General features: G+C 37.0%; 47 protein-coding genes (2 of these 47 running past the window's edge). 29 read left to right on the forward strand and 18 right to left on the reverse strand.

The window, feature by feature from the left end; genetic code table 11:
- From Aru01_RS00525 to Aru01_RS00535, 3 genes are all read right to left on the reverse strand, one after another.
- Positions 1–626, reverse strand: partial view of a DUF4349 domain-containing protein gene (locus tag Aru01_RS00525; protein WP_016656134.1) — the 5' portion only. Its footprint begins 289 nt before the window's first position; only the first 626 of its 915 coding nucleotides appear in the window; the start codon lies at positions 624–626; its stop codon lies off the left edge, out of view.
- Positions 627–778: 152 nt separating this feature from the next.
- Positions 779–1,816, reverse strand: coding sequence for an NAD(P)/FAD-dependent oxidoreductase (locus Aru01_RS00530; protein ID WP_016656135.1), 1,038 nt, complete (start codon positions 1,814–1,816; stop codon positions 779–781).
- A gap of 30 nt (positions 1,817–1,846) precedes the next feature.
- Positions 1,847–2,911: an AraC family transcriptional regulator gene (locus tag Aru01_RS00535; protein WP_016656136.1), complete on the reverse strand. Its 1,065-nt coding sequence runs from the start codon at positions 2,909–2,911 to the stop codon at positions 1,847–1,849.
- A 109-nt stretch (positions 2,912–3,020) separates the two neighbouring features.
- On the opposite strand from Aru01_RS00535, the gene Aru01_RS00540 reads away from it, so the two are divergent.
- The 12 genes from Aru01_RS00540 to Aru01_RS00595 all read left to right on the forward strand — a co-directional run bounded on the left by Aru01_RS00540 (position 3,021) and on the right by Aru01_RS00595 (position 18,546).
- Positions 3,021–3,791: an SDR family NAD(P)-dependent oxidoreductase gene (locus Aru01_RS00540; protein ID WP_016656137.1), complete on the forward strand. Its 771-nt coding sequence runs from the start codon at positions 3,021–3,023 to the stop codon at positions 3,789–3,791.
- Positions 3,792–3,919: 128 nt separating this feature from the next.
- Complete coding sequence (locus Aru01_RS00545; RefSeq protein WP_016656138.1) at positions 3,920–5,056, forward strand: acyl-CoA dehydrogenase family protein; 1,137 nt, start codon at positions 3,920–3,922, stop codon at positions 5,054–5,056.
- Positions 5,057–5,273: 217 nt separating this feature from the next.
- On the forward strand, positions 5,274–6,917 hold the full coding sequence (locus Aru01_RS00550) for an AMP-binding protein (protein ID WP_016656139.1): 1,644 nt from the start codon (positions 5,274–5,276) through the stop codon (positions 6,915–6,917).
- 256 nt (positions 6,918–7,173) lie between these two features.
- Positions 7,174–7,983, forward strand: coding sequence for a HesA/MoeB/ThiF family protein (locus tag Aru01_RS00555; RefSeq protein WP_040331270.1), 810 nt, complete (start codon positions 7,174–7,176; stop codon positions 7,981–7,983).
- A 50-nt stretch (positions 7,984–8,033) separates the two neighbouring features.
- The gene (locus tag Aru01_RS00560) at positions 8,034–9,332 is read left to right on the forward strand and encodes an ABC1 kinase family protein (RefSeq protein ID WP_016656141.1); all 1,299 of its coding nucleotides are present in this window, start codon (positions 8,034–8,036) and stop codon (positions 9,330–9,332) included.
- Positions 9,333–9,369: 37 nt separating this feature from the next.
- The gene (gene folB / locus Aru01_RS00565; protein ID WP_016656142.1) at positions 9,370–9,750 is read left to right on the forward strand and encodes a dihydroneopterin aldolase; all 381 of its coding nucleotides are present in this window, start codon (positions 9,370–9,372) and stop codon (positions 9,748–9,750) included.
- Entirely contained in the window at positions 9,707–10,168 is a 462-nt protein-coding gene (locus Aru01_RS00570) for a 2-amino-4-hydroxy-6-hydroxymethyldihydropteridine diphosphokinase (RefSeq protein WP_016656143.1), read from the forward strand. Before folB ends, Aru01_RS00570 begins: the two co-directional genes overlap by 44 nt.
- A 434-nt stretch (positions 10,169–10,602) precedes the next feature.
- The gene (gene kdpA / locus Aru01_RS00575; RefSeq protein ID WP_016656144.1) at positions 10,603–12,336 is read left to right on the forward strand and encodes a potassium-transporting ATPase subunit KdpA; all 1,734 of its coding nucleotides are present in this window, start codon (positions 10,603–10,605) and stop codon (positions 12,334–12,336) included.
- A 12-nt stretch (positions 12,337–12,348) separates the two neighbouring features.
- Positions 12,349–14,367, forward strand: coding sequence for a potassium-transporting ATPase subunit KdpB (gene kdpB, locus Aru01_RS00580; RefSeq protein WP_016656145.1), 2,019 nt, complete (start codon positions 12,349–12,351; stop codon positions 14,365–14,367).
- Positions 14,368–14,385: 18 nt separating this feature from the next.
- Positions 14,386–14,991 (forward strand): potassium-transporting ATPase subunit KdpC, encoded by a 606-nt coding sequence (gene kdpC / locus Aru01_RS00585; RefSeq protein WP_016656146.1) that lies wholly within the window; start codon positions 14,386–14,388, stop codon positions 14,989–14,991.
- A gap of 98 nt (positions 14,992–15,089) precedes the next feature.
- Positions 15,090–17,777, forward strand: a complete 2,688-nt coding sequence (locus Aru01_RS00590) for an ATP-binding protein (RefSeq protein ID WP_016656147.1) — start codon at positions 15,090–15,092, stop codon at positions 17,775–17,777.
- A 55-nt stretch (positions 17,778–17,832) separates the two neighbouring features.
- A complete protein-coding gene (locus tag Aru01_RS00595) occupies positions 17,833–18,546 on the forward strand; it encodes a response regulator (RefSeq protein ID WP_016656148.1) in 714 nt (237 codons plus the stop codon).
- A 150-nt stretch (positions 18,547–18,696) separates the two neighbouring features.
- On the opposite strand, the gene coq7 is transcribed toward Aru01_RS00595, so the two are convergent.
- Positions 18,697–19,332 carry a 2-polyprenyl-3-methyl-6-methoxy-1,4-benzoquinone monooxygenase gene (gene coq7 / locus Aru01_RS00600; RefSeq protein WP_016656149.1) on the reverse strand — a complete coding sequence of 212 codons (636 nt, stop codon included), beginning with the start codon at positions 19,330–19,332 and terminating at the stop codon, positions 18,697–18,699.
- A gap of 2 nt (positions 19,333–19,334) precedes the next feature.
- Positions 19,335–20,657 carry an MFS transporter gene (locus Aru01_RS00605; protein ID WP_016656150.1) on the reverse strand — a complete coding sequence of 441 codons (1,323 nt, stop codon included), beginning with the start codon at positions 20,655–20,657 and terminating at the stop codon, positions 19,335–19,337.
- A 194-nt stretch (positions 20,658–20,851) separates the two neighbouring features.
- Between Aru01_RS00605 and Aru01_RS00610 the strand changes: the two genes are divergently transcribed.
- The 6 genes from Aru01_RS00610 (at position 20,852) to Aru01_RS00635 (ending at position 31,988) form a co-directional block, all read left to right on the forward strand.
- Positions 20,852–23,527 (forward strand): autotransporter assembly complex protein TamA, encoded by a 2,676-nt coding sequence (locus Aru01_RS00610; protein ID WP_016656151.1) that lies wholly within the window; start codon positions 20,852–20,854, stop codon positions 23,525–23,527.
- 118 nt (positions 23,528–23,645) lie between these two features.
- Positions 23,646–28,187, forward strand: a complete 4,542-nt coding sequence (locus Aru01_RS00615) for a translocation/assembly module TamB domain-containing protein (RefSeq protein ID WP_040331271.1) — start codon at positions 23,646–23,648, stop codon at positions 28,185–28,187.
- 401 nt (positions 28,188–28,588) lie between these two features.
- Positions 28,589–29,578: a hypothetical protein gene (locus Aru01_RS00620; protein WP_016656153.1), complete on the forward strand. Its 990-nt coding sequence runs from the start codon at positions 28,589–28,591 to the stop codon at positions 29,576–29,578.
- A gap of 748 nt (positions 29,579–30,326) precedes the next feature.
- A complete protein-coding gene (locus Aru01_RS00625) occupies positions 30,327–30,701 on the forward strand; it encodes an MliC family protein (protein ID WP_016656154.1) in 375 nt (124 codons plus the stop codon).
- Between the two features lie 792 nt (positions 30,702–31,493).
- The gene (locus Aru01_RS00630; protein WP_016656155.1) at positions 31,494–31,694 is read left to right on the forward strand and encodes a hypothetical protein; all 201 of its coding nucleotides are present in this window, start codon (positions 31,494–31,496) and stop codon (positions 31,692–31,694) included.
- A 54-nt stretch (positions 31,695–31,748) separates the two neighbouring features.
- Positions 31,749–31,988 carry a hypothetical protein gene (locus tag Aru01_RS00635; protein WP_016656156.1) on the forward strand — a complete coding sequence of 80 codons (240 nt, stop codon included), beginning with the start codon at positions 31,749–31,751 and terminating at the stop codon, positions 31,986–31,988.
- Between the two features lie 246 nt (positions 31,989–32,234).
- Here the strand turns inward: Aru01_RS00635 and Aru01_RS00640 are convergent, their stop codons facing one another.
- From Aru01_RS00640 to Aru01_RS00670, 7 genes are all read right to left on the reverse strand, one after another.
- A complete protein-coding gene (locus tag Aru01_RS00640) occupies positions 32,235–33,128 on the reverse strand; it encodes a LysO family transporter (protein WP_016656157.1) in 894 nt (297 codons plus the stop codon).
- On the reverse strand, positions 33,125–33,970 hold the full coding sequence (locus Aru01_RS00645; protein ID WP_016656158.1) for a 2OG-Fe dioxygenase family protein: 846 nt from the start codon (positions 33,968–33,970) through the stop codon (positions 33,125–33,127). Before Aru01_RS00645 ends, Aru01_RS00640 begins: the two co-directional genes overlap by 4 nt.
- A gap of 251 nt (positions 33,971–34,221) precedes the next feature.
- Positions 34,222–35,520 carry a Y-family DNA polymerase gene (locus Aru01_RS00650; RefSeq protein WP_016656159.1) on the reverse strand — a complete coding sequence of 433 codons (1,299 nt, stop codon included), beginning with the start codon at positions 35,518–35,520 and terminating at the stop codon, positions 34,222–34,224.
- The gene (locus Aru01_RS00655) at positions 35,517–36,080 is read right to left on the reverse strand and encodes a LexA family protein (RefSeq protein WP_016656160.1); all 564 of its coding nucleotides are present in this window, start codon (positions 36,078–36,080) and stop codon (positions 35,517–35,519) included. The genes Aru01_RS00650 and Aru01_RS00655 overlap by 4 nt, the downstream gene beginning before the upstream one ends.
- A 383-nt stretch (positions 36,081–36,463) precedes the next feature.
- The gene (locus Aru01_RS00660) at positions 36,464–37,186 is read right to left on the reverse strand and encodes an SGNH/GDSL hydrolase family protein (RefSeq protein WP_016656161.1); all 723 of its coding nucleotides are present in this window, start codon (positions 37,184–37,186) and stop codon (positions 36,464–36,466) included.
- Between the two features lie 94 nt (positions 37,187–37,280).
- Positions 37,281–37,709, reverse strand: coding sequence for a YbaN family protein (locus tag Aru01_RS00665; RefSeq protein WP_016656162.1), 429 nt, complete (start codon positions 37,707–37,709; stop codon positions 37,281–37,283).
- A 100-nt stretch (positions 37,710–37,809) separates the two neighbouring features.
- Positions 37,810–38,403 (reverse strand): biliverdin-producing heme oxygenase, encoded by a 594-nt coding sequence (locus Aru01_RS00670; RefSeq protein WP_016656163.1) that lies wholly within the window; start codon positions 38,401–38,403, stop codon positions 37,810–37,812.
- A gap of 167 nt (positions 38,404–38,570) precedes the next feature.
- Here Aru01_RS00670 and Aru01_RS00675 point away from each other — a divergent pair, with 167 nt between their 5' ends.
- From Aru01_RS00675 to Aru01_RS00685, 3 genes are all read left to right on the forward strand, one after another.
- On the forward strand, positions 38,571–39,119 hold the full coding sequence (locus tag Aru01_RS00675) for a sigma-70 family RNA polymerase sigma factor (protein ID WP_016656164.1): 549 nt from the start codon (positions 38,571–38,573) through the stop codon (positions 39,117–39,119).
- Complete coding sequence (locus Aru01_RS00680; protein WP_016656165.1) at positions 39,109–40,092, forward strand: FecR family protein; 984 nt, start codon at positions 39,109–39,111, stop codon at positions 40,090–40,092. Before Aru01_RS00675 ends, Aru01_RS00680 begins: the two co-directional genes overlap by 11 nt.
- A gap of 181 nt (positions 40,093–40,273) precedes the next feature.
- Positions 40,274–42,862 carry a TonB-dependent hemoglobin/transferrin/lactoferrin family receptor gene (locus tag Aru01_RS00685; RefSeq protein ID WP_016656166.1) on the forward strand — a complete coding sequence of 863 codons (2,589 nt, stop codon included), beginning with the start codon at positions 40,274–40,276 and terminating at the stop codon, positions 42,860–42,862.
- Here Aru01_RS00685 and Aru01_RS00690 read toward each other — a convergent pair.
- A complete protein-coding gene (locus Aru01_RS00690; RefSeq protein ID WP_016656167.1) occupies positions 42,834–44,072 on the reverse strand; it encodes an MFS transporter in 1,239 nt (412 codons plus the stop codon). The two genes, Aru01_RS00685 and Aru01_RS00690, sit on opposite strands and share 29 nt — an antisense overlap.
- 310 nt (positions 44,073–44,382) lie before the next feature.
- Here Aru01_RS00690 and Aru01_RS18570 point away from each other — a divergent pair, with 310 nt between their 5' ends.
- From Aru01_RS18570 to Aru01_RS00710, 5 genes are all read left to right on the forward strand, one after another.
- Complete coding sequence (locus Aru01_RS18570) at positions 44,383–44,511, forward strand: NUDIX hydrolase (RefSeq protein WP_255209860.1); 129 nt, start codon at positions 44,383–44,385, stop codon at positions 44,509–44,511.
- Positions 44,512–45,797: 1,286 nt separating this feature from the next.
- Positions 45,798–46,355 (forward strand): fimbrial protein, encoded by a 558-nt coding sequence (locus Aru01_RS00695; protein ID WP_016656168.1) that lies wholly within the window; start codon positions 45,798–45,800, stop codon positions 46,353–46,355.
- A 100-nt stretch (positions 46,356–46,455) separates the two neighbouring features.
- On the forward strand, positions 46,456–47,130 hold the full coding sequence (locus Aru01_RS00700; protein ID WP_016656169.1) for a fimbrial biogenesis chaperone: 675 nt from the start codon (positions 46,456–46,458) through the stop codon (positions 47,128–47,130).
- 72 nt (positions 47,131–47,202) lie between these two features.
- Positions 47,203–49,743 carry a fimbria/pilus outer membrane usher protein gene (locus Aru01_RS00705; protein WP_162183594.1) on the forward strand — a complete coding sequence of 847 codons (2,541 nt, stop codon included), beginning with the start codon at positions 47,203–47,205 and terminating at the stop codon, positions 49,741–49,743.
- A gap of 13 nt (positions 49,744–49,756) precedes the next feature.
- Positions 49,757–50,812 (forward strand): fimbrial protein, encoded by a 1,056-nt coding sequence (locus tag Aru01_RS00710; RefSeq protein ID WP_016656171.1) that lies wholly within the window; start codon positions 49,757–49,759, stop codon positions 50,810–50,812.
- A gap of 81 nt (positions 50,813–50,893) precedes the next feature.
- Here Aru01_RS00710 and Aru01_RS00715 read toward each other — a convergent pair whose 3' ends face one another.
- The 5 genes from Aru01_RS00715 to Aru01_RS00735 all read right to left on the reverse strand — a co-directional run bounded on the left by Aru01_RS00715 (position 50,894) and on the right by Aru01_RS00735 (position 54,396).
- A complete protein-coding gene (locus tag Aru01_RS00715) occupies positions 50,894–52,201 on the reverse strand; it encodes an aminotransferase class I/II-fold pyridoxal phosphate-dependent enzyme (protein WP_016656172.1) in 1,308 nt (435 codons plus the stop codon).
- 107 nt (positions 52,202–52,308) lie between these two features.
- Entirely contained in the window at positions 52,309–52,569 is a 261-nt protein-coding gene (locus Aru01_RS00720; RefSeq protein ID WP_016656173.1) for a hypothetical protein, read from the reverse strand.
- A 1-nt stretch (position 52,570) separates the two neighbouring features.
- Positions 52,571–53,314 carry a YggS family pyridoxal phosphate-dependent enzyme gene (locus Aru01_RS00725; RefSeq protein ID WP_016656174.1) on the reverse strand — a complete coding sequence of 248 codons (744 nt, stop codon included), beginning with the start codon at positions 53,312–53,314 and terminating at the stop codon, positions 52,571–52,573.
- A 93-nt stretch (positions 53,315–53,407) separates the two neighbouring features.
- Positions 53,408–53,836, reverse strand: a complete 429-nt coding sequence (locus Aru01_RS00730; protein ID WP_016656175.1) for a hypothetical protein — start codon at positions 53,834–53,836, stop codon at positions 53,408–53,410.
- A 26-nt stretch (positions 53,837–53,862) separates the two neighbouring features.
- Positions 53,863–54,396, reverse strand: a complete 534-nt coding sequence (locus Aru01_RS00735; protein ID WP_016656176.1) for an Ivy family c-type lysozyme inhibitor — start codon at positions 54,394–54,396, stop codon at positions 53,863–53,865.
- 548 nt (positions 54,397–54,944) lie between these two features.
- On the opposite strand from Aru01_RS00735, the gene Aru01_RS00740 reads away from it, so the two are divergent.
- The 3 genes in view from Aru01_RS00740 to Aru01_RS00750 are tightly spaced (at most 8 nt apart) and all read left to right on the forward strand, a layout consistent with a single transcriptional unit that may run on beyond the window.
- Positions 54,945–55,460 (forward strand): hypothetical protein, encoded by a 516-nt coding sequence (locus Aru01_RS00740; RefSeq protein WP_016656177.1) that lies wholly within the window; start codon positions 54,945–54,947, stop codon positions 55,458–55,460.
- Between the two features lie 8 nt (positions 55,461–55,468).
- Positions 55,469–56,644 carry an iron-containing alcohol dehydrogenase gene (locus Aru01_RS00745; protein ID WP_016656178.1) on the forward strand — a complete coding sequence of 392 codons (1,176 nt, stop codon included), beginning with the start codon at positions 55,469–55,471 and terminating at the stop codon, positions 56,642–56,644.
- A 5-nt stretch (positions 56,645–56,649) separates the two neighbouring features.
- A protein-coding gene (locus Aru01_RS00750) for an acyl-CoA dehydrogenase family protein (protein WP_016656179.1) crosses the window boundary here: on the forward strand, positions 56,650–57,671 show its 5' portion. It continues 10 nt past the right edge of the window; only the first 1,022 of its 1,032 coding nucleotides appear in the window; it begins with the start codon at positions 56,650–56,652; its stop codon lies beyond the right edge, outside the window.

The raw sequence follows: 57,671 nt of genomic DNA on the forward strand, positions 1-57,671 counted from the left end.
AATCGCGAAATTTCATTGAGCTGCGTATTGCGGGTATTCGAAGGTACAGTTTGCGTTTGATCTATTTTTTCCTCAAGCAACTTTAACTCATAGCGTTTAGCTGAATATTGTTGCTGATTCATAAAATACATGAGTGGTAAAAGCTGATTAACAAAATTTGCTGCTTTATCACTTGGAATACGGACAATCATCTCTGCCTGAGGTTCAACTTTTTCAAAAACTTTGATTTTTCCATCAGCAATATTTTGTGTCTGTATATCTGTTACTTGGAAGTTAATATTCTTTTGTTCAACAAATCCACCCGTCTCAACAGTAAGTTTATCAACAGCTAAAGTGGTTTTTACCACATCTTGAGCACTAAATCCGACTTGTGCTTCGCGGACCATACGACGATTTTGTTCAACAGGATTAACCGTTGGATTTAATATCGTTTCAGGTTTTTGCTCAGTGACAGGGGTCGCATTCGCTTCAGCTGATCCTACTGCATCGGTATCAGCGACCGCAGCATCAGCTGCAGTTGCTGCATTTTCTGTTGATGGACTCGCTTCCTCAGCTGCTTGCTCTTTTTTCGAACATCCAGCGAGTACGATGCAACTCAGTAATACAATGAGAAATTTATTATTCATATTGATCTCGAATCTATTGATTATCGTTTATGGTGAAGACGACTTTGACTGGATATTAACAGTTATTTTTATTTGATTAAATAAATGATGAATCAACAGCGCTAATTCATCAACTGCTATGTATCTGCTACTCAGAACTAATCACAGTTTGTTTAAGCATTAAATCGAGAGGGTCGGAAAGTCGTGAAAATGTCGTGTTCAATGCCCATAGTTAATTCTTCACATACCAACCGACCGATACTCGCAGCACAGGTCACTGCTGGGTGCATTACAGCAACATATACAGACTGTGCTTGATCGATGAAGCCAATAATAGGGTAGCCATCTTCGGGTACTGGACGATAGCCAATTGATGAATGTTGTAGTGAAATTGATTGCGTATGATCAAGCCCTTTTTTGATTAATTCTTCTGCTTCATAGGCGATTTCAGCAAGGCTTTTATTCGCAACATAATCTTCAGCGGCAAGTAGATCACCGTTTCTGGCATGGCGAACTTCAAAGTTATCACCAGATAAGAGGGTATTTACCACAGGTTCTGTGCTGTTAAAACGTAGCAGTATAGCAGGAGAGCTGAGCACAGGCAGAAACGGGTTGATTGAGTCAGCGATTGTTGGAATCTCAGTACCGCATGCAAGAACAACATAATCCGCTTTTATTGGACCATTTGAGCTCTCTACACCTGTAACTTTGCCATTTTCTTGCGTAAGTGCACTAACGTGGGTTTCTGTGATGAGCACAGCACCATATTGACAGGCATGCTGAGTCAGTAAATAGGTTGCTTCCTTGGCATCAATAGATCCATCAATAGCCATGAAGCGAGCAGATGTGGGTGGACAGAGTAAGTTTGGTTCTAGTTGTCTGACTGCAGATTGATCAAGAGTGACTTCACCAACTAAGTGATCTGATTCAGTTGTGTATTTGATTGAACCATCCCAGTGAATGGCAAGCGCAGGAAGCTCTTGTTCGAGTCTATGCCAGTCTTGAATTGCAATTTGGCGCAGTAATGCATCAGGAGCATCAGGATGAACTGCTGCTGTAATCCATCCAAAAGCGCTACCTGTGGCAGCACTCGCAGGCTGATTTTTATCGATGATCGTGACTTGAAATCCTTTTTGACTCAGATGGTAGGCAATTGAACTTCCAACAATACCTGCTCCAACGACAATCACGTGTTTTTTAGAATTTGACATGTTTTTACTCGTAAATGAATGATGATGCAGCTAAATATCACCTAAACTGCGGTAAGCACCAGGACTAACCCCTGTCCATTTTTTAAATGCTCGATGGAAGGCACTTGGATCATGAAAATTTAATTCATCACTGATTGCTTGAATCGATTTTTCGGTTTTAGTGAGAAACTCAATGGCCGTATCGCGTCGAATATCATTTTTTAACTGCTGATAGCTTAGACCTTCATGTTTTAGACGACGTTGAACAGTGGCTTCAGACATATTGAGACGTTGTGAAAGGGCATTAAGTTCTAACCACTGTGAAGGATGCACACGCATCAAATGCTTGCGTATTCGGTTGCTCAATGCATCTGGATTTTTAAATCGAGTGAGAAGATTTTGTGGCGTATGAAGCATAAATTGATACCAGCTTTGTTTATCTTGCTTAATTTTTATATCTAAATAAGCTGCATCAAACTTGATTTGATTATGTTCTGCCATATAACTGATTTTTTCACAAAAACGAACGCGATAATCTTGATCATCTATAGGTGCCTTACAACGCAGTTGAATGTTTTCAATTAAAATACGTTGGTCAGCTAACCAGCACATCAAGGTATGCACTAACATTAAATAAGTCGCGTAACTAAACATGGGTTTAATCTGGTGATGATCATGTAACAACAATAATGCATGGCCTTGTTCGACTTTGAGTTCACTATAAATATCATCAAAAATAGCATTAAAAAATTGCAGAATCTGTTGCACAGCTTTTCCGACAGTTTCACTGTGCATGACTAAACGAGAAATCAGTTGGTAACTGCCTCGACGCATTGGATGGCGGTCCATACCAAAAAACTCATCATTCATATGATTGGCAAGTGCAATCCAAAGCTGTGCATATACGCTTACTGAGACACGAGTTTTGCTTGACTGCATCAACTCAAGCGGGATTCCAACTTCAAATAAGAGCTGATCTGTATCTAAACCTTGTAGCCGTGCTGCAGCTAAGGCTTCATGAACCAAAGCAATTGAAATGGTTCCTTTGCTATATTCAGGTTGTTGTAAAGGGTTGAAAGGGAGATCATGTTGCTGATCACCTTGAGTATTTTGCATATTACTGTCCAAATCCATCAAGCAGAATGCATGTTTTGGAAATTGTACTGAATCTTGAGGATGATTACTCTGCCTATTCGGCCAAGTTTAAAAATAATTGAGGAACATCATGAAGATTGAAGGGAAAGTATTTGTGATTACAGGCGGTGCATCAGGATTAGGTGCAGCCACCGCTCGTCACTTGCATGCACATGCAGCACGCGTAGTGATGGTGGATATGAACGCCGAACTTGGTCAAGCGTTGGCAAATGAATTGGGAGAGAACAGCCAATTTGTACAGCTTGATGTTACGGATGAGGGTGCGGTTGCAGCTTTTTACACACAACTTGAACAAGATTATGGTCAGCTAAATGGTCTGATTAACTGCGCAGGAATTGCTCCTTCAGCAAAAATCTTAGGCAAACATGGCATTCATGAATTGGCTTTATTTCAACGGGCAATGAATATTAATGTGGTTGGTAGTTTTAACATGCTACGTTTTGCTGCAGAGCTGATGGCAAAATATACCTTACAAGCAGATGAAGAAGAACGTGGTGTCATTATTAACACTGCTTCGGTTGCAGCGTTTGAGGGTCAAATTGGCCAAACGGCTTATGCTGCTTCCAAAGGAGCTGTAGTTGCAATGACTTTGCCTCTTGCACGTGAGTTGGCGGCTCAAGCCATACGTGTAATGGCCATTGCTCCAGGAATTATGGAAACACCGATGGTGCAAAGCTTTCCAGAAAAAGTACAGGCAGCACTCGGCGCGATGGTGCCATTTCCTGCACGTTTAGCCAAAGCAGATGAATATGCACAGTTGGTGCGACATATTTGTGAAAATGCCTATCTAAATGGTGATGTGATTCGGTTGGATGGTGCAATTCGTATGGCAGCTAAATAGCCTAAGCATTTTTTAAAACATCTTTTTCCATCTAAGTATCTTAAGTGTTAAGGGCTTAAAGATACTTGGAGGGAGAAGTCATATCTAAAATAAGTTGTTATGCAATATAAGTCAGAGCAGAGGGAACAATGATATTAACCGCAGAACAGAGCATGGTTCAGGAAATGATGCGGGACTTTTCACAGTCTCAACTTAAGCCAACTGCAGCAGAACGTGATAAAACCCATCAATTTCCCCATCAAGAATTAAAAGCATTGGGTGAATTGGGTGCACTTGGAATGACTGTACCTGAGCAATGGGGTGGTGCTGGTTTAGATTATAGTGCCTTGGTTATTGCGTTAGAAGAAATTGCAGCAGGTGATGGTGCAATTTCAACGATAGTCAGTGTGCAAAATTCACTCCCTTGCGGCATCTTGGTTAAGTATGGCAATGATGCGCAGAAACAAAAGTATCTAACAAAGTTAGCAAGCGGTGAATGGCTAGGATGCTTTTGTTTAACTGAGCCTGAAGTTGGTTCTGACGCAGGAGCAATCAGTTGTCGTGCAGTCAAAGATGGCGACCATTGGGTTTTAAGTGGTACCAAACAGTTTATTACTACAGGCAAATATGCACAGCTTGCTTTGGTTTTCGCCGTGACTGATAAGGCCGCTGGCAAGCGTGGTATTTCATGCTTTTTAGTACCTACTGACAGCGAAGGCTATGTGGTATCAAGACTTGAAGAAAAAATGGGTCAACATTGCTCAGATACTGCAACGATTGTTTTAGATAACTGCCGAGTTTCTGCTGAAAATCTTTTAGGAAATGAAGGTGAAGGCTACAAGATTGCACTATCGAATCTGGAGTCTGGTCGTATCGGGATTGCAGCACAATCGGTGGGTATGGCACGTGCTGCGCTAGATGCCGCTGTTGAATATGCAAATCAACGTAAGGCTTTTGGTGTAGAAATCGTACAGCATCAAGCAGTAGCGTTCCGATTAGCTGACATGGCGACACAAATAGAGGCTGCACGACAGTTAATTTATCATGCAGCGAGCTTAAAAGATGCAGGTTTTCCTTGTTTAAAAGAAGCATCTATGGCCAAACTTTTTGCGTCAACAATGGCTGAACAAGTCTGTTCTGATGCCATTCAAATTCATGGTGGCTATGGCTATGTGTCTGATTTCCCTGTAGAGAGGATCTATCGTGATGTACGTGTGAGTCAAATTTATGAAGGTGCTTCTGATATACAACGTTTGGTGATTGCACGTGAGGTAACAAAGGTTTAATTGATTGATTAAAATCAACTAATAAAAAAATAATCAGAAATAAACTGTCCATAAACTGCACATAAGTTGCAGTTTATGGAAATTGCAAGCCATCGAGGGACATGGTTAGCTTGGACTCGATGAATAGGATATTCAACATAACATCGCTTAAACCAATATAAAGCGTAGAAATATGACAATGCAGTAAGCATTGCCAAGTGAGGAATAGGGTAACGTCATGAAGACACTACAACAGGCATATCAAGAATTTAATTATCAAAATGCAATTAGCGAGCTCTTGGTGGGTTCTGAACATGCAGTCAATGCTTATATTGAATGTTGCCAACGTTATGTCGGTTCAGAGCAAATCGCACTGATTTGGGAAGGTAAACAGGGTCTTTCTGAGCAATGGAGCTTTGAGCAACTTGATCAGGCATCTGCACAAATGGCCAATTATTTTCAATCCATCGGATTGGTAAAAGGCGATTGTGTTGCAGGATTACTTCCACGTACTCCAGAGTTATTAATTACTATTTTAGCAACTTGGCGTATAGGTGCCGTTTATCAGCCTTTATTTACTGCATTTGAATCTAAATCAATTGAGCACCGTTTACAGACAGCACAAACCAAATTGGTTGTTACCAATACCGAGCAAGCAGCTAAACTGAGTAATATCGATATTGCTCATCGCTTATGCGTACACGCAGAAGGTGATCAGTCTTCAGTTGCTGATTTTTATACGGTTATGCGTCGCCAATCGACTTCACAACAAGCGGTCATGTGTAAGTTTTCTGATCCCTTTTTGATGATGTTTACTTCAGGGACCACTGGTCTTGCTAAATCGGTTCCTGTTCCACTTAAAGCATTATTGGCATTCAAAGGCTATATGACCCACGCCGTGGATCTTCGTGCAGAGGATTCTTTTTGGAATTTAGCAGACCCTGGTTGGGCTTATGGTTTGTATTATGGTATCGCAGGTCCTTTAAGTTTGGGACATAGCATTATTATGGATGAGCGCCCATTTAGTGTAGATCATGCTGTTGAAGTGATTCAGAAATATCGAGTGTCAAACTTAACTGGTTCACCTACAGCATTTCGTATGTTCTTTGGCTTTAAAGAAAAATTTGATGCAAATATAAAAGATCATTTGCGTGTGGTCAGTAGTGCAGGTGAACCATTAACTCCAGAAGTAATTAATTGGTTTAATCGTGATATGGGGGTCAATATTTATGACCAATATGGACAAACTGAATTAGGAATGGTGATTGCAAACCACCATGCACTCGATCATGTGAAAAAAGTTGGATCAGCGGGCTATGCAATTCCTGGGCATCGTTTTTGTGTGCTGAATGAGCGCCATCAAGAGGTTGCAACAGGTGAGATTGGTACTTTAGCGATAGACTGTGCTGCTTCTGATTTATTTTGGTTTGAAGGCTATGCGGGACATGATCGAAAATCCTTTGTTGGACAGTACTATTTGACTGGAGATACCGTACAGTTAAATGAGTTTGGTGGGGTGGATTTTATTGGTCGTGCTGACGATGTAATTACAACGTCAGGCTATCGTGTAGGCCCATTTGATGTTGAAAGCACGTTATTAGAATGTGAGGAAGTTTTAGAGTCTGCTGTGATTGGTAAACCAGATCCTGAACGTACTGAATTAGTTAAAGCTTTTGTCGTGTTAAAAACAGTCGCACAAGGTAATGAAACTCTCAAACAAAAACTTCAGGACTATGTTCGTTCTCGACTATCTAAACATTCGTATCCACGAGAGATCGAGTTTGTTGAAAACTTGCCTAAGACCTCAAGTGGAAAAATCCAGCGTAATTTATTGAAGCAGCAAGAAGTTGCCAAAATGGAGATGCTCAAACAAGCAGGATAGAATTTGACTTTTTTGGCTGTATCAACCCAATAGCCGAGCATTTGATGATTAGATCCCATCAAATGCTTTTTTTATTATAGGGGTTAATTTTTGTCTTTTAAAAATAGCCTAAGCAAAAGTAGATATAATTCTAAACGGTCACTGAATTATTTTCAGTAAAACTTCAATCATTGTGCTGCAAATATTGCAGTGATAGCAATGCTATGTTTGAATGCCAAACGCATTTAGCTTAATGAGCAGTGCCAAAATTCAGTCGATGATATGGGATAGATACGTGATAGATCAATTTGATTCGGACCTAGAGTTAAGTGAAGACGAAATGCACCTATACAGTCGTCAGATCTTGTTAAATGGTTGGGACATTGAGGCACAAGAAAAGCTAAAATTAGCGAATGTTTTAATCGTGGGGTGTGGTGGTATTGGTTGTAGTAGTGCCGAGCTGTTAGCGCGTGCTGGTGTGGGAAAAATCACCTTAATTGATGCTGATCAGGTTGAAGTCAGTAATTTACAACGTCAAGTTGCTTTTACACAACAAGATATTGGTTGTTTTAAGGCAGAGGTGTTAGCCAAACGCCTCATGCAGATTAATCCACATATTCAAGTACAAAGTATTGTAGCGAAATTAGACCAAGACAATGCTGAGCAGCTTATTGCGGCTCAAGATCTTGTGCTAGATGGTTGTGATAATTTTGCCACCCGATATTTGGTGAGTGAAATAAGTAAAGCGAATGATGCAGTGCTAATCAGCGCATCTGCAATTGGTTTTCAAGGTCAGTTATTTATGCAAGATGGTCAAAGTGCTTGCTATGAGTGTTTATTTCCAAAGCAAAACTTAGACAATGGCCAAGATGATCTTGGTTTGCGCTGCGCTGATTCAGGTGTACTCGCAACCACACCGAATGTAATGGCGAGTTTACAAGCACATCACGCTTTGTTGTATTTGGGTTTAGGACAAACTCCTTTGCTTGAAAAGCTTTTACTCTGGGATGGTTTAAGCATGAAACAACGTATCCTTGCTTTTGAAAAAGATGAAACCTGCCCGAGCTGTCTACAAAATCGGCTTTAAGGTGTGGTTTTTTTTGTTACACTGTACTCAATTTTATATGCTTAAATCCTATGAAAAAAAATATATTGTTTGATGGGTTACGTTCAGTAGCTCGAGTAGGTGAGACAGCCGTGATTGCGGCTCGTGCTGGTATTAAGTATGCAACGCAAAAACCGAGCAATGCGAAGTTGATGCGAGAAACCTTTGAATCCTTAGGTTCGACGTATATTAAACTTGGCCAATTTATCGCAAGTACACCGTCTTTATTTCCTCGTGAATATGTTGAGGAGTTTCAGGGCTGTCTAGATCAAACACCATCACTTCCATTTAGCTATGTACAGCAAGTTTTGGCTTCGGAGTTTGCTGGTCGTGATTTAAATCAAATTTTCGCCTCTATTGAAACCACACCTTTAGCCTCTGCATCTATTGCACAAGTACATGCCGCAAAATTAGTGAGCGGCGAAGATGTCGTACTTAAAATACAAAAGCCTGGGGTCGAAACAATTTTATATACCGACCTCAATGTATTGCACTGGGCGACAAAGCTACTTGAAAAAGCTGTACCCAAAGTAAAATTTGCATCTTTGGCTGATATTGTTGAAGAAATTAAAATGCGTATGGTGCGTGAGGTCGATTTTATCGAAGAAGCACGTAACCTAGATGATTTTATTCAATATCTTAATGTGACGAATAATCAGGCTGCGACAGCACCCAAGGTTTATCATCAGTATTCAACTCGACGTGTACTAACAATGCAACGTTTATATGGTGTACCACTGACCGATTTTGACCTTGTACGTAAAGTCGCTAAAGATCCATCACAAGTGTTGATTACAGCAATGAATACTTGGTTTGGTAGTTTGATGATGTGTAATAGTTTTCATGCTGATTTACATGCAGGAAATCTGATGTTGCTTGAAGATGGTCGTGTCGGTTTTATTGACTTTGGTATTGTAGGGCAGTTGAAGCCAGAAGTTTGGACTGCATGTATCGGTTTTATGGATGCACTCCAACGTACCAACTATACACGTATGGCCGAAAGCATGTTACAAATGGGGATGACCAGTCAGCATATTGATGTTGCTGTATTGGCTGGAGATTTAGAGCGACTATTTAGTGGTGTTCTATTGGCTGATCCACAGCAAATATTAACGACCAATCCTTCAGATCTAAACGATATTATGATGGATATGGTGGCTGTGGGTGAGCGTCATGGGATTCGCTTCCCGAGAGATTTTGCGTTACTGTTTAAGCAAATGTTGTATTTTGATCGCTTTATGCGCGTCTTAGCTCCATATACCGATATTTATGCTGACCAACGTTTGCAAATGGTGCAAACTGTTGAGCAACATCAGAGCCTAAAACACTAATTAGGCTTTGTCAGAGTGAATCAACTGAGTCAGTATAATGGATGAAATTTTTATAGAAGATCTGCGTGTTGATACTGTAGTTGGCTGTTTCACTTGGGAACGTCAAATTATTCAACCGCTATCTCTAGATATCACTGTACGCACCTGTTTAAAGAAAGTCGCTCATTCAGATGAGTTAGATGACACATTAAATTACGCATTAATGTGTGAGATTGCTACGGACACGATTCAACAAGCAAAACCCAAAATGTTGGAACATGCTGCACAATTAGTTGTTGAGCAGTTGTTTTCTCGTTTTAATGCCATTGAATCTATCCGTATTGCGATTCGCAAGCCCGCTATTATTGCCCAAGCACAAGCTGTAGGAATACGTTTTGAACGCCACCGACATGACCTATGCACTCGCCCTAGCGAGTAATCTTCATCCTGAACAGCATTTTCGAGAAGTATTTGCTGCGCTTGAACAACTCGGGGCAGTGCAATATTCTCCAATTTATCAAATCCCATGCCGTGATGGTGTGGGCGCTGATTACTGGAATGCTGCGTGTATTTTGACCTGTGCTTTGACGCCAGATCAAATTCAAAACTTGTTTAAACAATGGGAAGCTGATTCTGGACGGGTGCGACCATCACACCATATTAGTTTAGATATTGATTTGATCGCTTGGGGCAGTCATCTGGACCAAATGCAGTTTAATCCTAAAAAAATGCCCTTAGCATTGGATGTTAAGATTCCACTTGCTCAGCTATGGCATCATTCTCTATTTGAGCATCAGACACATCACTTTCCTTTGATAAAACTGACGCAAACATCAGTAGATTTGGTTTCAGCTTAAATTTTTTGTTAAAAGCTCTGAGCTGATCAAGGCTGATTTTCTTGTATTTATTGTACAAAGTGGCAATTTTACGACTTTGTACATCTCGCTATATCAACAGACAATTCAATTAAGAAAGCACTGTTCTGGGCTAAGTAAATGTACTTACCTTAATATTTTGTTGTTTTGACTCTGTAAAATAAAAAATTTACGCAAAATTTACGCCAACAAGGCCTCTGCAACATAGCGATTTTACGGCAAGTTTTCCGATACTGCGAACTGGAGTTGTTCCGTTATATCAAGGTATCTACAAACATGTGCTTAGTTCATATTCGCGATCAGGTCATTCGATTTGATTCGCGCAGACCGCATGATCGCTTCAATATTATTACTGACAATAATCAACATCACTTCGTAGCGATAACAGCTATTGGCCAACAACAAGGAGAACCATCATGTGGGTCTATGCCTTGTTATTGATCATAACAATCTTAATTGCAATTCCTTTAGCAAAATATCTTGCAGCAATCATGCAAAATCGGCCAATGAAAGTAGATCCATTATTCAATTGGATTGAAAAACCAATTTACGCTGTATTAGGCACTGATCCTAAACAGGGCATGAGCGCTAAAACCTATAGTTTAAGTTTTGCTTTAAGCTGTGGGGTGATTGGCTTGTTAGTGTGGATTATGCTGATGTGTCAGGCTTGGTTACCTTTAAACCCTGACCATGTACCCAATATGTCATGGGATTTAGCCTTACACACGATGATTTCATTTCTGACCAATACTAACCAACAACATTATGCTGGTCAGGCACAGTTATCTTATTTGTCGCAAATGGTTGCAATAGTTGGATTACAGGTGATTACCCCTATGATGGGGCTTGCTATGGTGATCGCCACCATCCGTGCATTATTTATGGCTAAAGTTAAAAACACTGATCTTACTGATTCTGAGCAAACTCAAAATAGCCTAAGCAAAAAAACAAATTTAATTAACGTTGGCAACTATTGGGCAGACGTCATTCGTCCTAGTTTAAGATTTTTGCTTCCACTTTGTATGATCTGGTCATTATTTTTAAATAGTCAGGGGGTACCTGCAACATTACAAGCGGGTCCAGTCGTTTCTGTCTTAGATCAGCAGGCGGAACTACAACAACAAGAAATTCCATTGGGTCCTGTTGCTCCGATGGTTGCTATCAAACAACTCGGTAGTAATGGGGGTGGGTGGTATGGTCCAAACAGTAGCGTGCCATTAGAAAACCCAACACCGCTATCGCACTTTATGGAAATGATGGCGATTTTATTGATTCCAATCTCAGTTGTACTCATGCTTGGTTTCTTTACCCGTCGTTTTAAATTTGCAGCATTGGTCTTTGGTTGTATGTTGCTTATGTCTGTCATTTCAGCAGGAACTGCAATTTGGTCTGAGAGTTTATCGGCAACTGCCATGCAAAGTAGTTTGATGGAAGGCAAAGAACTACGTTTGGGTGCAAGTGATTCTGCTCTTTGGGCTGCTGTGACCACTCAAGTGAACAATGGTTCAGTCGCAATGATGCATGATTCCGCAGCGCCGCTCACAGGTTTAGTTGCCTTAATGAATATGCTGATCAATGCTATTTGGGGTGGGATTGGCTGTGGTTTACAACAATTTATGGTCTATTTGTTCTTGGCTGTATTTATTGCTGGACTAATGACTGGACGTACACCTGAAATTTTGGGGCGTAAAATTGAGGCAGGTGAAATTAAGCTCTTAGCCGTCCTTATTTTGTTACAACCCCTGGTGATTTTGGGTTTAACAACAATTGCAGTATTTGTTCCTGGTCTTGCAGGTACGACTAATCCGGGCTTTCACGCTGTGAGTCAGATTTTTTATGAATATGTCTCAGCATTTGCTAACAATGGTTCAGGCTTTGAAGGTTTAGCAGATAACACTTTATGGTGGAATTTAAGTGCGAGTCTGGCACTACTTCTTGGACGCTTTCCAGCATTAATTATTCCTTTGCTGATTGCATCTCGTTTAGCTGCTAAACGGCAAGCACCAGAAAGTAACGGTACTTTGCAAATCGAAACACCAACTTTTGCCGTGACACTGATTGCAATCGTATTGATGTTAACTTTATTACAATTTATGCCTGTCTTGGTCTTAGGCCCAATTGCTGACCATCTCGTGCTCATGATGGCCTAAGGAGTAAATAGCATGTCTAATTCAAAATCTGCTCAAAAAAACTCAACTTTCGGGCAATCAGAGGCTTGGAAAAGTGCTCTTATTAAATTAATGCCTCAACATGCAATGAAAAATCCCGTCATGGCTATTGTTTGGCTGGGTACAATCATTAGTTTGGTGAGCACAATATTAGGCTACAGTAGTCTGTTGTTTGGCCTTTTAGTTAGTCTCATTTTATTTGTCACCGTACTATTTGCCAATTATGCAGAGGCTGTTGCCGAAGCAAAAGGGCGTGGTCAAGCATCATCATTAAAACAAGCACGTCAAAATCTAACTGCATTGCGTTTAAGCTCACGACAGGATCGTGAAGGCGAGCGTGTTGCTGCTACAGCCTTACTAATTAACGATTTGATAGAAGTTCGTGCTGGTGAAATGATTCCTGCCGACGGTGAAATTATTGAAGGTTTTGCCACCATTAACGAAGCAGCAGTAACAGGTGAATCTGCACCTGTCTTGCGTGAGGCGGGTACAGACCGATCGGGTGTTATTGGCGGAACCAAAGTATTAACAGATCGCATTATTGTGCAGGTCAGTGCAGATTCGGGAAATAGTTTCCTAGATCGAATGATTGCTTTGGTTGAAGGTGCTAGTCGTCAAAAAACACCCAATGAGATTGCGCTAGGCATTTTATTGATGGTTATGACTTGTACCTTCATTTTAGTGGTTTTGAGTTTGCCATTTATTGCTGGCTTCCTACATATAGAAATTAACCCTATTGTGTTGGTTGCACTACTAGTGTGTTTGATCCCAACGACGATTGGAGGGTTATTACCTGCAATTGGGATTGCAGGGATGAACCGTGCACTAAAAGCAAATTTAATTGCTAAATCAGGTAAGGCCGTTGAAGTTGCTGGTGATGTTGACGTACTGCTCTTGGATAAAACAGGAACCATTACATATGGTGATCGTCAAGCAACAGCATTTTATCCCTTGATTGGGGTGACAGAAAGTGAACTTCGTCAAGCTGCCTTACTCAGTTCTTTGGCTGATCCAACCCCTGAAGGCAAATCGATCGTCGCTTTGGCAAAAGATCGAGGTGAAAAAGTGCTAGAGCCAGAACAAGCGGAATTCGTATCTTTTAATGCAGCAACTCGAATATCTGGGGTCAATCTAGAAAATGGTCAACAGATTCGTAAAGGTGCCTTGGATGCTATTATAAAATTCACAGAAAAGGATTTAAATCAGCAAGCTGAATTACGTACTCGGATCGAACAAGTGGCTTCTAAAGGTGCGACACCACTTGTGGTTGCATGTGATCATAATTTATTGGGGGTAATTGAGCTTTCTGATGTGGTGAAGCCAGGAATTAAGGAAAAATTTGCTCGTTTACGCGAAATGGGTATTAAAACAGTCATGGTCACAGGAGATAATCCACTCACTGCAGCTGCAATAGCAGCAGAAGCTGGGGTTGACGATTATATTGCTGAAGCAAGACCTGAAGACAAACTAAATTGTATTCGTCGTGAACAAGAAGCAGGCCATCTCGTGGCGATGGTTGGTGATGGGACCAATGATGCACCAGCATTGGCTCAGGCAGATATTGGGCTAGCTATGAACTCAGGAACACAAGCCGCTAAAGAAGCAGGGAATATGGTTGATTTGGACTCTGATCCAACAAAATTACTTGCAGTGGTTGAGATTGGTAAACAGCAATTGATTACCCGAGGTGCATTAACTACTTTTTCATTGGCCAATGATATTTCCAAATATTTTGCGATCTTGCCTACTTTATTTGTGTCAGCAATTCCACAAATGCAAGTATTAAATATTATGCAATTGCACAGTAGTGAAAGCGCCATCTTATCTGCACTCATTTTCAATGCATTGATTATTCCAGCATTGATTCCGATCGCGCTACGTGGTGTAAAATTTAAAGCCTCAACATCAACACAATTGCTACGGCGTAATATGCTTATTTTTGGTGTGGGTGGTGTGATTTTACCTTTTATATCAATCAAAGCCATTGATCTGTTGATCAGTATGTTTATCTAAATAAATGGAGTATTGAGCATGTCTAATTTTACAGATTTAAATCGAGAACCTCATGTTTTACAGTTGCTTCGCCCTGCTTTAGGACTGTCTGCTGTAGCTTTAGTTCTCTGTGGTTTTGCTTATAGCGCTGTCGCAACAGGATTAGGCCAAGTACTGTTTCCATTTCAGGCCAATGGTAGCTTGCTACATCAGCAACAACAGCCAGTAGGTTCGAGCCTTGTTGCACAGGCATTTATTTCTGATCAATATTTTTACGCTAGACCATCACAATCAAATTACAGTGTAATTGCAATGTCAGGCTCTAACCTTGCCCGTAGTAACCCTGAGTTACAACAGTTGATCGATGAGCGTAGAACTCAGATTGCTACACGTGAGCATATTACAGCAGATAAAATTCCTAGTGATCTCCTGACCGCATCAGGCAGTGGGATTGATCCTGAAATCAGTCCAGAGGCTGCACGCTTACAAGTTGCGCGTATAGCTAAAGCTCGCCATATGAGTGTTGCTCAAGTTGAGCAAGTGCTTAATGCACATATTATGCAGCCGACATTGGGTTTATTAGGACAACCGCGTGTCAATGTACTTAAACTTAATCTTGCCTTAGATGACCTTAAACTCTCTTAAGGCTTTATGAAGTGATATCTAGTGCTGTATAGATAAAGCATGTTAATTTTACTGTAAAAGTTTTTAAGTCTTACCCCAGTTTAAGTGAGTGTAAAACCATGGCACATAGTCACGACAGCAAAGCTGATAGTGTATTGCAACAGCTGAATCGCTATCAGTCGGGACGTTTGACCTTGTTTTTAGGCGCTGCACCTGGGGTCGGAAAAACTTATGCAATGCTCGTGCGTGCTAGAGAATTGATTGAGCAACAGCAACACGTACTGATTGCATATGTTGAAACTCATGGACGAATTGAAACTGAGCAGTTATTACAAGATTTGCCAATCATCCCGCGTAAGCAAATTCCTTATCAAGGACATTTATTGGAAGAAATGGACCTTGATACAGTATTACAAAAACAGCCAGCGATTGTATTGATCGATGAGTTTGCTCATCAAAATGTACCAGGTAGCCGGCACGAAAAGCGTTGGCAGGATATAAATGAATTGCTAGATGCGGGTATTGATGTGTTTACCACGATGAATATCCAGCATTTAGAAAGCCTAAATGATGTGGTTTTTCAAATTACAGGTGTACGAGTAAAAGAAACTGTACCTGATTTAATGCTCCAGCGTATTCGGGATATACGATTAATTGATTTACCTGTGAGTGAGTTACTAGAACGCTTACATCAGGGAAAAGTCTATGTTCCAGAACAAATTCAACCTGCTTTACATGGCTTTTTTAATCACAGCAATCTAACAGCCCTACGTGAGTTGGCTATACAGACGGTTGCTGATCACGTCGAGATTGATGCGCGAGAAAATTTTGCATCACAGGGACAAGTACCGATTCCTTTGAATCATCATGTTTTGGTTTTTATTGATAATATTGAACAAGCTGAGGCGATTGTTCGTGCCGGTTGTAGGATTGCGGAAAAACGTATGGCCAAATGGACAGTCGTTGCATTTTCACATAGTCCTTCTACGGCTTTGACACACAAAAATGAACATGCTCAAAATAATCAGCATCAACGCGCGCTGGAACGAGCATTTACCTTAGCACGGCAAATGGGTGGCATGACTGAAATGCTTTATGGAAAAGCCCATGCCAACATTTTGAAAAGCTTTGCTGTTGAACGTGGTATTTCTACTTTGGTCATGGCTCAGGGCAATACCACATACACAATCAAGCACATGTGGTCACAGATTTTTTCAATGTCCGTATTACAGCAGCTATTGCAATCTAAAGTTCCATTTGAAATAAGTGTGTTCACTTTAGCTCCAGTAACATCAGGACAATTACTTAAAAGTCGCCCCAAAATTCGTGTACTGAGTTTTAAAGAAAGTATTTTGGTGGTATTGACCAGTTTAGTAAGTATCTTTTTAGCTCGTTTAGGTGAGTTTTATCTGGGCATTGAAGAGCTTTCAGTCATTTTTATCACGGCGGTAGTTTTTGTAGCAGCAAGAACCCGCATGATCGTTGCTGTATGTTCTGCAATCATTTTATTTCTTGCCTATAACTTCGTTTTTATCGAACCACGTTTTACTTTACAAATTTCAGCACGCCAAGGCGTTATTACCGTATTAGCATTTTTAGCCGCAGCCTTAATTGCCAGTCGCTTAGCTTCACGTTTACATGAGCAGGTGATCGCGTTAAAAGCAGCAAATCGTTACAACAGTATTATGCAGGACTTAGGACTTAAACTTTCAGTTGCAGTGAGTTCAAGTGACGTCTTAAGGATTGGAAAACACAGTCTTGAAAAAAATTTAAATGCAGAAGTCTGGTTACAACTTCAAGATCACGAAACTCTAATTACAAATACAATTGAAATATCAGAAAAGGAGCAGATTTCTGCTGCTTGGACCTTCAAAAATCAACAATCATCAGGTCGTTTTACTCAAACTCTGACAGAGTCAAATTGGTGGTTTTCGCCTTTATTGGCATCGAAGCAGTGCTTAGGCGTATTAGGATTACAGTTTGATGTAGAACAAAACTTATCCATTGAGCAAAAACAATTGGCTGAGTCCATGATTGATTATATTGCGCAGGCCCTGTTAAGAACACAGATGAGTAAAGCATTAGAACAAGCCAATGTCACAACTGAGACAGAAAAACTGCGCTCAGCATTATTAACTTCTGTATCTCATGATCTACGCTCCCCACTTGCTGCAATGATTGGGGCTGCTGAAAGCATGATTCACTACCGACAAGACTTAACTGATCAGGATCAGAACAGCTTATTAGAGACGATTCAGCTAGAGGGAGAACGTTTGGATCGTTATATCCAAAATTTGTTAGATATGACTCGCTTAGGTCACGAAGGGCTGAGTCTTAAACGTGACTGGATTGGTGTGGATGAGTTGGTTGGATCAGCAGTGCGGCGTTTAAATCGCTATATGCCGCAGGTCAATGTACAAGTATCGATGCCGATAAAAGATTTAAGTCTATATGTACATGCGGCACTCATAGAACAAGCAATATTTAACGTTCTTGAAAATGCAGCAAAATTTTCACCAGAACATACCGCCGTTGAGATAGAGGTGTATTCTCCAGATCCTCAACATATCGCCATTGCGATTAGTGATCAAGGTGTTGGTATTCCAGAAGCCGAACGTCAACGCATTTTCGATATGTTCTATACGATGCAACGTGGTGATCGTGGTCAATTTGGCACAGGTTTAGGGCTAACCATTGTCAAAGCGATTATTGGTGCGCATCAAGGTGAAATTATAGCGACCGCAGGAAAAAATAATCAGGGCACTCAGATTTGTATGTGCTTGCCGATTCAACAAATCAGCGCATAATAACCATGAAATTCGATTTATCCATATGTAAACTGCCCAATTGTGAAAGAAATTTATGTTAAACAGTGCTAAAGCTGGTCAGAGTACTAGTCCGATTAAAATTTTAATCATCGATGATGAGGCTCAAGTCCGTAAATTCCTCGATATCGCTTTACGTTCACAAGGCTATGCCACCATGCTTGCTGAAAATGGTCAGCAGGGTTTAGAACTACTGGCTTTGCACGGCGCAGATCTTTTAATTTTAGATTTAGGTTTACCTGATTTAGATGGTCGGGAAGTACTGACTGAATTAAGGTGTTGGTCACAAGTTCCTGTGATTGTTTTATCTGTACGAGCAGATGAGCAAGAGAAAGTCGCCTTATTAGATGCAGGTGCACATGATTACGTGACTAAGCCATTTAGTGTACAGGAGTTAATGGCACGCATACGAGTTATGCTCAGGCATGTTGCTGTACCTGTTGAAACAGCGATTTATGATGATGGACAACTGAAAATTGATTACGCACAGCGACAAGTATTTTTACATCAGCAGCTCATTTCTTTAACACGCAAGGAATACCAATTGTTGCTAATGTTGGTGCAGCATAGTGGCAGGTTAATTACTCAACCTCAGATTCTTAAGGAGTTATGGGGACCAAGTCATCAAGAAGACACGCATTATTTACGTATTTTAGTTGCAAAACTACGCAATAAACTGGGTGACGATGCAATTCATCCCACTTATATCGCAACAGAGCCAGGTGTAGGGCTGCGGTTTTTAGGAAAATAATTGGATTTAGTGTATTTCGTTAACCCTTGAGTGACTACAAAATATAAGGCTACTCAACAATAATCAATACTCGATATTGGTGTAGTCGTGGCATCCTTGCCACTTTTAACTCGGTCTAAACAGAGAACGATTTAAAGGTCGAGTATCAGCTTAAATATAATAACTGGTCTTGGTCATTAACTTTGAAATTGCAGTCATCGTTATTCGTATAGGTAAGGCCAAATCAACACCACCTGCAGTCAATGCAGTATCACGGTGGTGTAATTCATCTAAGTTCATTTGTTCTAAAATATATTTTGAGCGCAGATCTTGTGGTGGAAGTTGGCTAATATGATCAACCAAATGTAAGCTGACTTGACGTTCAGTTTCAGCCACAAAGCCTAAGCTATATTTATCACCAGCGATCCCAGCGAGAGCACCCATACCAAAAGATAAGCCGTACCATACTGGATTGAGTAAGCTGGTATGACTATCAAGCTCAACTAAGCGATCTTCGCACCAAGCTAAGTGATCTTGCTCTTCAATCGCAGCTTGTTGCATTTCACGTTTGACATTAGGAAGTTTCGCGGTCAGTGCTTGGCCATGATAAAGTGCTTGTGCGCAGACTTCACCACTATGGTTGACACGCATTAGACCTGCAACATGACGTGCTTCGCTTACACCAAGCGGGCTGTCGAGGTTTTGTGCTGGATTTTCTCGATGTGCGGAAGTTGCACCAGGAACCAAGCTTCTAAGCGCTTGGTCAAAGGAGTGGATCATTTTATCCAGACCAGTGTAATGACGCATACTTAATCCTCCAAAGAATAGGGCGTAATGGCAATAAGTGGCCGTAAGTATTTTAACAGCAGTAGTGAAAATATTGCACTGAGTACTGCTGTGATATTAAACAGTACTTTCAGATCAAACTGTAAAAAGCTCAAAATAATAATTGAGAATATAGATGCAGTAACCATAAAGATGGCATTTAGAATATTATTTGCAGATACGACACGGGCACGATGTGAGGCGGGTGCAAAGGCTTGCATCATGGTGTAGAGCGGTACGATATAAAATCCACCAAAAACACCCAATAATGAGATGGCTAACATGACATGATAGTAGGCCATTCCTGAATGAAATACTTCATATAAGCCCAATACCTGTGCTGGTGCAGATGTAGGTAAAAAGCTTAAGCTAGTCGTAAGATAAAATGCAAAAACAGTCAGGCCAATACACCCTATGGTTACGACTTTTAGATTGACTTGAGTTCCACCAATTTTTTTACACAGTAATGAGCCTAGACCAATACCCACAGAAAACAGCATCAGCAATAAACTGGCAACATTTTCAGAACCATGTAGATACTGCTTAGCTAATAAAGGAATCTGGGTTAAAAAAGTTGCACCATAAAACCAATACCATGAGTTACCGAGTAGAACTAAAAACACCACAGGCAATGATTTGGCATATCGAACGGTATTGACACTTGTGGCTAAAAAATTCCAATTGACTGTAAGTTTCTGATCTGGAATCGGTTGCGGAAGTATATAGCGACTGCAAAAATAACCAATAATTGCAATCGTTAGCACGGTTAAACTAATCCATATCATTTGACCTTGTGACCAAAAAATAACTGCACCACCGAGCACCATGCCAATTAATATGGCGATAGAGGTTCCTGATTGGAAAATCGCATTGCCTTGAACTAATTCATCTTTATGTAAAATATCTGGCAAAATTGCATATTTGATAGGCCCGAAGAAGGTGCTATGGGTGCCCATTAAAAATAAAGCAAAAATTAATAGCCATAGACTACTTTGCATAAAGCCAATCGTTGCAATGAGCATGATCAGAATTTCAAGAAGCTTAATGCCTCGAACCAGTTTTGAGCGCTCATATTTATCAGCAATTTGTCCAGCAGTCGCAGAAAATATAAAAAAGGGCAAAATAAACAGTAATGCAGCTAAGTTGTTTAAGGTGCTTATTTCTAGGCCTTGGTGTTGAATCCAACCAAAGGTAAAAATAACAACTAGGGATTGTTTAAAGACATTATCGTTTAGTGCACCAAAAAATTGAGTCAGGAACATGGGCAAAAAGCGTCGGGTTCCTAAAATATGATCATTTTTTTTCATTCGGGAACTTCATTTAAATATATTAAGAAATGTGATTAATAAGTAATTATATCTAGAAATTCCTGTATGATATTTTTAAATTGTACAATTCACCAATTATTAATAAATTTAACTCTGTTTTTTGAATGGTTTTTTTCAATCAATAAACCATTTTTTGTAGCAGAATCGGATATTGAAAGTATATAGAGCTTGGTATGCCAACCCAAATTCAGTTTAGAAAATCGGTGATCACTTATCATCTTCACAAAATTATTGATGCCAATAATGTCAATAAATATCTATGCTTAAGTGTGTTTTTAAGTGTATTTGTTACACCAAACCTATATGCACAGCCTTTAGCAGAAACAGCAGTAAGCACGGATCAGCATGATTCGATTGAGTTAGAAGCGACTGCTTATAATGATCATAAAGCTGTTGCATTGCCTGAACCTGATGTAGATAGTGTTGCGTTATTACAACAACAAATTCAAGCGAGTAAATCTCAACCTATCCAGCCTTTACAATTTGAAGATCTTGAAGACCTGCCTGCCAATAGCATTGATCCAAATATGGCAAATGAAATTTATCAAGCGGCGGAGGATGCTAAAAAGCAGGCACAAGATTTTAAACAAGGCGTGCAAATTAATAATTTACCTGAAGTTGCTCAGTCTACAGAACAAGAGTTTCAAGAAATCAAACGTGCGCCAGTCGATATCGATCAGTTAATGCGTAATATTGAGGCTGACAAAGAAATTATTGTTCAATCACGAGAAAATGGTAATTCATTCCAAGATTTCACAAAAAAAGATGAAACAGTACAAGAGAAGCCAGGTTTCATTAAGCGTATTGTGCAGCGCATTCGTCCACCTAAAGAGGCTGGAATTGAAGTCATGCCAAAAATTACGACTGTAGTTGATGGTGCACCGACTTTATTAGCGCAAAATATTCGTGCAAAACTATCCAGTTTTACAGTTGAGTCATTTTCTGATTATGCTTCAGCTGTCCCTCAGCTTAGAAGTATGACCAACCAAGCAGCACAAGCAGTTGGTTACTACAATGCAACTTTCAAATTTGAAAAGCAAAATGACCATCGCTTACATATTCAAGTAACTCCTGGTGAGCCTGCAATTGTTGAAACCCAGCACATTGAGTTTTTGGGTGAAGGTGGTAGGTTACCACAGTTCCAAGTATTGGCATTATTACCAGAGCTAAATATTGGCGATACTTTTAATCATGGATTATATGAAAGTACCAAAGCAAATATTCAAGAGGCAGCAAGTAATAACGGTTTCTTTGATAGTCTTTGGCGTTTACATGATGTAAAAGTCAATCAGCCTGAAAATACGGTCGATATAAATTTACGTTACGATACAGGGCAACGTTATAAGCTGGGTCATGTTGAATTTCGTATGAGTGATCCAGATAAACCGTTACCGATTAAGCTGGACATTTTAAAAACCTTAGCGCCTTGGCAACCCGGAGCTGATTACACTGCATGGCGTGTCAATGGTTTGGCCAATAATTTAACAAACAGTAGATATTTTAACTTTACCTTGGTGGATGCTGTACGTCCTGATGCCTTGCCGGATGATTTAGATCTACCTCCAGACTTACAGGCACTGGTTGATGCAAATAAAATCTCTGAGCAAGCGATTCTCAATACTTTGCAACCCCAGGCAGCTCCAGTTGCCAAAGTGTCAAATAAAGAAGTGACACAAACGGTAGTTGATGAGCAACAATTTGCTGGTGCTGAAAAACGAGCAGCATCTCCTGGACAAAGATCTATTGATCAACAAAATGACCGTGCAAATGAATTAGATGCAATGAAAGACCAAGTCCGTATAGATAAGGTTGTGCCCGTTATTGTGACTTTAAATGCGGATAAACTGAACAGCTTAGAAACAGGTATTGGTTATGGTACTGATACAGGGGTTCGAGTACGTAGTCAGTACCGCCGTGCTATTGTCAACCAATATGGGCATGCTTTTGATGCCAACATGGAAGTTTCAAAAATTCGTCAGTCACTCGATGGTCGTTATAGTATTCCATACAAACATCCACTGAATGACTATATTAGTTTAGTCGGTGGTTATGAGCGTGAAACGCGTGATGGTGTTGGTCCAAATACAGATTTAACCATTGAAACAGCTGTATTAGGTGCTGACCGTATTATTAAAAATTCACGTCGTGAATGGCAACAAATTTTTGGTGTTCGGTATCGTCTAGATCGTATGACGCGTAATGGTGATATTCCAGATACAGATATTCCTAATGGCTTTTTAATTCCAGGTGCAGAACCTGAGCAGGAAGCATTTTTAGTGGGTTATGAAGTATCAAAAACCATCAGTAATAATCGTATTAACCCGACTCAAGGCTTTAAGCAATCTTATAAGATTGAGTTAGGGAGTGATAAAGTTTTAAGTAATACCAATATGGCGATCGTTAATGCAAATTGGAAAGCGCTGTATTCTCTAGGTGAAAATGCCAATCATCAGTTCCTTGCAGGTGCAAATGTAGGCTATATCTACGCGGACGATTTTAATAAAGTACCATATAATTTGCGTTACTTCGCTGGTGGTGACCAGAGTATGCGTGGTTTTGACTATAAGAGTTTATCACCGATGATTGATGGCTATAAAGTGGGTGGCCAAGGTTTAGCCATAGGTACGATGGAGTATAACTATCAATTTAAAGAAGGTTGGCGCGCAGCATTATTTAGTGACTTTGGTAATGCGTATGATGAAAAATTTAGTAATCCAATTGAATATAGTGTAGGTGTGGGGGTACGTTGGCGTTCTCCGATCGGGCCGATTCGTTTAGATGTGGCTTCTGGGGTTTCGGAACCAGGTAAACCTGTGCGTTTACATTTTTTTATTGGCTCACAGCTTTAGTTTGAGCAATTTAAATTGTTATTTTCTTAAGGGCTCATAATAATAGAGCCCTTAAAGTAATTTATTACTCAAGTGTATTTGTATATTAAGTTAAGATTCGGGGATTTTCACAATGACGATGGCTGACGACGAACAGCAAAAAGACCCTCAAATTCAACAGCCGATACAGAAAAAGAAACGTCTGTTGTTAAAAGGCCTATTATGGGGAACGCTCTTACTTATCGTTTGTTTGTTTGCAGCTATTGCTGTGATGGTATCGACGGATAAAGGAAGTCGTTTTTTATTGGATCGCGTACTGTCACAACAAAGTATGATCCAATATAAATATCAGAGCGGTAATATCGTTCAAGGGATTATTTTAAATGATCTCGTCATTCGTTTAAAAGATTTAGACATTAAAACTGATCGCGCTGATGTTGCGTTGGGATGGCGAGCTATATTTGCTAAAGAAATTCATTTACGTCGTGCCAATGTATCTAACTTACAAGTGATCAATCATGCTCCACCAAGTCATGAACCTTTTAAGTTCAATGATATTCGTCTGCCTTTTGTTTTACGTATTGATCAAGCCGATTTAGATCACTTATCAATTCAAAACTCTGGTACAGAGGTCGAGTTTAACGATATCCTTGCAAAGGATGTATTGTGGTCAGGCACAAAGTTAACCTTTGCTGATGCCCAGATGGATATGGGTTTCCTTGCTGTTAAAAATGCCTCAGGCATGATGGATTTTACGCAAGCAGGCAAATATCCAATTGCTGCTAGAGCACTTGTGACGATTCCTGCCTTAGAGAGCCTCAATATAAAGCAAATCTCAGTTAATGTGCAGGGATCTCTGGATCGTATTCGTGCTGGTTTTGCAACACAAACACCAGACCTTTTAAGTGGTTGGGCAATTGCTCATCCAATGGATACTGACGTGCCATTACAAGGTCAACTGAGATTGCGTGATTATCATTGGCCAGTTGTACCTGAACAAAAACTGTTATCAAAAAATGGCCTTATTAAAATTTATGGTAATATCAAAGGTCTAAATATTGATGTTGATACCGATTTAAGCGGTGCGCAGATTCCTGAAGGTCAATATACTGGGACTTTATCTACTGATTTGGTTGAGAAGCTTAATATTCAACAGCTGAATGGCCAGTTAATGGGTGGTTCAGTTAATCTAAACGGAGTATTGGGCTGGAAAGATTTTGTGCACTGGGATGTTCGTGGTCGTTTAGATCGTATTAGCCCTAAAGATGAAATTATCCCACAAGTTGTGCGTGATTTCTTGCCACCAGCTTTGGATGCTGACCTAAGTAGTAAAGGTGAATTGAAAGACGGTCTACATCTTAATGCAAATGTCAATTTTGATCGTTATGAGTCTTGGGCATTACAGCTAAATCAAGCAGAAGAGAAGCCAGTTGCTCAAGGTAAAACACCTGTTGCACAGCCTTTATTGCTTAATGTGGGTTGGAGTAAAATTAACCGTGCCATGCCATATATTGGTTGGTTAAGCAGTGATAGTGGTCAAGCTGACTTACGTATCGATACTCAGCAACAAAATATTCAAGTCAATACCCGAGTGGCAACACATGAGAAAAGTAGCTTGCCAGCAGGGCAATACACTGCTCAACTTGCCATTAAAGATAATAATTTAACAGTACCAAGTTTTAGCTTAGATACAGGCAAAGGCAGTTTAAAAGGTAAAGCTTATGTAGAGTTGCCTACTGAAAAGCGTCAATTGAAATGGGATGCTTTACTCAACGCACAAAATTTCAATCCGCAAACAGTCGCAGCTGCTGCACCGATTCATTTATTGAATGGACATATACAAGCCAATGGGTATGCTCAGCCAAATGCGCAGATTATTCAGCTTGAAGCTATCGATTTAGTTGGTCAAATGGCCAATCAGGCTAAAATGGAAAGTGTGCGTTTAACTGGTAAAAGTAATATTGGTTTATTATTTAATGATGCCAAATCAGGTGGTGCATTTAAAAGTTTTGCAGTCAAATATGCAGGTTCACTCAATTCAACTCAAGTTCCAGTCGGTTCTGGTGCATTAAAAATTAACCTTTCAGGTACGCCTGAATTTATACGTATTGATCAATTTGAGCATAGTGGTATTGCAGGACAAGCTTCTGCAAAAGGTCAAGTACTGTTAAAAGAAGGCATTAGTTGGGATATTAATGCTTCGATGATGCGCTTCAAGCCGCATTATTTTGTGTCATCACTTCGCGGTGAAGTCTCTGGTCAAGTGAAATCACAAGGTCAGTGGTCTGATCGAATAAAACGCGTGAGTGTTGAGCAGTTAAATTTAGCCGGAATGATTAACAACAAACCGCTACGTGGTCAAGGTAATCTTGCGATGATACTCAATAGTAATCAAGCAGGTTTATTACCACAGCAGTTTGAAGCCAATAACTTGTTTTTATCTTATGCGGGCAATCAATTGCAAGCATCTGGTAATGCACAAAACTTACGTTTAAAAATTGATGCACCAGCATTAATGGAGCTATATAACGGCTTACGTGGTCGCGCTTATGGTTATATTAATTTGCAAGCAAAACCGCGTTTAAGTGCAACTGCAAATATGGTCGTGGACAACTTCGGTTTTGAAGGTTTGAGTATTAAGAAACTCAGTTTAAAGGGTGAGTTACCTACTTCTGAGACGGTTGCAAGTTCAATTCGTGCTGAAATGGATACGTTAAGGTCTGGTGGCCGTGAAATTCAACATGGTGCAATTACTTTAACGGGTACACGCAAAGCCCATATGTTGCAAATTCAGGGTTGGAACTATTACTCCAAACTTTATGTACAGTTTGTTGGTGGTTTTAACGCGCAAAATGATTGGTTAGGACAAGTGCAAAAAGGTGAGTTTGACTCAGTACGTGCTCACTTAAAACAAACAGCCAATGCACCGATTATTTTCAGTGCATCGAAGTCAGAGCTTTTTGTAGGCCAACATTGTTGGACCAGCAAAGATAGTCAACTGTGTTTCGACCAGCCTATACGAGCAAGTAAAGCTAAGGGTAATATTTCATTTGCAGTAAATAATCTAGATTTAAAAGATTTTGCTGCATTTATGCCTGAAGGCTTAGCGATGACAGGTAATCTTAATGGTTACGCTAAAGCGGGTTGGACTCAAGGTAAAGCTCCCGTCATTGATGCACGTTTGATTACTCGCAAAGGTGAGCTTGGTTTAGCTGCAGATGATCCTGATGATCCTGCATCGACGATGACTTATGATGAAGCCAGTATTGTTGCGAAAAGCATCCAAGATAAATTATTACTTCGTCTTGATTTAAAAGCACCAGATATTGGTACAGGTTTTGCGAGTGTATTGGTTAATCCTTATAGTGCAAACAAGACCATGCAAGGCGAGATCGCCTTCAATGAAGTTCAGCTAAGAGTTTTAAAACCTTTTATTGCTGATGTGCGTAAAATGGATGGTACATTATCATTTGCAGGTAAAATCGGTGGAACACTTACTCAGCCATTATTTGATGGTGGACTGCGCCTTAAAAATGGCGCTATTAGTATGATTTCCATACCGGTTAATTTAGATAATATCCAACTCTATTCATCGATTCACCAAAGTTCAGCAAATATCAATGGTGCATTTAATAGTGGTAGTGGTGTAGGTAAACTTACAGGCAACATTGACTGGAAAGATGATCCACGCATTACACTTAATTTGAGTGGTGATAAGCTTTTAATTAGTCAGGCTCCACTAGTACGAGCAGTAATAGATACTGAGATGAAGCTTGATGTATTGCCTGCGAGCAAACGAATTAGTGTCAATGGTACAGTTGCTGTGCCACGTGCTTTGATCTCAATGCCAGAATCAAGTGCTACAGTGGTTAACGTATCTCCAGATGTTCGTATTGTTAAACAGGGTCAAGACCCATTAGCGATATTTAAGTCAACTAAGCCATGGGATATTCGTGCTGATGTTGCTGTAAGTCTTGGTGATAAAGTTATTTTCCAAGGATTTGATAGCCGTATTCCTTTAATTGGACGTTTAAACTTGAGTCAACGCGGTCAACAAGTGGCTATGCGTGCCAATGGTGCGATCGGTGTTAGTCAACGAGTAACCATTGAAGCGTATGGACAAAAACTGGATCTAAACCGCGCAATTGCACGTTTTAATGGGCCATTATCTAATCCAACCCTTGATATTGAAACCAACAAAGTTGTCTCAGGAAGTAACGTTGGTGTCCGTGTAACGGGTACTGCAACCAGTCCAAACATTCAAATTTTTAATGATGCTGGTTTATCTGAACAAGAAGCATTAAATGCCTTAATTACAGGTCGTGTAAATGAAGGTTCAAGTGGATTAAATAATACTGAAGGATTTAAATCTGATGTAAACAATACCATTGCTGCAGCTGGGATTAGCTTAGGCTTAGGTGGTACACGTGCCTTTACCAATCAGATTGGCCGCACATTAGGTTTAAGTGGTTTGGCATTAGATGCACAAGGTACAGGTGATGATACTCAAGTGAGTGTAACAGGCTACATTACACCTGACTTATATATTCGTTATGGTGTAGGGGTATTTACACCGATTAATAAATTGACCTTGCGTTATCAAATGAATAAACGTTTATATTTAGAAGCCAGTGAGTCTGTAGAAAAAGCGATAGATATTTTCTACAACTGGAAATTCTAAAATAATGCTTATTTTATCTTAACTTGTTGATAATTTAAGGAAAAAATCTATAGGGGATTTTACTTTTGGTTTGTTTTTAGATTGGTGGGGCAGTTTATCTTAAGATAAACTGCCCTTGTCGTGTTTTGGCCAAGAGTGAAACTGCATAAATCTAATATTGATGCTGAGCCAAGAATGAAGGCTTAAACCATCTAAGTGATGTGTATAGAAAAGAATGAAATGAGTAATTCATATTCACAACTGCTGACTATTTTAGGATTAAGAGACGGATCCTAATCAAATATATAAAGTGACAGTATTTTTTAGCGCTAAATTTTTGGATGAATTTACAAATGAAGCTATAAAGCTTTGTAAAATTATGTAATTATAACCGTTCAATAAAATATAAGAGATTAATTAATATGAATAAAATATTATTTTTAGGACTTGTTTTTGTTGCGGGCTCGGTAAATGCAGCAGCTCCATGTCTTAGCTCTACCAGTACTTTGCCTAGTGTGGACTCAGTCTATAAATCTGGAAAATTCAGGATTTACTACAACTCTAATCCAGAAAATGAAAATTATTTATCAGATCGAACTGACCTAAATAACAATGGCATTCCTGATTATGTTGAAAACATGGCAATTCAAGCAAATGCAACTACAGAGGCTTTAACTTATTTAGGATTTACTCACCCCTTGGATAGCAATAGATATAGAGGAGTAGCTCAATATATTGATATTCATTTAATCAAGTTAAACGGAAATGGTGTTGCATTTGAAATGGCTCAAAATTTTATTAATAAGCCAATTAAAGAAGGAAAATGTTCATTAACACTACATATTCGTAATAATTTAGAAGGATTCCCTGGTAATTATTGGACTACAGGAACCCATGAGATTTTTCATCTTTATCAGTATGGGTATAACCAGTTTAAAGGAGGGTGGTATCTTGAGGGTATGACAAACCTTATGGAGCGTCTATTGAGACAAGGAACGCAAGGTGGTAATGGTTTAACACAACTACCATCAACTCAAGCTCAATTAGAGTCAGACGTCTATGCCGTTCCTTATAATCAATTGTGGCATCGATTAGCTGTGTTATCTGATAATACGAATGGACAATTAAATCTGCCATCTGAATTACTGAATAGAAAATATATTGATGGTTCAAAAGTATTTAAAGATGAGAGGTTAAAAGGTCATCTATTTATTAAGAAAATTCTTGAAAATATAGAGAAGAAGACAGATCAATTATCCGTAGTCAATGGATGGGATAAATATAATTGGGCCGAAGTTAATCAGACCATTTCTGAAAATAGATCATACATAATTAAGGTTGTTCAAGAGACAATGTACGATCTTGATATGGATAAAACTCAAGAAGAGAGAAATTTTTTAAATTTGAAATGATCATTTAAACCTTAAATAACATATTTATATGAGTAATTTTGTTTACATCCTAAAGTTAAGTATAAATAAGCTACTTTTTGACCTACTTCGAGTAGCATGTTTTGAAGCAAAACCATTTAAAATAGTGATTGTTACTTCAACGAAATAGCTGTTTGTAATACTCTGTTTTGTATTTGCTAGAAGTGGTTTTACGACTAAAAGTCGGAACTTTAAAAATTATATTACAGGCTATTCACTCAATATGCTTAAGCACAAATGAATAGTAGTAATATGTAGATAGCCTAATGGTATTGAAGTGACTCATTAATTGAGTAAGTGGCTAGAAAATATACAGCATATATCGTTGAGAACTTCAAGAGTAAGGATATGCTATAGAGAGCGGTGAGGGTGTAAAGCGACCATACTTAAATGGAATAAATTTTAAAATCGAAAGCTATATAATTCTTAAAAAAAATTAATGAATGAAATAGGGTTTACAGGCTTATACCAAATAACTTTTAATGGCTGTATTGTCCAGCTACCGCGCATTTTAGCTTGTTAAAATATTTTAAGATGAACTTTAATCACTCACTCGCATTTGAATTATATACACGATGAAGCTACTTAGTTGAAATTAATTTAGACCTATTGTCTAGATCATGTCGATTAGATTATGTGTGCAAATTTATAAGATGTGTAATTTCAAGTTTATATATATTTTGATTATAGGTAAGATAAATACTCAAACTTTATAATCATAGAGATTTAAATGAAAAAACTACTATTAATTTCTTCATTTGTTGCAGTTGCTGCTTTGGTTGGATGTGGTTCAAAAGATAAGGCAGCCACTCCAGATACTGCTTCTGTAAGTGCAGCATCACATGTTGGAGCTCATGAAATAACAGAGTCAACTGTAAAGTATACAACAGAGGATAAAAAAGAATTTACTTTGACCACTAAAGATAACTTTGTTACTGCGACATTGGTTGATAATGATGGCAAAAGCTATGATCTTAAAGAAGCACCAGCTGGAAGTGGTATGCGTCTAGAAGGTGAAAATGGTGTATCTGTTCACACCAAAGGTGATGAGGGTGTTATTGAACTTGCAGCGGATAAATCATTTACAGTGAAAGAAGTAAAATAGATAATTGATCAATAAAAAACCTCCACAAGGAGGTTTTTTATTGGACTAGGCTAATTGATAGAAATAAACAGAACAATTTGCTTAACTTCATCAAATTTTTATAAATATTTAGTCTATAGCAATAAAATATAGTACTAAAGAAAATAGCTGGTATGAAATTAAATAAATCATTAATTTAATATGAAAGCTATTTATAGTATGAAAAACTAGTGATTAATATTATACAAAAAATATATTTTTAATATAGAGCTAATGCTGTTTCAAACCATGTTTAATGTAGGTTAAATTTTATTTTTATAAAGCTATTTTAGATAAAAATTATGAATTATTTCATGGAAAATTTAATCTAGAGTTTGGATGGACGTAGGTGAAAAAATTTTAAAAATTTATTGAAACTATACAGAAGGTTATAGTAAATTATGATGATATAATACTACGATAAAAAGCATGAATTATGTTCGTTCAAGTTTCATGTCTTTTATTTACATGTACATTTTATATTAGAATATATAACACCATAAAATGGAGACTCTATTTTTAAATATATACTGATTATGGAGCATAAGAAGAGTCTTAAATACACCTTATAGGCAATTTTTAGAGTAAAAATTAAGAATTTTAAAGGAGTAGCTTATAAAAAAATTGTGATTAGGTTCTTTTAAAATAGTTTGTATAAAGTAGAGTATTTAGTGTTCTCTATCTACTAAAGAGTATATATTAAGTAAGATTATTAGGTCTTAAGCTTTAATATAATAGACTCTTTGTTTTTTAACATCTAATTAGAGGCTAATTATGGGATTAGAAATCGGTAGTGTTGTAGTTTTTGTACTAGGCAGCCCAGAGATGGTTGTTTATTCTCTTTCCAAGAAAAAACTTAAATGTAAATGGTTCTGCACTAAGGGACGATTGCACACCTCTAATTTTTTAAGAAGTGAGTTAATTCCAACAGGGCAAAAATTCAAAATAGACAGATTGGGGATAAAAGCACATTAATTCATGCAATATTTATTTTAGCTAACTTATAAACTTTAATTAGGTATTAGACTTATGGATATTTGTATAGGTGGACCTTGGGATGCAGCCAAGGTGTTAAAAAATGAGATTTATGAAAGAAATTTTTTTAAAGTTAAAATTAAAGGTTCAAATACTGTTACTACATATAAAAAAAGATCTGCATCAATTGAGAGTGTTAGGTATACATTTTGGGTTTCTACAGATATTAGCGATGTTGAAGCAATAAAGCGTATTCAGCATTATCTAAGTCGGAGAAAGAAACTTTCTCTTTAATATGCTATTTATTTTCAATTATGATCATCCTCATGTGGTTTGCTTCAAATTGAATGTATTGTAATTTAATGAAATTAAATTATGACGTACATTCGCATGAGGATATACAATTTAACGTTAGTGTACTTTTACTAGGTCGGTGAATAGCGATGCATTGAATTGACGTATAGGATGACAGGCAGAGTTGTAAAATTAGATAGTAGGAAGTTAATTGATAACTTCCCAAATCATTTACATTGGAGTTGCTTAGACAAATATACTGAAGAATATAATAAAAAATGGAGCAAGTATTGTTAAGATGAAGCCACTAAAAATAGCGATTTGAACATCTAATTGTGAGCAATTATTCTTAATAAATGGGAGTGTTGAATCCATTGCTGTAGCTCCACAAATACCGATGACAGGATTAGGATAATTTTTTCCAATTAAATATAACAAGCCTATTGCATAGAACTCTCTAATCAGGTCAGTAAGAAGGGCAAAGGTTCCTTGTTCTGCACCTAATGTTTTTCCTATCAATGGGCCAGATAAAGAAAACCAGCCAAAACCACTGCCTAAAACGATAAGTTCTGAGAACGACCGATCTAAGATAAATGTTGTTAAATATGCTGCTATAAATAGTGAAACAATGGTAATTAGTGGAACTTTAAAATGGTTAATAGTCAAAGATTGAATTTTAATTGTGGAGAGATCAACACCAACTAAAAAAATAAGTATATAAAGAAGTATGCTACTTAGAATTTCACTATTCCAGCCACTTGGTAGTATCAGATATAAAATCATACCTATAACCACCATAGATATAGCGATAACACACTCTTTGATAGGTTTTAAAATTTCGGATATTGATTTTTTATGTGTACTTGTGTTTTTTACTTTCTTAAATAATAAAATAAAAGTTATTAGGGTTAAAATTGTAGAGTAAATAAATGATTCAATAATTATTGTAGTTCCTAGTTGTTTGTCAAAAAGGATACTACCAAATTGAAATCCTATAGAAATTAAAAGTAACCAAACTAAAATAGTGATATAGCTTACTAAGTTATCTCTGATATTTTGGTGAATTACGCGTCCTATTCCCCATCCTGCTATCAGAGATAGCAGAATAGGTAGTAAAGAAAATATAAGGTTATTTATCATATCTTTTGCTTCGTTAAAGAATAATCAATTAAAATCATCCAGCGCTCACCAGGAATATTGAATTGATCATTTTTAATTTTTTTAATCGGGGATACATAGTGGCACACGGATGAATCATGTACAGCAAAGCTATCAGAAATATTCTTCAATGTGAATTGGCTATATATATTGGCTGAATTTACATCTTCCAACCGTTTGTTTCTTTCACTTGGATGAGCTATATAATTTTCCCCACCTATAATATTGTTGCTTCGATAGAAGAGATGTGCAAATGTAAAAGGTTCACCATCTTGGTGAAAACAATCTGGTGAACTAATTCCTAAGCTTTGTTCACAGGTAGAGGTTAATTTAACAAAATGTATTCCCACATATATAGGTAGATAGTATTCATCTAATCCAAATGTCAAATTATAGTCTTCAATGATAATTTTATTTAAATAGTTTGATCTTTTAACTTGCTCACTCAGCGCATTAAAATATCGAATCGATCCATGCTCTGGATTATTATTGCCTTGATCATATCCTGATAATTCTGTACCTTCATTATTTTTTGTAGTAGGTAACCAAATTGGTTTTTTCTCTTTTTCCCATGGAAGTATCAAAGCATTTCCATAACGTCTGAAACGTTGAGTATTAGGTGGGGAAAATGGATCTTTTTCTAGTTTTCTAAACTCATTCGATATAATAAGTTTCGATTCAATATCTACTACCGAAGCTTTATAATTTATATAACCATGGGATTGAAAAAGTTTTTTTAACTTTGAACTATAAAAATCATGATTATTATCGAATATATTGATTCGGCTTAATTCTACTTCTTTACTTAAATTCTCAGTTAACATATCAAACCTTTTTGATGATGACTAAAGATTAGTTCAAATCATGCTAGTAAGTTGTGTAGTTTTTATTACATCTCACATTAAAAAAAGTTTAGAATCATATTCTTAAATTTAATAAATGGTAAAATTTGATAGATTACCTTGATTTAAGATACTACATATTCAGAGAAATTATTAGATTTGATCTACAAATAATTTTTAATGGATAGATATGCATAATATATTAAATATAAATTATCAGAAGAATATTGTTTTTATTTATTGATAAGAAGCATGCCTTCCTTACTAAAATAATTTCGACTTAAATTGGCTCGATTCATACTCCAACTTCTATTGGGTAAATAACAAGGCCCTATAGCTAATTTAGTAGCACCAAATCGCTTTTGTATCTCATCATATACAAGCATTAGATCTTGATTTTCATCAAGATGGCTATGATCAATCAGTAGATCGGGTATGTATGATTTTTTGCTAATTAAGTCATTAAATATTACTCCACACTTTTTAAATGAAATACCTTCTTTATAAACCATCTCTAATAGTTTAAAAGCAAAGTTCATTAGATCAATCAAACTATCTGTTGGTTCAGGCAGAGTCATACTCCTTGATTCGTTATAAAAAGCAACATCAACTTCAAATGGGCTGGATTGTATAAACACAATGATATTAGAACAAAGAGAGTCATCATCTCTTAAACGTTTGACACCATCTTGTACATATTTTCCAAGAGCTTCTTTGAGGTCACTCAATGCTGTGATTCTTTCACCAAAAGAACGGCTAGCAATAATTTGTTTTTTAGGTGTTGGTGCATTTTCAATCCCAATACATGATGTCCCTTGTAATTCCATAACAGTTCTAGCCATAACAATGGAAAAATATTTTTTAATCTGGTGTTGATCGGCACAAATTAAATCGAGTACAGAATATATTCCCATTGTATTTAGCTTTTTTGAGTGTTTGCGACCGATACCCCAAACTTCAGCAACATCAATATCTTGATAACAACTTTCGACGGCGCAGGGGTCCATAGAAAGCAAATTACAAACACCTTTCATATGACTGTTTTTCTTTGCTATATTGTTAGCAATTTTAGCCTCTGTCTTGGTTCGACCTATGCCGACACATACAGGTAAACCAATCCATTTCCAAATACGCGCACGTATCGACTGAGCATAATCGCTTAAATCATAAATTTCAGAATAGGAAGTAAGCTCTAGAAATGATTCATCTATGCTGTATATCTCATGATCTTCAGGAGCAACATATTCTGCAAGTATGCTGTGGAAGCGCATGGACATTTCCGCATATAAGGCATAGTTACTCGATAAAACTTGGACATCATGTTTTTGTACAATATCTTTAATTTTAAAAAAAGGAACAGCCATTTTAATACCTAGATCTTTGGCCTCCTGAGATCTGGCTACAGCGCAGCCATCGTTATTTGAAAGTACAATAACGGGTTGACCATTTAATTTAGGATTGAATACACGCTCGCAACTCACATAGCAGTTATTCACGTCTATAAGTGCAAATATTTTATTCTGCTGTTTCATCGGAAGTTCTTAATAACGCGTGTGACAACACCCCAGATAATAAGCTCTTGGCCATCATCAAAATGTAGGTCATCAAAATCTGGGTTTTCTGCTTTAAGCCAATGCTCAGTTTTTTCAATCATTAACCGTTTAACAGTAAAATCATTATCAACTAATGCTATAACCACATCACGGTGTTTGGCCTCAAGGCTTCGATCAACAATTAACTCATCATTGATGTCTAAGCCAGCATCAATCATTGAGAGTGAGTTTACACGGACAATGAAGGTAGCATTTATATTGCGAATGAGATGTTGATTTAAATCTAACTTTTTCTCTACATAATCTTGGGCTGGGGAAGGGAACCCTGCTTGAACTCGCTCAGAAGCTAAGGGGATTTCAATTTGAGTAACAGGATCTACTTGACGAATATTTGAAATCTCAGCATGTTTCTTTCTTTTATTTAGAAATGCTTTGATCTCTAAAATACTTGATTCAGGGACACGAATAGTTTTTGTTATTTCGTTATACTTAGATTTTCTACCAGCACCTTCACGCTTCCCACCATGTTTATTATTCATCTCTTTATATCTCGAATACGTCACGTATTCAAATTGTAGATTTATTAAGCATGATAATCAACAAAAAAATTATTCGCATGTGTTACAACTTTGGTGAGTGTCATTATTACCCAATTTCTAGGCCGGTTTACTGCTTTGGCTGTACAGGATATTGGGTGGGTATTCGCTTAAGGCGTATTTGGAACCTTGGGCCAAGTTGCATTAACTTATGCTTATGACAGAGCGAATCCTAGAGTCGTTAGAACTTTAGCTTATAGCCAAATTGTCTTCTCATTACTTTTGGGCTATTGGTTCTTCAGTGAAAGTATTTCGAGCAGTATGATTTTGCTATTGGGTTGATTATTGCCATCTGGGATGCATGTGTTATTCAAATGAATGAAGCGCTAAAACTCAATGTTGATCTGAGCTTGGTATTGTACAATCAACTTTGCCACTTGCTCTGCCCATAAGGTATAACCGATAGGACTTGGATGAAAACCATCATCAGCCATAAAATGTTTTTTAATCGGTAGCTGCATAGTGAGTACAGTGCTATTTTTTTGATTGGCATATTGTGCTTGTAATTGTCGATTCATTTGCTTAGCTGTTTTGCCTAGAAAATAACGCAGTGGAAAAGGTAGGGCTGGAAACTGATGCATGGCTGGTACAGCTGTATAAATAACATATTTTACTGCAAACTTTTCAATTAATAAGCGATGTATTCTTTCAATATTTTGCATCCAAGTTGTGACTGATATAGGTTTGGTTACATCATTTACTCCTATTGAAAGTACAGCAATATCGAATTCTTGTGGTTTTAACTGCTCAAGATGTTGGAGAAAAGCTGCTGATGTATAGCCCGATTTTGCCTCTAAACACCAATGGCATTGATAGTGAGGCTGAAGTAGACTCAAGATTTGTCCAGTAAGTGCTTGCTCCTGTTGTTCTGCTCCGACTCCAGCAGCAGCTGAATCACCACAGATTAATAAGCTTAAGCGTTGTCCCTGACCAGCCTGACCTTGCCGATCACCCTCAGCTTCATTTAAACGTGGTGTTTTATATTTAGTATACATGCCTTGCGCAATTAATAATGGGCTGCATAATATTTCAATCGGACTATTAAACATGTTTATCCCCTCAAACGAACTGGGTCAAGAGTAACCTAAAATGAGATCTATAATTGGGGTTTAGTAAAATAACTGGTTATTTTAGATAGGTAAATTATTTACGCCAAACAATGAATAAGGCGAAAACAAGGCAAGCCAATAGGGGATAGAGTACCCAAGGGTGAGGGATGTGGTAAATCATTAATACAGCAGCAACCGACATACTCACGGTAGATATATATTTGACCTTTTTGGGTAAACGACGATGTTGTTGCCACTCAATAAGTATTGGCCCTATATAACGGTTATTGACTAAAGCCAAATATAAGCGTTTAGAGCCACGTGCAGCAAAGAAAATAGCTAACATGACAAAATCGACTGTAGGTAAGCCAGGAATAAATAAGCCCAATACAGCAGTAAATAAACATAGCCAAGCCAAAGCTATACATAGCCATCGAATCCACCATGAACGAGCGAGTTTTACACCTGCTTCTAAGTGTAGTTGATTTAAATCAGTAGAAGGCTTATTGGAATCAGATTGCATATTTAGGTTCGTCTGCTTGAGATCTCAATCAAATTTGAGTTAAGTCGAACAAATAAATGTCAGTGGTTTTAAATCAACTGACATTTATTTAAACTTTAAATTATTTCAGTTGATTTAAGCCGATTAAGGCATTGCCAAAATAAGCAAAGGCATCAAGCGCACCTTGAACAACCTGATCTTGTTGTTCTTGGTTTAAATTAGCTTGATCTAAGGCTTGAACAAAGCGCTTCCACACAATAGCACGGCCTTCTGGGTAAGCGGCTAAGTTACGTGCTGCAAAATCAGCTGAATAACCTAAACGTTTTTGTGCTTGTTTAAATAAAAATGCTGCGCCTAAAGTTGAGCCTTCTGAAACATAAATCCAGCCTAAAGCTTGAGTAAGCGATGCATTTTTGCTTTGAAGATGGGTACCAGCAGGTTGAATATTAAGATCGGTTAAATCAAGTAATGCCTGTGTTGAACGACCACGAATTTCAAGGTCGGGGATTAGTGCTGCAACACCATCTAATTCAAATAAGTATTCGATTTCTTTTTGGAAGTAGTATTGTGATAGTGTGAATTGGCCATATACTTCTGAATTGGCAAACACATCAGCAGCATTCATCAATTGATGCATTCTTTCATGTTCACTTGCAGTTTCTGTTTTTAAGCGTAAGGCGAGACTAGTGATTTGTTCAGCATTAATAGCGTGCATAAGAGATCTTCCATAGAAATTGATTGAATCTATTAGGTATGCCGAATCAGACTCTTAAAACCCGCAACTTTTTTTTATTATTTTTAATTTTAATAAAATATTTACAACAAGTATCAAAATGAATGATAATCATTACTATTTAAACCACTTTTTAAATGGTTTCTCCCATGGATACTCCCGCCAACCTAGTTTCTCAACATCAGTTAATTGAAAGTATGTACCTAGATCATCATGTTTGGTTAAGGCAGTGGTTAAACCAGCGTGTTAGTCATCCGATAAATGCAGCAGATTTAGTACAAGATACCTTTATTAAACTTATGCAAAATAAACAGCAGCTGTTAGATATCAAAGAACCTCGTGCTTTTTTGCTGCATATTGCTAAACACATCATGATTGATAAACAACGGCGCTATCATTTGGAAAAAAGCTATTTATCTAGTTTAGAGCAACAGCTCGAACAATATGAATCACAGCTCAGTCAACAGGATATTTCAGATGCAATTGATTTACTGGATTTTTTGAGTGTAACTTTGGCTGATACCTCAATCTATGTGCGTCAAGCATTTGTGATGTATTACTTTGAAGGATATAGCCAAAGTGATATTGCTTTAAAAATTAATAAATCATTGCGCTCAGTACAAGGCTATTTAGCGCAGAGTTTATCGCTGTGTTATGCAAGTAAACAACGTCTTGACGATATCAACCATGTCTATTGAACTTGATAAAACTCAACTTGCTCTATGGGTGATGCGTTTAAGTACGGATGATGAAAAGGAACGTGCACAAGCTGAAGCAGAGTTTATTCAATGGAAACTACTTCATCTTGAGGAAGCCAAACAAGTAGAAGAAATGATGCATTTTTCTGAGCAAATGCAAAAATTATCTACTCGACATGTTATTCGTAAAGAAACATTAGAACATTCATTTTCCGCACATAAACAAGCAACATCTAAAGTAAAAAAAAATTGGGGCAAACTCTTTGGCTTAAGCGTACTTGGTATCAGTACATATATCGCAGCACAAGTTATTCCTTATCAGTATTATTGGGCAGATGTTAAAAGTGATATTGGTGAACAACAGCATTTACGTCTTGAAGATGGATCTTTACTTACCTTAGCTGCCGATACAGCAGTTAACTTTCATTTTGATCACAAGCAACGTGAAATCGAGTTGGTTCAGGGCAAGATAATGATTGAGGTTGCTAAAGATCCTCATCGACCTTTAGTGGTCAACACGCGGCAAGCTCATTTTACAGCCTTGGGTACACGCTTTATTGTAGAGCAGTTAGAAGAGCGATCTCGTCTAAGCTTGTTACACTCCAAAGTTTTAGCGAAGTCGGTAGAACAGCCTCAATTAGAAAAGATCGTGACTGCTGGCCAACAACTTGAAGTGAGTCAGGCAGGATTTTCAAATCTTGTACAGATTGATTCAGTCAGTGTGGAAAATGCGCTCCAACAAAACCAACTCATTGCACAAGATATGCCTTTAACCGAGCTACTTGAGCAATTAAAACGCTTTCATCGAGTACATTTTATATATAACACTAAACAATTGGCACATATAAAAGTCAATGCCGTAATTTCAGTAAAGCAAAGCCCGCGACAAAGTTTAGAGTTGATTGCAATGCAATATCCTAAATTGAGTATTCATTCACTAGGAGATCAACTCATTTTGATCGGTCTAGACTAAAATTCGATATTATGATCAATCACTACTCATATTGAGCGCTAGGGTTTTAAAAAATATTTTACTTTTTTGATTGCGGGTTTTTACTCAGCTCTACGGCATATAGTTAAACATCTTGAATTTGATTACCTTTGAAACGACAAAATAATTTCCAAGGTGATGCAGAGCTTTAATTGGACCAGTTATGACTTTAGGTAGAGGTATGCGGCATTTTTCTTTTCATATGAAACCAGCATTAACGCAACTGTCGTTAGCTGTTTCTATTGCCATTTCAGCAAGTATTTTAAGCAATCAAGCTTTCGCACAACCTGTACAGCAGTATCATTTAGCAGCAGGAAGCTTAACGCACTCTTTACAGCAGGTTGCTCAACAAAGTCAGGTTTCATTACTGATCCAGACCAACAAATTATCAGGCTACCAAGCTGGTGCTTTGCAAGGGAAATATCAGCTTGATCAGGCTTTTAATGCGTTAGTGCTCAATACTCCATTTGAAATAAAAAAAACTTCGGCTGGTTATATTGTTCAAGATCGTAGCGAACACGAGGCTCCAGTTAAAACAGGGGGTTCTACTGAGAAAAACTATCTTGAAAATAGTAAAAATACAGATCAGCTTTATCAAATGCCGACTATTGTTTTAAAAGCAAATGCTGATGATACGGCTAAGTTTGGCCAGAGTACGCTCAACCAAAAATCAATAGATCGTTACCAAGCCAATAATGTTGCTCAGTTACTTGATAATATGCCCAGCGTTGCATCAGCCGGTTCACCTCGTCCAGGAGGTCAAAATATTAATATCCTAGGGATGGGGGGAGTTGAAGATGTACCAATTACGCTAGATGGATCGCTAAAATCTTTTGATAAATATCGTCAGGGATCTGTTTTTATTGAACCTGAGTTATTAAAGAAACTTACTGTAGATAAAGGCCCTCATAATGTAGAAGTGGGTAATGGTGGTTTTGGCGGTAAAGTCACTATGGAAACTAAAGATGCAGCAGACCTGTTACGTGAAGGTCGTAATACTGGTGCATTATTAAAATACTCGCGCTCTAGTAACAATACACAAAATACTTATACTGCTGCTGTTTATGGAAAAACAGTAGATTCTCTAGCTGATGCGGTATTGCTTTATACCAAACGTGATAGCGGTAATGTTGAGCGCCCAGATGGCAGTAAATTTTTATATTCAGCCCAAGAACAAGACAGTTATATGGCTAAGCTAAACTTTTACCCTACAGCAAGTCAGAAAATTACCCTAAATGCATTACAAAGTGGCCATAAAGGATGGGAACCCTTTGCTGCTATGCGAGATCAAGATGCTGTTCCTAGCGAGAAAGATATTGAAAAATATGGTTATGACTTAGCTTGGAAAAGGCGTTTAGTGTTACGTGATCAACAAGACAACAGTTACTCTTTGCATTATGAATTTAACCCTGTAGATAATCCTTATATTAATTTAAAAAGTAGTATTTCCTATTCAAAGACCCAGCAATACGATGAACGGATACCTGAAGCTGCTGGTGTATCATCGAGCACATTGGGTAATGCAAGTTGGGTCGATTATGTAAATACAGCATTTAAACTCTCAAATATAAGTAATTTTGATGGACGTTATGGTTCCCATACGGTCAAAGTGGGTTTGCAGTATCAAAAAATGCAACAAGAATCCGTGATGTATGACAAAAGCAAAAACACAGATCCTCAATATAATTATGGATTTTATGAACCGTTTTATATGCCAGCCGGTGATCAGCAAATGTATAGTGCTTTTGTAGAGGATCAATTCAGTTGGCAAACGTTAACGATTACACCGTCATTACGTTATGACTATATTCAAAATCAGGGCTATGGTAATCGGGCACCGCGTTATAATGATCCAACGGCAGGTCATGATTATAGTGCTAAATCTTATACAGGGTGGTCTCCACGTTTAGTATTGGCTTGGCAACCCGCAGAGTATATGACTTGGTTTGCCAATGTGAGTCAGACATGGCGTGCGCCGCGTGTTGATGAACAGTATTATGTACAGTCTAAAGGTACAACCGTGTCTGAAACGAGCCGCTACTTAAAACCTGAAAAAATGCTTGCACTACGTTTAGGCACCGAAATGAATTTTAGTCAGTTATTGCAAGATGATGACCATTTACAACTGCGTTTAACCCATTATCGCCAAGAAGGTTCAGACGAGATTTTTAGAAACCGTTCAGTATTCTGTAAGGCACAAGCAGATCAACTTGCTCAAGGACTAGAGGCAAGCTATCGAGATTGTAATGGTGATTATAATCAGGGTTTTTATCGAAATATTGGCGATTACACAACTAAAGCCTATGAGGCTGAGGTCTTTTATAATCAACCATTATTTTTTGCCGGACTAACGTATTCTTATATTCGTGGTCAACGTGACCATTCCCCAATTAATCCATGGTTTGATCAAAAAACTTGGATTACAGAAATTCCACCGCGTAAAGCCACAGCAACCCTAGGTGTAAATGTACCAGAATATGATTTGAGCATGGGATGGCGCGGTATTTTTGTGGATGCCCAAACACGGAGTATTCTAGATACGGATAAAACTGCAGGAAGTTATAGTTTACCAAAGACGAAGGGCTATTCTTTGCATGGTATTTTTATTGACTGGCAGCCTATTGGTAGTCGTGGACCACAAGTTAATTTCTCGATTGATAACTTACTTAATCGAGACTACAAAATGTACTTAGGGGAATATATGACTGGTACAGGACGTGATTTTAAACTGAGTATTTCTCAGCGTTTCTAATTTTATATTGTCTATGAAAACCAATGACCCCCAATACTGGACCAATAATGAGTAGCCAACTTGCATCAGGTCCTACACGTTCTAGCATTGAGGTGACTAAAGTAATAGATACTATGGTTATACTAAAACCAATAGCATTTTGTATGGCTAAGGCTGCACCAATTTGTTCAGGTGGGCACGCTTGAGCCGATAGTGCTGAAAACTGCGGTGAGTCAGCAATCACCGCAGCTCCCCAAAACGCCAAAATGACTAGCAATCCACCAGCTGGAATTACTCTCCAACCTAAGGAAAAACTTATACAACACAAAGTAGATAAGCTTAAAGCTGTTATGGCTAAAGTAGAACTTGAAAAATAACGATTTAACCACGCCACAGTTATACAACCTACAGCACCACAAGAGATAACGAAGAAACTTAGCATGGCCTGATGAATACCGAGTGCCTGAGCTAAATTTGTATGCACTATGAGTATAGGAACGACCGTCCAAAATGCATAAAGTTCCCACATATGTCCAAAATAACCAAATGCAGCAGCTTTAAATTTATGATTTCTAAATGCAAGAAAAAGAGGAGGTTTTGTTTTTGCAGCAGGCTGATGAATTGCAATTTGCTCTGAAGGTGGCTTTGCATCACCTAAAAGGTAAATCATTAAAGCCGCCAGTAATGCACATAAGGAAGCTATACTCATAACATGTTGCCAATTCAAATTGATGGCTAAACCATTTAAAGCATAAGGTAGCGCCGTGCCTAAAGTGAGCATGGCTACGAGTAATGATAATACTTGAGCTTTATGTGAAGGTGCCCATTGTACCGCAAGTTTCATTCCAACAGGATAGATCCCCGCTAAACTAATACCGACTAAAAAGCGATAGAACATACCATCCCATATTCCCTGTGCGAAAAAGGCAAAAGTAAAATTAAATAGTGCACCGCTGACAGCGGCAAAACAAAAGATTCGACTCGCAGCAAAACGATCAGCAAATCCTGTAATTGCAATGATAAAAGTGCCTAAAATAAAACCGGCTTGTACAGCATTGCTTAGCCAGCCAATTTCAGATATACCGATATGCCAATAGTGCATCAAATCAAAGGCAGCACTGTTGGCACTAAACCATAGTGATGTAGCAAATAACTGTGCAAAAGTAATGATAGTTATAGCTAAGCGTTGTAATCGCCGAGTGCTATTTACCTGAGAATTTTCCGCACGCATAAAATCAGGTCCCTTGATCATATGTTGTAGAAATGGCTTTGAGTAAAAATGACTTTGGGTTGTTAAATTGATCTAAGATTTATCAACATATCATAACTAAGTATCAGATAATAAATCTATTTTTTCTAGGGGAATGTTCAGATTTTTCTAAAACAGTTGAATTACTCTGATACCGATATGCGATGAAGAGTATGAATTTCAAGTGGAGGGTAATGATGAAGCACAACATAAGTAATTCTATAGATTGGTTAAATATTTTGAGCCAAATGACTTCATTGGCACAATCAGCCCTATATTTTAGACGAGATATTTGCCAGTTACAGAAACACAAGATGGTTTATGGTCATTGTCTTGTGGTTGGGCTGATATTGACTTATCAGCAGCTGAGAACCTTGAAAAAGAGGTATTTGAAGATACTGGATTAAGGGTTAAAATGTAGCGCTTAGTTGTATTGTTTGATCGATGTAAACACCCACAATCTGAGATATTTTTACATACTTATAAAGCAATTTTTTCCTGTGAGATTCAGTCTGGCCAATTGAAGATCAGTCATGAAACATCGGCTCTTGGTTTCTTTGTCCCGATCAACTTACTGAGATTTCGATGGTAGGAGTCACAGTACAACAAATACAATATTTTTTTAAAAATTCTAAAAGTGACCATACAATTTACTTTGATTAAAGTGCTTAAAACTCCTTCTAAATAAATATGGGTCATGAGGAATGAATATTCACTAAAATAGGACTTATATGGTTGTCTTTATTATAAGCAGTGACTAAATAAATATATGAAATTGTGTTATTTATTCCTAGTATTTAAGGAAAATAAAATGTAGTCTATATTTTTGGGCGTTGTAATAGTTGTCGACTAATAATGTGCACTAATATAGCTAATAATATCTCATATATAAGAATTTTTATGGCATAAATCACATAATGGAATATTTATTAAACAGTTAACGTAACGATAATTTTGACTGCTATTTTATAAACATAGTAAAATGGTTGGTTTAAAAGTGAAGGGAATTATTTATAAAAACCCATGTTTAAGCTTTTTTTAGTCCTCAGAAACAAAAATAATTGAAAAAAATAATTTTATTTTCTTTTTTAGAAAAAGTTAACTTGCTTTATTAAAGTGTATTTTAAATATACGTTTAATTGGATTATTATTTAATATGATTAAACAATATGAATTTTATTGGTTCGGATTTTATCGACAGAATATAATGAAAATATGTTAAAAAATATACAATTATTCGCTTAAAGTTCATCTCTCTAGTACTTTAAATGTCTTATTATATCTTCATATTTATTAGGTTTTGTAAATTAGAAGCTATGGTACTTATAATTTTTGAATGAGTTTTACATAGTTAGATTTACTATTTTATATGTTAAATAATTATACCAATTTATTCTGAGAATAAAGTATTATTTTATTAAATTTAATATGTAATAGAGATAATTAAGATTGATCGAAAGATTTTCCTTATTAAGCACTTCTAACCAAATGTTAAATGATCATTTAAATGGCTTTTTAATATTATTTAGGTCAACTTCATAAAAAAATAAATATTTCAACATAAATCTCAAACAATATTTCAGTTATATAAATCGTCTATTTACATAAAAAATAATATTAAATAACCTAATTAAGATCGCGATTGGATTTGTTCAAATCTGTTTGATCAAAATGAATGAAAATTAGATTTTGAATCTGGGAATTATTATGAAAAAAATCATTTTAGCTGTTTGTGCTTTATCAACGACCCAAGTTTTTGCTGCAGAGCAAACAGGTGTTATTAATTTCAATGGAATAATTTACAACGCGACATGTGCTATTGACATTAATGGCAATGAAGGGGGAGAGAACGCAACAGTAAATATGGGTCGTCATCCTACAAGTGCTTTTCCTTCAAGAGGAAGTGAAAGCTCAGGTGTTGGTGATGAGGGTAAAATTAAGATTGAACTTAAGGATTGCCCTGATCAAGGAACTTTGAGTGTTTCATTTACTGGTAAAACTGTAGATAGCACTGGTGATCTTTTAGAACTTGATAAATCTGGCCAAGAAGGTATAGCTAAGGGGATTGGTATCGCCTTATATGATGAAGATGGTGAAGATATTCTGATTGATGGTACGCCAGTGATTCAGAAAAAATTCAAAGATGGCCAAAGCGAATATAAATATCAAATGTTAGCTAAGTATTATCGTTATGCTGAAAAGGATAGTGATTTTAATGCTGGACGTGCAGACGCAACACTTAATTTCAAAATTGAATATAAATAAGCTCTCCTGAGTAAAAATATTCCTGTGACCTAATACACCCTCTAGTTCAATGATGGGCTAGAAGGTGTATACGAATTTTGAGTTTTAGAAGAGGCATTTAATGTTGCAATTATCTAAGAAACTGCTGAGTCTAGTTTTTTGTTTTTCTGCTGTACAAGCGTCACATGCTGGTTTTGGTTTAGAAACTACCCGGGTTATTTATTCGGAAAAAGATCGCAATCAATCTGTAGTGGCATTTAATACCGATAAGAATACAAGTTATCTTGCTCAATCCTGGATCGAAAACGAGAAGGGTGATATATCACCTGATTTTATTGCTACTCCACCACTACTAAAACTTCGTCCGCAACAAAAAAATACCATACAGCTGACTAAAAATATTACGCTCTCACCTGAAAAAGAGACACTTTATTGGTTAAACGTGAAGTTTATTGCACCGACCCCTGTTGATGCAGAAAACGTCTTAAAGTATTCAATGACTAATCGAATTAAAATGATTTACCGTCCCACGATGGTAGGTAAGTTATCTTTAGAAGAAGAGGTAAAGAAAGTTTCATGGAGTATTCAAAACAATCAACTAATATTAAATAACCCAAGCCCTTTTTATATCAATATTGCGGAAATCAGCGTAAATGGTCATGAGTTAAAATCTAAGAGTTATATTGCTCCAAATTCGATAGAAAAACTGGCTATAGGTTTTTCGGCTACGCCACAAAGTAAGATAGCGATCAAGTACATAAATGATTATGGAACATCGGTTTTACTTGAGCCTTAGGAGCAGTAGGCAATGTTCTACATTAAAAGAAATACTTTAAAATACATTATAAGCTCTTTGTCTATTCTCATTATGAGTTCTCATACTGTTCAAGCCAAAGAATATTTTGATCCAAATATGCTTAATATTGGCACAAACGATAAGCAACTTTATAGCAATGAAGACTTGACCTTATTTAATGAGTTAGACAGTTTGCCCGGGGATTATAAACTCGATATCTTTATTAATAATAATAAAATTGAACATCGTAATATTTATTTATACGCTTATGGTAATGCTGATCATGAACAAAAATTAGCACCTTGTTTGTTGCCTAGTGAGTTAGAACATTATGGAGTTAAAACACCTTCTCTTGTTTCAGTCATTGAACTAGAAAATGGAAAACAGTGTGTGGACTGGTCAGGTTTAGATTATGCAAAGTCTGATCTGGATCTTAATCGTAACCGACTGTTATTACAATTACCTCAAGCATATGTAGTTCAAGATAGGATTGATTTTTTCGAACGAAAACAATGGGATAATGGCATACCTGCACTGCGTTTAGACTATAGTGTCTCTGAGTTTTCCAGTCGGAATAATTCAAAAACTGAAAATAGTACATTTGCGAGTTTGCAAGGAAGTGCCAATTGGGGCGCATGGCGTCTCAAGCAATATTCCACATGGTCACATGATGCGCAAGGAGAGGATACTTGGACAAACTTAAGTACGACATTGAGTCGAAATATTCCTCAAATTGATTCAGAAATTATTTTAGGAAATAACTATAGTTCATCGGCTATTTTTGAAGGCGTTAAAATCCGCGGAGCAATCGTACAAAGTGATCGTATGATGCGTACTCGTCAGTATAATTCTTATGCACCAGGTATTACCGGTATTGCAGATAGTGAGTCTATTGTAACCATTCACCAAAATGGACGGATGATTTATAAAAAAGCTGTGCCTGCAGGACCATTTTATTTGACAGATTATTTTCCGGCAAATAATGGAGGAAATATTACTGTTGAAATTACTGGTTCAGATGGACAAATAAAGCGTCAGATTGTTCCATTTACGACCTTAGCCTTTTTAGAGCGTAAAGGAAATCTGAATTATCATGTTGCATTGGGTCAATATGACAATAGTGACTATGACAATAACAATGAATTTCTCACTCAAGCTGAAGTGACTTATGGTTTAACAGATTTTATAACGATAGCTTTAGGTAGCCAACTTTCACAACATTATCAAGCGTTTTCATTTGGTCAAGGGATAAACCTTGGTAAGTTTGGTGCAGTTTCTGCAAATGTAATTCACGCCATCAGTGACTTTGAGAAGAGAACAAATTATTCAGATGTAATTCTGGGTAATAATGAATCTAGTACTAAAGAAGGTAATGCTTTTAAAATCAATTATAGTAAATCCTTCACACCGACCAATACTTCTTTAAACTTTGCTGGTTATAAATATTTTTCATCGGGTTTCTATGATTTTAATGATGTCATGAGACATAACTACGGGAACAACTCAAATACTGAATTAATTGATCCAATGCTTCCCTTAAATGATAAAGTCAAACATCAATATAATGTAACTTTAGTACAAGATTTGCCAAATCAATGGGGAATGATTAACTTTAATGCAGCAAGTTATAAATACCGTAATCAAGGGGACTTAACTTCTTATAACCTCGGATACTCATTATCAAAAAACAAAATCAGTTATGGTCTATTTTATACTTATTACGATGACTCAGCGGAAGATACAAATCGTAATGGAAAATATAGTATTAACTTTAACGTCAGTATGCCTTTGTCATTTGGTAAGAAGCCTTTGTATGCTAGCTATAACCTCGGGCGTAGTACCAGCGGTCAAAATAATCACATGGTACAGTTAAATGGTTTATCAGGTGATCGTTTACAAGCAAATTGGAATGTATATCAAGGTTATGATGATAAAAACTATGGTGGTTTCAGTGGGAGTTATGATGCCCCAGTTGCTCATCTAAGTGCAGGGTATTCTTATCGGGGAAGCGATCAACAGAACCTGAGTGCAAATATTGCGGGAACCTTATTGGCGACCCAATATGGTGCTTTAATGTCTAAGCCCCTACAAACAACAAATGCACTGATTGTTACTAAAGAAGTGAAAGGGGTTAAAGCACTTAATAGTGCAACAGCGACCACATCAACTGCAGGATTAGCGGTTTATCCTGGGTTATCTCCTTATCGAAAAAACCAGATTGCCTTAGATACACAAAGTATTCCTGAAAATGCTGAAATTGAAGAGACTATTATTAGTCAAATTATCCCAACTAAGGGTGCATTAATTCTTGCCGATTTTAAAGCACGCAAGGGGTATAAGGTACTAATAACGTTGCAGAGTCCTGAACATGAAAATATACCGATGGGATCTAAAGTAACATTTGGTGGAAATAATACCGCAATGGTCGCAAGTTTTAATCAGGTTTACTTGTTATCAAACGAAGAAAAGGGTTCGGTCAGCGTGGACTGGGTTGCAGACAAGCAAGCAAATCATTGCATTGCAGAATTTGATTTAACGAAAATTGAAGCTTTAAATGGACTCTATATGGTTAAAGCAGTATGCGCAGAACAACTAGCTGCAGCGCAACCTTAAGGAAATGAATGCAATGAATCTAAAACATATTTTCCTCATCCCAAGTTTGCTGCTCTGTGGTGTCACACAACAAGCGTTTGCCAATGGTTGTACTCCAAACGCTCCATCAACACGACATACACTCATGAAAGCCTATGCCGGTACCATTAAAGTCAGTGGAAATGTTGAAAAATATCAAAAAATTGCTGAATTTAATTTTCAGCATAATGCTACTGGCGTTCCCTATGTTGCAGAGTGTAGCGATGATGCCACTATTTATGCCTATGCTGGTCAAGGTAGTCCGACTGAAAGAGGGGCATCTTCAATTGGTGATATTGATGGTCAACCAGCATTTGTACTACCAAACTCATATGCTGGAGGAGAAAACCATTACGCTTATGTATTAATAGATAATTTAACTGGAAGACCTTATGGCGATCGCGGTAATCCCTCTGAACTTAGAGTCAATGAAGGGGATAATCAAGACAGTAAAATGCGTCCTCGACAAGCAACAGTTATTATCTATGCAAATATCGATAACCCAACCAAAGCAGTCCAATTAGGTAATGTTACTTTAGGTGGTTTGCTTCCTGGCCCGCCAGGTAATCCTTTTGGTTCTGGCGTAACTTACATGTTTGATTCTGGAAACATTGCGGCTGCAGAAGCAAGTTGTGAAATCGAGAATGCCAATAATTTAACGATCGATTTACCTCGGGCACCACTGTCCGCCCTGAATAGAATTGGTACTACATCATCTCGAACTAAAGGTGAATTAAAAATACAGTGTACTGGCGATATGCGGGCACACTTATCTTTAAACTTAAGCAACAATCAAGTCCAGACTGATGATGATGGTGATGAAAGTGTGATTAAAAACAGTCAGGAAGGACGAGAATTTGCCAAAGGTATTGGTTTTGTTTCTTCAACTGAAGATGGTAAGCGCTTGATTAATAGAAAAAGTGTCTTCCTAAAGAATTTAGACAAAGGTGAAACAAAAGTACCTATTTATGCTGAATATTATCGCTATGGCGACGAAGTTTCAGCGGGCAAGGTTGAAGCAAGTGCAAACTTCATTATGGAGTTTAAATAAGGTCAGAAAATTTATGTCGAGTGATTTTGGCCCTGTCATTTAAGATTGGCTGGGCCTATTTTTTGCATATGTAAACACAACTTAAATATGCAGGATCACTTGATAAATCTGCCGTAATTGCTTTGCTAAATCTTGCATTTGTGCTTCAGTCATTTCTGCAGTACTTATTCGAATTCCTGAAATATTCTGATTAACTTGAAAATCTTGCCCAGAACGAACTAAAAAACCGTGTTGCGCTAAAAGTTTACTGATCTTATCTGCATGAGGTAAAGCTAGCCAAATATTTAAACCATCATACTGTTGAGCACAGGGAATATTAAGCTTTTGAAGATATTGAACCATTTTCTGATTTTGTTCTTGATAATAGGATTTTGTCTGGCTTAGCTGCTTGTCAAATTGCTCTTTCTCAAGTAACTGATAGATTATTTCTTGTAATATATGGCTTACCCATGTTGAACCAGCATTTAATTTCTGGCGCAATTTACTTGCAGTATGTTGATCTGAGCTTACAAAGGCGAAACGAAAGTCAGGTGCAAGATATTTAGAAACTGAACGGATCACTGCCCAATGTCTGGTCGATTCAGGAATCACATGTTGATATTCTGCTTGTGATAATAAGGAAAAATGGTCATCAATAATAACTAATACATGTGGGTAATTGCTCAGGAGTGCTTTTATCTTGTCTGCGTGATGTTGGTCTAAACTATAACCTGTCGGGTTTTGAGCACGTGGTGTAATAATCACTGCTTGAGCATGCATGTCTAAAGCATGTTGTAATTCATTTAAGTCAAAGCCATCAGAAGTGACTGTAAAGGGCTGCATTTTATATTGTTGTTGTTCTAACGCACAAATACTACTGATAAAACCAGGCTGTTCAATTGCAATTGTATCCGTAGCAATAAGGTGAACACTGAGTATTCGCTCTATAGCATCTACAGCTCCATGGGTAAACTCAATAGCAAATTCAGCTGAGATATCACAGAAAATGTTTTCGTCTGCGATCTTAAGTAGCCCACTATGGTAAATATCTTCACCATAAACCGCACAATGAAACTGAGTCAGATTAATATGTTCCAGTGAAGCCAATAAGCTTCTCTTTGGATTACCATGTGCCAGATCAATAACGCCTTGTGAAAGGGGTTGATAGCCTTCAAGAAGACGCGTGGCTTGATGACTTTTTATTTGTGAACCTAAACGCCCTTTAGAAATAATGACGCCCATATTTACTAGATTTTTATATGCAGCAGCAACTGTATTACGATTGAGTTTTAGCTGTTCAGCTAAATCACGTACACTTGGTAAGAAGTCTCCCTCCGCAAGTTGACCATCTTTTATCAAAATACGAATACTATCTTGGATTTCTTGTGCTGTATTACCACGAATGATCATAAATAAAAGTCATCTATTATTTGATGTTGAACATCAGCTCAATATTATTGAGCTGAGTAGGGTGCTTAAACATATATGTTTATTATGCAACTGTATTCAAACCACAATCAATCGACATTGTTCAGTAACACCTCTATAGAACACGGTATATACTGTTGAGTAGTGCCTAGTAACTGTAATGCTCCATCTTTTTGTAATAGCAATCTTGAGTCTTCGATAACTTGGTAGAGTTCAAATGTTAATTCTATATTGTTCTGTAAATAGCCAATTAGCTCATTTATAGAATTTAAGGAATTTGTTGTGTGGCTATCAAAATTCCCCAATAACTTACCCTCTTTAAAAATGCGAAGTTGATAACTTTGACTCATCTTAATTAGCCTCTGTCCAATAATAACTATCAGGTAAATCTCTTGCTCCAAAAATTGCTTGTCCAACACGAATATCGGTCGCACCTTCCTCTATTGCAATCTCAAAATCACTCGACATTCCCATTGAAAGACGTTTAATGTCAGGATAAATTTTTTGAATATTATCTCGTAAAGCACGCAAAGACTGGAAACAACGTCTAACTTCATTCGATTCTTGACTATGCAGGGCTAAGGTCATTAAACCAATAATTTTTAACTGTGAAAAAATCTGACATTGCTCAATTAGCGTAAGAGCTTGCTCTGGCTTAACACCAAATTTACTTTCTTCATTTGACGTGTTGACTTGTATGAAAACTTGAAGCTGACGTTTCTCCAGCTGTAAACGATGATTGAGTTTTTCTGCGAGTTTAAAACTATCTAGAGCATGAAATTCATCAATAAACTTTGCAACATATTTGACTTTATTTGTTTGCAAATGGCCGATCAAAATCCAATGTATATTTAAGTGTTGTAAGGCTTCATATTTTGATTTGGCTTCAAGGACTTTATTTTCACCAAAATGACTGAAACCTAACTGATGCGCTTGTTCAATTCTATTCACTGCTAAGGTTTTAGTTACAGGAAGCAACCGAATTGTTTGGGGATCTCGTCCGATACGATGACATACAGCATTAATCACTTGCTGAATATTCTGAAAGTTAGCTGCTAGCTCTTTAACGCTATTAGGCATATGGTATTGCTTCATATAAAACCTATGACAAAATTTATTTGTCATAGGACAATAATGTTATTAAATAAAAAGCGCAAGCCATTTTCCTGTTTTGCGCATTTATAAGGGTTATTTTAAAGGAGAGAATATCATTGTAACTGGCTTTTTTGCCCCATAACTATATGAAAATGGGCCAATATAGCTTTTATACTGAAATAGGCCAAAGCTACGATGCCATGCTTGTAATTCATTATTAGACAACCATTTCAATTGAAGTTCGTCCTCCTTTTTTCTGAAATCTGTTGCATATACAGTAAACTGTGCAACAGATTGAATTGTTGTTCGGCATTTTTCTGATTCACCCTTTTTTAGCACGGATACTTGAACTTGAGTTGCTTTACCAAACATAACATCGTTAGCTCGGCATTGGCGAACTTCAACGTGATAATCACCATTGGGCGATGATAGATCTCGAACGACTTTATTGACTGAAGGAGATTGACAAGCTGTTAATCCTCCTAGGGGGATGGCTAAGGCCAAGATCCAGCTTTTTTTCATGATTTTTCCCTTATAACTCAAATATATTAACCTGCAGCAGTTTTTCCTGACATCCATTGCCAAAACTTTTCAGGTACATCTTTACTATTTTCATCAAATCCATAGGTGTGCAACACGCCAGCTGAAACATATGCAGCCATCACCTTATTGTTTCGTGTATTTACTGCAATTATTGCTTGTTCTGAATCAGCACCCTTTGGATCATAACCGCTCCCGACTAACCAATCACCTTCACGTTGCATGGGGCCCGATACAGTCAGAGATGCTTGAACAGCAGCATAATCTTTTAGAGTTAACTTTTGAAACCTTGATTTCCATTGACTTGCTTTGATCACATCAGAAGCAAGACTATTTACAAGTTTGTCTTTAGAAATAGTCGTAGAGGGACGTTCTCCACAACGAATTTTAATTTCCTGTTCATATCCAATATTGCCAATTTCAAGGACATTTAAAGTACTGCCGACTTTATCTGCACATTTTTCCCAATCTTGTATACTTTGAGCTTGAACGGTAAAAGGTAGAGCTAAACCTATTAACATTAAAGTATGAGAAATCTTCATCTTTACATACCAATTTAACTTTGGGTTATTTATGCCAAATAATAAAAAGTTAATCAATTCATATTATTATTTTTTAATAAAAAATTTGATTGATCGCTCTAATTTAAGTGAACTAGAACTTTGATTTTTCTGTCAGGGATGAATCAATTGCGTCTGCAATTCAATTGAAAAAAATTTATACTTAATACAATAAATTATTAAAAAATTAAGATAACTATATGAAATAAGATATTAAATTTCAATATTACTTGATTATAAATAGACTATATCTTAGTTGGATTGAACGATCATTGTGTAGATGAAATCCGACAAGGTACGGTCACAATTACAAATAAAAGAATTGATACAACTGTAACTCCAAGTTAATAACCAGATATAGAAATATCTCAAAAATTACGACGCGTAACATTTATCTTAAAGACAATTAAATAGCACACTCTACAATCTAGATTTAAGCCAGCAGGGTAGCTAAGAAGGTCGATTATTCCCTGATGAGTTCAATTCAGAAAAATAGTGATAAAAATTATGATAAAACGGAATAAATCTAAATGATGAATAATAAATTAATACGTAATTTTACTGCACAAGCTACACAGTTATATTCATCGACAACATTGAAAGTGTTGGCGCGTATTTTATCCAAAACCAGCCAAAACAATGCCCAAGTTCAAGAACAATTAGCAGATTTTAATAATGGGGCTAAAATTTTATTTAAAATTAATTATCTTAAAAATGCTTTTGTGGTATTTCAGGTAAGAGATAAACATTTATATCTTATTCATGAAAGGGAGCAAGCATTAATCGATTATGATTTAGCTATTGTTATAAAACATCCAGCGCTTGCCTTTAAAATTCTGAGTCTACAAGAAGGTAATACTATTGCTGTTGCAAATAATCGTTTCTCTACGAATGGAGATGCATCATTAGCCATTAATTTTATCAATTGTCTAGAGATAGTTGAGGCACATTTGTTGCCTAGATTTATATCAAGAAGAATTTTATCTAAACATGATGATATATCAATTAACCAAAAAATAAACTTTCTAAAAAGAATAATCATGTGAGCTAAACAATGTTTAATAATTATGAGTTTTATAGTGCTGTTCGTATTATTTCCGGCCTTGATACTTTAAGTAAACTGCCAGAGCTAATTCAAAAATTATCTGCTTCAAAAGTATTTATAATGACTGACAAAGGTATTACAAAAGCAAAAGTACATCTACCAGTGATAGAGATACTTGAAGCAAATCAAATCCCTTTTTTTGTTTTTGATGATATCCCAGCTGATGGTAGTGTGAATAGTGTCTATCAAGCTGCTGATCAATTTTTTTATTCAGAAAGTGACATTATTATTGCTATTGGCGGTGGCTCTGTAATAGATACCAGTAAAGCTTTAAATATTTCAGTTACTTTAACAGGAAAATTAGAAAAATATATGGGTGTAAATAACTTACCACATCGCCTCAAACCTTCTATTATTATTCCTACGACATCGGGTACTGGATCAGAGGTTACCGCTATTGCGGTTGTTGCAGATAATGATAAGAAAATAAAATTAATATTTAACTCACCCTATATCATGGCTGATTATGCAGTACTAGATCCGAAGATGACACAAAATCTACCTTTATATATTACTGCAATGACAGCGATGGATGCTTTAACTCATTGCATAGAGTCATACACCTGTAATAGTCGTAATCCTATATCCTCTGAACTTGCTTTTTCTGCAATTAAAAAAATTATAACCCATTTACCTATCGTTTTAGATGAACCACAAAATTTCAACTCTAGGCTTGCATTAGCAGAAGCTTCAACTATGGCAGGCATGGCATTTTCTAATTCAATGGTCGGTTTAACACATTCAATTGCTCACGCTTTAGGAATTAATTTTGCAGTACCTCATGGATTATGTTGTAGTATATTTTTACCTTATGTTATTGAATATAATAAAGAATATATATTGGAAGAGTTAAATGAATTATCATTATTGTTTTTAACCGAATCTGAATATCAATTGAATGATAAAAATACACGCGTAAACCTATTCATTGAAAAAATTTATCATCTCAAAGAAATCCTAGAACGTAAAACCCAGCTGCCCTCTAGACTCGGTATGCTAAGCAACGTTAGTGTAAAAGACTTTGAATATATTGCGAATAAAGCCTTAATTGATGGTTCTATTATTTTTAATCCAATTAAACCCTCTAAAAAAGAGATTATTAATATTTTAGAAAAGGCTTGGTAATTAAAATGTATATTAAAAAAAATAAAATGGATCACTCCAAAGTCCTAGACTCTCAAATTAAAGATAAAAATGATTTAAAGCACTATCTAAAAATCAATAAGTTACTTTCATTATCAATAATAATACAAGCACATAAAAATACCGATCAACTATTATGCCTTTCCGATACTATTCGAACTCAGGCGAGCCTAGAACCTAGCCTTGGTATTGCTTTGACCATGCATCACCATATTGTTTTGGTGTTAGCAAAATTTCCAGATATATTTGAAAATGCTCAAGAAATACTTAAAAAAGTCTTAAATGATGAATATTTAATTGCTTCTGCATTTGCTGAAGGTAAAGCGGGAGTCAATATTTTTAACCCTTCATCTTCTATTGATATTAAAGATAACATTATTCGATTAAATGGTTCAAAAAAACCTTGTACCTTATCAAGTATTGCAGATTATTATGTCATGTCTACAGTGTTGAATGGGAAACTAACACTTATTAATCTCTCAGCTAAACAAGAGGGGATCTCTATACAACCTTTTTGGAATTTAGAAATTTTTAAATATTGTGACAGTAATGAACTGGTTTTTAATAATGTCATTATTTCTGAACATCAATATTGTCATTTAAATAATGATGAACTTTCTCTTTGCCTCATATATGGTTTATCACTTTTTAATTATTTAGTTGTAAGTGCATATATAGGGATTTCAGGTATTTTCATAAAAATGGTTCCTGAAAGTTTAAGATCATTAACTGGTATTAAAATGAAATTAATTGAATTTCAAAAAATTAATGATGTTTTATTGCTTCAAATGAATTCTATTTGTAGTAAAGAGCGGTTATTAGAAGATGATTTAAGTTGTATTTTAAATCTCAGATATTTAGTTGAAAATAATCTTCAACAAATGAAAAATTATATTCTAGATAATATTGGTGGAATTGAGATAATGAAAAATCCAATAATATTGAATTTAAATAACCATTTGGAAATGCTTAAATATCACCCCACAGGTCGATTCCAATATTATAATCA

The organism is Acinetobacter rudis, from assembly GCF_000829675.1.
GTDB classification, from domain to species: Bacteria; Pseudomonadota; Gammaproteobacteria; order Pseudomonadales; family Moraxellaceae; genus Acinetobacter; species Acinetobacter rudis.

Coding starts and splice junctions, on each gene's coding strand:
- Aru01_RS00645 (WP_016656158.1), bottom strand. CDS start 33,970: ATGTTAACTGAGAATTTAAGTAAAGAAGTAGAATTAAGCCGAATCAAT.
- Aru01_RS00680 (WP_016656165.1), top strand. CDS start 39,109: ATGTCTATTGAACTTGATAAAACTCAACTTGCTCTATGGGTGATGCGT.
- Aru01_RS00670 (WP_016656163.1), bottom strand. CDS start 38,403: ATGCACGCTATTAATGCTGAACAAATCACTAGTCTCGCCTTACGCTTA.
- Aru01_RS00625 (WP_016656154.1), top strand. CDS start 30,327: ATGAAAAAACTACTATTAATTTCTTCATTTGTTGCAGTTGCTGCTTTG.
- Aru01_RS00685 (WP_016656166.1), top strand. CDS start 40,274: ATGACTTTAGGTAGAGGTATGCGGCATTTTTCTTTTCATATGAAACCA.
- Aru01_RS00610 (WP_016656151.1), top strand. CDS start 20,852: ATGCCAACCCAAATTCAGTTTAGAAAATCGGTGATCACTTATCATCTT.
- Aru01_RS00555 (WP_040331270.1), top strand. CDS start 7,174: ATGATATGGGATAGATACGTGATAGATCAATTTGATTCGGACCTAGAG.
- Aru01_RS00710 (WP_016656171.1), top strand. CDS start 49,757: ATGAATCTAAAACATATTTTCCTCATCCCAAGTTTGCTGCTCTGTGGT.
- kdpB (WP_016656145.1), top strand. CDS start 12,349: ATGTCTAATTCAAAATCTGCTCAAAAAAACTCAACTTTCGGGCAATCA.
- Aru01_RS00665 (WP_016656162.1), bottom strand. CDS start 37,709: ATGCAATCTGATTCCAATAAGCCTTCTACTGATTTAAATCAACTACAC.
- folB (WP_016656142.1), top strand. CDS start 9,370: ATGGATGAAATTTTTATAGAAGATCTGCGTGTTGATACTGTAGTTGGC.
- Aru01_RS00640 (WP_016656157.1), bottom strand. CDS start 33,128: ATGATAAATAACCTTATATTTTCTTTACTACCTATTCTGCTATCTCTG.
- Aru01_RS00655 (WP_016656160.1), bottom strand. CDS start 36,080: ATGAATAATAAACATGGTGGGAAGCGTGAAGGTGCTGGTAGAAAATCT.
- Aru01_RS00715 (WP_016656172.1), bottom strand. CDS start 52,201: ATGATCATTCGTGGTAATACAGCACAAGAAATCCAAGATAGTATTCGT.
- Aru01_RS00725 (WP_016656174.1), bottom strand. CDS start 53,314: ATGAAGCAATACCATATGCCTAATAGCGTTAAAGAGCTAGCAGCTAAC.
- Aru01_RS00605 (WP_016656150.1), bottom strand. CDS start 20,657: ATGAAAAAAAATGATCATATTTTAGGAACCCGACGCTTTTTGCCCATG.
- Aru01_RS00745 (WP_016656178.1), top strand. CDS start 55,469: ATGTTTAATAATTATGAGTTTTATAGTGCTGTTCGTATTATTTCCGGC.
- Aru01_RS00590 (WP_016656147.1), top strand. CDS start 15,090: ATGGCACATAGTCACGACAGCAAAGCTGATAGTGTATTGCAACAGCTG.
- Aru01_RS00735 (WP_016656176.1), bottom strand. CDS start 54,396: ATGAAGATTTCTCATACTTTAATGTTAATAGGTTTAGCTCTACCTTTT.
- Aru01_RS00705 (WP_162183594.1), top strand. CDS start 47,203: ATGAGTTCTCATACTGTTCAAGCCAAAGAATATTTTGATCCAAATATG.
- Aru01_RS00530 (WP_016656135.1), bottom strand. CDS start 1,816: ATGTCAAATTCTAAAAAACACGTGATTGTCGTTGGAGCAGGTATTGTT.
- Aru01_RS00660 (WP_016656161.1), bottom strand. CDS start 37,186: ATGTTTAATAGTCCGATTGAAATATTATGCAGCCCATTATTAATTGCG.
- Aru01_RS00545 (WP_016656138.1), top strand. CDS start 3,920: ATGATATTAACCGCAGAACAGAGCATGGTTCAGGAAATGATGCGGGAC.
- Aru01_RS00720 (WP_016656173.1), bottom strand. CDS start 52,569: ATGAGTCAAAGTTATCAACTTCGCATTTTTAAAGAGGGTAAGTTATTG.
- Aru01_RS00615 (WP_040331271.1), top strand. CDS start 23,646: ATGGCTGACGACGAACAGCAAAAAGACCCTCAAATTCAACAGCCGATA.
- Aru01_RS00730 (WP_016656175.1), bottom strand. CDS start 53,836: ATGAAAAAAAGCTGGATCTTGGCCTTAGCCATCCCCCTAGGAGGATTA.
- kdpA (WP_016656144.1), top strand. CDS start 10,603: ATGTGGGTCTATGCCTTGTTATTGATCATAACAATCTTAATTGCAATT.
- Aru01_RS00630 (WP_016656155.1), top strand. CDS start 31,494: ATGGGATTAGAAATCGGTAGTGTTGTAGTTTTTGTACTAGGCAGCCCA.
- Aru01_RS00535 (WP_016656136.1), bottom strand. CDS start 2,911: ATGCAAAATACTCAAGGTGATCAGCAACATGATCTCCCTTTCAACCCT.
- kdpC (WP_016656146.1), top strand. CDS start 14,386: ATGTCTAATTTTACAGATTTAAATCGAGAACCTCATGTTTTACAGTTG.
- Aru01_RS00540 (WP_016656137.1), top strand. CDS start 3,021: ATGAAGATTGAAGGGAAAGTATTTGTGATTACAGGCGGTGCATCAGGA.
- Aru01_RS00560 (WP_016656141.1), top strand. CDS start 8,034: ATGAAAAAAAATATATTGTTTGATGGGTTACGTTCAGTAGCTCGAGTA.
- Aru01_RS00690 (WP_016656167.1), bottom strand. CDS start 44,072: ATGCGTGCGGAAAATTCTCAGGTAAATAGCACTCGGCGATTACAACGC.
- Aru01_RS00595 (WP_016656148.1), top strand. CDS start 17,833: ATGTTAAACAGTGCTAAAGCTGGTCAGAGTACTAGTCCGATTAAAATT.
- Aru01_RS00650 (WP_016656159.1), bottom strand. CDS start 35,520: ATGAAACAGCAGAATAAAATATTTGCACTTATAGACGTGAATAACTGC.
- Aru01_RS00620 (WP_016656153.1), top strand. CDS start 28,589: ATGAATAAAATATTATTTTTAGGACTTGTTTTTGTTGCGGGCTCGGTA.
- Aru01_RS00675 (WP_016656164.1), top strand. CDS start 38,571: ATGGATACTCCCGCCAACCTAGTTTCTCAACATCAGTTAATTGAAAGT.
- Aru01_RS00695 (WP_016656168.1), top strand. CDS start 45,798: ATGAAAAAAATCATTTTAGCTGTTTGTGCTTTATCAACGACCCAAGTT.
- Aru01_RS00550 (WP_016656139.1), top strand. CDS start 5,274: ATGAAGACACTACAACAGGCATATCAAGAATTTAATTATCAAAATGCA.
- coq7 (WP_016656149.1), bottom strand. CDS start 19,332: ATGCGTCATTACACTGGTCTGGATAAAATGATCCACTCCTTTGACCAA.
- Aru01_RS00635 (WP_016656156.1), top strand. CDS start 31,749: ATGGATATTTGTATAGGTGGACCTTGGGATGCAGCCAAGGTGTTAAAA.
- Aru01_RS00700 (WP_016656169.1), top strand. CDS start 46,456: ATGTTGCAATTATCTAAGAAACTGCTGAGTCTAGTTTTTTGTTTTTCT.
- Aru01_RS00740 (WP_016656177.1), top strand. CDS start 54,945: ATGATGAATAATAAATTAATACGTAATTTTACTGCACAAGCTACACAG.